Origin of the sequence: Paenibacillus ihbetae (genome assembly GCF_002741055.1) — a bacterium.
Classification (GTDB): Bacteria; Bacillota; Bacilli; order Paenibacillales; family Paenibacillaceae; genus Paenibacillus_AQ; species Paenibacillus_AQ ihbetae.
In genome coordinates this window covers 6,488,000-6,545,670 of record NZ_CP016809.1, presented here as the reverse complement: position 1 = coordinate 6,545,670, position 57,671 = coordinate 6,488,000, and the positions used below count along the sequence as shown (strand labels likewise).

The window sequence follows — 57,671 nt, the reverse complement described above, 5'->3', positions numbered from 1 at the left end:
GTATATTATTTATTGATCTTCTAATTGTATGTGAGATTTTCAATATGAAAAATGCATTGTTTTTATGGTATTCATAAACAAAGCTTTCATAACCGCCCATTGAACGAATATTGTCTCTATTAATGTCATATCGCTTTATTACTTCGGCAATAAAGATATCCCCTACACTTTTCATCTCTAAATCGGAATGCTCGTTCTTGTTGACTGTAACATTCTTGTTAAATTATGAAAAGGAAAGAAATTAGTTAAATCAGCCCTTATCTTTGAAGGTTATTGCTTGTTAAAGAGATAGAGACAGGATTCATTCGTTGGTAAACTTCTCAAAATCACTTTTCAGCCAAAGCTGATTCCTGGTTCAAAGAGTTAGGAATGGGTATTGATGCGTCGGAAAAGCCAAGCGGGGCATTGTGTAGGAACAATTCATGAAACCAACTGCAGACTATAACGTAATACTGTATGGTTACGAATGCAGCAAATTATGCTTTGTAGCCAACCATCATAATTACAAACAGGAAGGAGGTAGTACATTGGGAAGGCGTTATTGCAAATGGATCAAGCTCCTGAACTAAAACGGTTTCAGAAGCGACTGCCGACAAGCTTTTTGCTCGGTTCGGCCAAGCAGCTTGAGTGGTTGGGACTTTTTCAAGCTACCTCCTTTCGTGGCTTGCAATGGAGCCGAACCAGCATTGAATCGTGCGTATCCGAATAGCCGTATTTCAATCTGGAGGTGAATCCCTCAAATTTGAGGGAATTAATTGGACATTATTACCGTTACAAATTTAATCATACTCGTTGTCTTGATCGGATTGACCGCATTTTTCGTCGCATCGGAATTTGCCGTCGTGAAGATCCGGATGTCGCGAATTGATCAATTGATAGCTGAAGGCAACCGGAAAGCGGTCACCGCCAAAAAGGTCGCGAGCGACCTGGACTACTATCTGTCCGCATGTCAGCTGGGCATAACCGTTACCGCCCTGGGGCTCGGGGCCATTGGCAAGCCTGCCGTTGAGCGGCTGCTGTACCCGATATTCGACCTTCTCAACGTTTCGGACGCCGCAGCATCGGTTGCATCCTATGCGATCGCATTCATCCTCGTGACATTCCTTCATGTCGTCGTAGGCGAGATGGCGCCGAAGACGCTGGCGATCCAATTTGCTGAGAAGATGACCCTTCTTCTCTCCGCCCCGCTATATTGGTTCGGCAAGATCATGTACCCTTTCATCTGGGCGTTGAACGGAGCTTCACGCGTCCTTCTGCGACGATTCGGCATTAAGCCGGCGGGGCATGAGGAGCATTATTCCGAGGAGGAGCTTCGCATCATCATGACCCAGAGCTATGAAGGCGGCGAAATCAATCAGACGAAGTTGGCCTACATGGAGAACGTATTCGCATTCGACGAACGAGTCGCAAAAGATATCATGGTGCCGAGAACCGAACTTGTGACGCTAGACAAGGATATGAAGTATGAAGAAATCGTCTCCATCCTGGACGAGAATAATTACACTCGTTACCCCGTCATCGAGGAAGGCAGCAAGGACCGCATCATCGGCGTCGTCAACGTGAAGAAAATGCTCCCGCATATCGTTTGCGGACGCCATCGCAATCTTGAGGAATTCGTACGCACCATCCCCTATATCTTTGAGGCGACCCCAATCAAGGAAGCTATGCTGAAGATGCAGCAAGAGCAGGTGCATATGGCGCTTGTTATCGACGAGTACGGAGGCACGGCCGGTATTTTGACGATGGAAGACATATTGGAGGAAATCGTCGGGGAAATCCGAGACGAGTTCGATGCCGATGAGGTGGCTGACATCCGAAAGATCGTTGGTGATCAATACCTGATCAACGGCCGCGTCCTGCTGGAGGACCTGGAGCGGCAATTCGGGATGATCTTCCAGGATACCGGCGGCATGGACACGATCGCGGGCTGGATTCAGTATCAACGCGGCACGACAGTGCAGAACGGGGATGAAATCGAGTTCGGCGGCTATGTATGGACCGTCGCCGAAACGGACCAGCTGCAAATCAAGCAAGTCCGGTTAAAACAAATGGAACCTACCATCTGAACCAACGAGCAATCGCTATAATCAATCTACCTGTGGAGGTGAATCCCTCGCCTGAGGGAAATTATTGGACGGTATAATTGCATTAAACCTGTTTCTGGTAGCCGTGTTCATCGCACTGACCGCATTCTTTGTCGGTGCCGAGTTCGCCATTCTAAAAGTGCGGATGTCCAGAATGGATCAACTGATTGCCGAAGGGAACAAAAAAGCGACGGTTGCGAAGAAAGTCGCGGGCGACCTGGATTATTATTTGTCTGCCTGCCAGCTTGGCATTACGATCACAGCCCTGGTGCTTGGTGCTCTAGGCGAACCGACCGTGGAGCGCATGCTGCATCCCCTCTTCGAGCGATTCGATGTGCCAGCGGCGGTTGCAACGGCACTATCCTATATCATTGCCCTGTCTATCATTACGTTTTTGCATGTTGTCATCGGCGAGCTGGCTCCAAAAACGCTAGCCATCCAATTTGCGGAGAAAATGACACTCTTGCTGGCCGGACCTCTGTATTGGTTCGGAAAGGTCATGAATCCGTTTATTCACGCTCTTAACGGCGCGGCCCGCTTGCTCCTTCGCATGGTTGGCGTCAAGCCGGCTGGACATGAATCGGTTCACTCCGAGGAAGAACTGAAATGGATCGTGGATCAAAGCTACGAAAGCGGCGAAATCAATCAGACGGAACGGGCCTATTTAAACAATATCTTTGCCTTCGACGAGCGATTGCTGCGGGAAATTATGATCCCCCGCGACCAGATCGTGACCGTTCGTAAGGGAATGCCGCTGAACGAGCTGATCCAGTTGCTGGATAACTATGATTTTACCCGCTATCCGGTCGTGGATGAACATTCGATGGCTCACTTTGTCGGATTCATCAATACCAAGGAAATGCTGACTAGCATTGCAGCCGGCAAGGAATCCGACGTGAAGCATTTCATCCACGACATGCCGCGTTTCGCGGACACGGCCTCCATTCGGGACGTCCTGCTCAAAATGCAGCAGACGCGGGTTCATATGGCAGCCGTGACCGATGCTTCTGGCCAAATCGTCGGACTTGTGACGATGGAGGATATTTTGGAAGAAATCGTCGGCGACATTCGTGACGAATCGGTAGGCCGCAGCCTGCCAGCTCTTCAGGGCTGATTCCAGTCTTACTGCGTAATGAACAATATTAAACGTCAATCAGCCCGTTATGGGCGGTTGACGTTATTTTAAAATCATAGGGATGTGAAACTGACGGATATGGCCTATCACTTGGGCTTCTCGGACAGCCGATTTTTCGAAGACCCTCCAAATGGATGATCATCCTCATTCCCTCAAAACGCCGAGTACCATAGCGTTCAGGCAACAATGTGGAAAGCGGTCAAAACCTAGAGCCCTTCGGCTCGCGGTTTTAACCGCTTTCCATGCCTTACGCCTTCGCAATCGCAAGAAGATGGGAAGTAACGCCAACATACTCGCGGAAGGAGCGGATCCGTTCCTGCTCGTACCGGAACACGATCACCAGCTCATTGGCGTACGGCCTCCCGTTAAAAACCCCTTCCGCCTTAAAAATGACGATCCCGGCATCCTCCTGCTCCATGCAGCTAACCGGCGTTAACTTGGCACTCATGCTGGCCCGTTCCAGCTCGATCAATTGCCGAAACCGCCCGGTTCCTCTCTGTTCCCCCTGCCAATCCTCAAACGGGATCGGAACAATAAAAGCAAAGTCAGAGGTCACCAGTGCTTCAAACGGCTCCGTATCCCCCTCCTCAATTGCCAGGCGAAAAGCATCAAATGCTTGCAGGCTGCGCTCGTGTACCTTTTTCATCGATTCCATATCCTCCTCTATTAAGATTAATTATCCATTTATTGATGCTTAAGATAAAATATAGCAAGCTGTGTTCGATCACGAAAATGTAGTTTTTCAAGCAGTGTGGTCACATAATTCCGCACGGTACCTTCACTCAAGAATAAGAGCTCGGCAATCTCCTTATTTGAATGTCCGCTGGAAACAAGCGCCAATACTTCTAGTTCGCGGGGATTCAATCCTAAAGTTGATACAGGCTTCTTATCCTCTTTTAGTAAGTTGGATAAGGCTTGGGCTACTTCTTTCTCAAAAACGGTATTTCCTTTCTCTACTGCACGGAGGCTTTCGATTATGCTCTCAGAGGACTGATTCTTCAGTATGTACCCTTCCGCGCCGGATTTTACAGCTTCTTTAATGTATTCCTCATCCTTAAACGTCGTCAAAAGAACAACCTTCATATTTTGAAAATGACGTTTGATCAGTCGGGTACCCTGAACGCCATCCATAACAGGCATGCGTATATCCATCAGCACCAAATCCGGACTCTTAAGTTGACACATCTCAAAAGCTTCCTGCCCGTTGGCCGCCGTACCGATTACTTCGAAATCGTCTTCTATTTCAATCAAAATCTTGAGTCCGTCCCGAATTAACGCATCGTCATCCACGATAAGTACCTTCAAACATTTCTCCTCCCTTCTGTCTTGGTATGACACAAACGATCATAAATCCGTCCTGCGAGTGAAAACTAAAACTTCCACCCAAATTGCGGGTACGTTCCTTCATCCCGCTTAGCCCTAAGCCTTCCTTAATGTTTGCACTGCCGATTCCGTTATCCTTAACGGACAATCGGGTATAGACCGGATTCACATCAATTTTGATTTCTACCATCGTTGCTTGGGAATATCGTGCCGTATTGGTCAATGCTTCCTTGATCGTTGCACTTAGAAGCTCCAAGTGCGCAGATGGCACACTATTGAAATCTCCGCTCATTTGCAATTCCACGGGACAAAATTGATAGTTTTCAATAATTCCTTGAAAGTAATCTGCACCGAGGCTTTCCCGCGGCTTGATATTATGAACCGTATCCCTGAGCAGTTCAATCGTATTTGCTAGACCATCGATAGACGTTTTGACAATGCTCATCGCCTTGTTTTCATCTTTGACATGAATTTTTTGGGCAGCCTGCAGTTGAATAAAAATACCCGCCAGATTATGGCCGACACTATCATGGATTTCGCGTGCGATCCGGTTGCGCTCCTTCACCTCGGTGATCCCGGCAATTTCTTTAGAGGCAAGCAAAAGCTGGGCCTTTGCTTGCTCCAACTCATAACGCAATCTCCGCTCATTGTCAATCGTCAAAGTAAAGTGGCTTGCTTCTTCCCTCTTCTTCCGGATCTGATAAGCCAGCATACCGGAAAGGAAAATGAATACGACAAGCCAATAAAATTGCGGAACATAGGTTAGAAAAATTACAACGCATACTAGAAGGAGCGATGGCCAGAACCATCCTTTTTTTAGCATAAAGTCATAGAATACGATGGCAAACCATATTGAGAAATGAGAATCCATCGCAACGCCTGCACAAGTAAGCAAGAGCATTGCGACGGTCAACCATACGGAATCGAAATATCGTTCCTTTATTAGCTGCAGGACAATTGCCATCATAACAATCAAGAGCTGCTCATAAGGAATATTTCCCGCCAAGATCAACTCAATGATGAGAAATCCGAAAATGACGGTTTTCACAATATAGTTCATGTCAGACCTTTCCAATCACTTTTGGACACAGTATACCAAATGATCCTACTTGGCGATATCTGTTTTTCTTATGGTCCCGGTTAGGAAGAAAATAATCGCGAACAGAATGATCATGACCACCTGCCTACCAAGACCAAGAAGGGTCTGGCCGTGTAAAAGTTGATCGATACCATCCATCACCCAATACACCGGGGTAAATTGGCTTATTGTTCGGACGATGTCAGGCGCCCAGTCAAGTGGGCCGTATGCCCCGCCCAGCATGGATATCGGCTCAATAAGGCAGATGCCAATCAGGCAGGCTTGAAGGATCGATTTCGAGATGGAACTGACAGCCACTCCAAAGGAGACAGCAGCCACTGAAAACATTAAGAGGAGTGCATATATCCCCCATTCCGAATGATTCATAGGAACTCGGTAGCCCCATTTCAATATAAGCATGGCAAAGGTGAGTTGAATAACCGCGACGAATAAAAAGCTGCCGACCATTTGGAGCATATAGCTGCGAATGCGGACAGGCGCAGCTAGTGTCCGGTATAACGTATGATTATTTCGGTTGGATATGATCTGCAGGCCTGCAATCAGTGAAGTATACAGAATAGGAATGACAAGAAAACCGAGCACTTTGCGTGACTTCTCTTCCTGCTGATTTTCCATAGGACGGCTATCCAGTTTGAGTGGACTCCGTTCCTCGTATTGCTTGTATGAAGTATAGAAGGCATCGGGCTGATGACCTGTGTTGGCAGCAATCGCCCTAACCTGAACACCCCACTCCCTCAGATAGATGCTTAGCGGCTGCGATACATTCGATTCCTTTACGGAGTATTCACTCAGTCCACTGCTCTCCCCCTCATGGATGAGTCTTTCTGTAAATCCATGATCAATCACTAAGACGTAATCAACCTTCAAGTCCTTTAGTTCTCGTTCGATATCCTTCTCTTTGACGGTCTTCATCTCAACCTTTGTCTCTAATTCATGTATAAGCATCTTCGTTAATTCCGTTTGATCATGATCGATGACCGCCGCTTTAAGCGGCTGCTGATCGTCTATTAACCCAAGCGACATGTAAGCAAGCGGGAATAGAATAATGAAGATAAGCTGAAGCTTATTCCGGAATAATCGTTTAATCGTATGTTTGAAGATGCTCAAGCCACCCTCCTCCTTTCTAAAACCATGGCCAACGCCACAGTAATCCCCGTATACAAGGTGAGGCCGAACATGGCCGAAGACATGAAGGTTCCATCATATATACTGCTAAACAGTACTTTTTGGCCGTATGAGTTAGGCGTAAACCAGCTTAGTGTATCAAATACAGCTCCATCAATCGGCGTAATGCCGCCGGAGATCAGCGTGAATACGAACGAAAGAATAAAGAGAGAAAGTGAGGAAACCATCGTGCTTTTGGTAAAATACGCCATGATCATGCCAAACGAAACCGAGATTGCAGCGAACAAGAGCAGAACCAGCATAATCATCCACAAACGAGTATCCCAGTTCGCGCGGAAGACATATTTGGATACTAGAAACAGAAACATTGAGATCCCGTACACCGTGATCAAACTGCCCAACAGCTTACCTAAGGTTACCCTGCTGCTTTTCACGGGGGCGGCTAAAAATCTCGAATAGGTATGGTTCCCGATATCCTTCGTCACGGCAAACACCCCAAACAGTGCACCAAGCAGCAGGAATTGGAACATCGTCGTAACGGCGTAATAATCAACGCCGGTCGGGATTTTCCCTGATGTTTCTAGCTTTACCTCACGAATGCTCGGGTCTCCCGCTGAATCTGCGGCATGATTCCCTACTTGATCCGCTAGTAACAATAAATTATGCGTTCGGATGAAGTTTTCCACGACAGGCTGTATGAAGGGATAATCCTCATTACCGTAAAACTCCACCCGCCCCTCCTCTCCCTGGTGGAGCTGTTCAGAAAGATGAGCCGGCACATGGATTAAGCTATTGATTTTATCGTTTTTCATAAAATCGTACCCTTCGCCCATATCCGTAACGGGTACCAGATGAATTAGTCCCCGGACCTTTTGAGATTGCAGATAATTTTTGAGTTCGGTACCTACTCTGCCATCGTCTTTATTGAGGAACCCCACATTCAAGGGCTCTACGTTGGTTGGTGTAAATTTGCTGCTTTGCATAGTGCCGAGTAGCAGCATCATGACTAGCGGCAGCAATAGAAAGGCAGCCATCGCTTTAATATCCCGTACATGACGTAACGCTGTATAAAAAGCAATCGTCCAAACTTTCATTACGTTCCCTCCCCTCTTGATTAATCTCGGAGCGACCTGCCTGTTAACGTCAAGAAAACGGCCTCCAGGCTGGGCTTTTCAACATTCAAGGACAAAATATCGGCTTCCGATTCGGATATGACCTGTATGATGCGGCTAACATTTTTTTCACCTTTCTTGCCTACCACATCTAAGCGGTTCCCGTTTACAACGCACTCGCTGATACTTTCGATGTTTTTGATGCCTTCCACCATATTGAAATTAACGGATGACAATTCGATCGTAATTTTCTCTTCCAATGATACAAGTGATTTCAACTCTTCCTTTGTTCCTTGAGCAATCACTCGTCCTCGATCCACGACGGCAACTTTCGTACAAATCTCTTCGACCTCTTCCATATAATGCGAGGTGTATATGATGGTCGAACCAATGCGGTTCAATTCTTTAATCGATTCCATGATATGATTCCTTGATTGGGGATCAATGCCTACCGTTGGTTCATCCATAATAATTAATTTGGGGTGGTGCAGGATCGCGCAGGCGATATTGAGCCTTCTTTTCATCCCGCCCGAGAAACCTTTAGGCCGATCTTTTCTTCGTTCCGTAAGGCCTGTGAAAGCCAGCGCCTCCTTGATCCGTTCCTTAAGCAGTTTGCCCTTCAGTCCATACAAGCGTCCAAAATAGTCCAAATTCTCCTGTGCGGTCAAATCCTCAAACAAGGCAATATCCTGGGGGACGATCCCCAGCTCACGTTTGGACTCCATCTCATTCCTGCCGATTTTCTTTCCTAAAAATCGAACCTCTCCACCGTCAAATCCTGTCAATCCTGAAAGGATGCTGATCGTCGTGGATTTACCTGCTCCATTTGGACCCAGCAAACCAAAGATTTCTCCTTCCCTTATCGAAAAACTGATATGGTCTAATGCCAAAAAATCGTTGTATCGCTTAATCAGATTGTTCACCTCTATGATCATCCCTCATACTCCTCACTTTTTTTCATTGTGTGTGTTATCATCTTACTCATGTTAAGAACGTACTCATAGTGATTAGAGGAATGAACTAAAATGACAAATGTCATGACTGCTTACTTACGGCTTGTCATGGCGTCGGTTCTCTTGGTACCGAATGTGACTGAATGTGCCTGCTCCCCTAAAAGTGGATCTTTCGAATTCAAATCCGCCAAATAAGTAATCGAAGTACCATCGGTTTCTGCTACTTATGCTTCCTATGTACGTCCCAATGGAGCCTCGAAAGCATTTCAGTAAACCCCCTTGACAGATATATCCAAGGGGATTATATTATTGTATGTACAAACAACATGTGGAGGAGGTGTGTTATGACTACACCCTTGACAAGTCAATTGCTGCAAGGTTGTTTATACTTTACGACAAATCAGGTTACCCGAACAATGACCAAAATGGCCGACGAGGCGTTTTTCCCTTCGGGGTTACCCCCCGCTTACGCTTTTGTCATGATCGCCATAAATGACCATCAGGGCATATCACAGAAAGAGCTCGGAGAGGTATTGCATATTGCACCTTCCACTATTACACTCGAAAAACTGCAGACCAAAGGGCTCTTATATACTGAACAGCAAGGCAAGCAGTCCCTCATTCACTCGACCGACAAGGGCAATGCGCTTCAAGCCGACCTTGAGGCGGCTTGGATCAACCTGTATCGCCGTTATTCAGATCTGATCAGTGTTTTCGGTAAGCAATTGACAAAGCAGCTTCATCAAGTAAGCCTGAAACTAGAGAAATAGAAAAATTTATATATTTATAGTTGTGTTTACAAACAATGAAATAACATTGGAGGGTAAAATGCCATCTAAATTATACAAACGTCAGTGGATATAAACGTTGGAACGAGACAATGGACAGCACTCATTGTCATGCTCTTGGCAGTATTTTTATCAATCTTGAACGGGTTCAGTTCAATTGTTGCCATACCGGCTATCCAGCAAAATTTACATGCTACCGATGCGCAGACGCATCTTATCCTCGCGGTCTATAACTTTGTGTTCGGAATTTTGTTGATCCTAGGCGGACGCTTGGGTGACAAATACGGCCGCAGGAAGATTTTTCTCTATGGAATTGGCTTATTTACTTTGTCTTCGCTAGGGGCGGGTCTCGCCCCCAATGCCGACATTCTTATCGTGATGCGCGGCATTCAAGGGGTTAGCGCATCCCTCATGGTTCCGCAAGTATTATCGATCATTCAAGTTAACTTTCATGGAAGAACTCGGGGGATCGCACTGGGAGCTTATGCCGCCGTCGGGGGGTTTGCGTCAACGATATCACAGCTCCTTGGCGGGTGGTTAATAACAGGGAATATCCTCGATTTGGGGTGGCGAATGATTTACCTGATTAATCTGCCGATCGGCATTGCTGCGTTTGTGCTCGCCAACTTCGCGGTGGATGAAAGTGCATCAACGGAAGCGAAAGGCAAACGAATGGATACGGTCGGTACCATACTCGTTACTCTTGCTTTGCTTACATTCAGCATTCCTTTGACATTTGGGAACGACTTGGGCTGGCCTGTCTGGTCGTTGGCGAGTTTACTGCTCACTCCTGTGCTCATTTGGTACTTTGTTCGATATGAACAAAAAATAAAAACACATCCCTTAACCTCTCCATTAATCAAATTGTCGCTTTTCAAGCAAAAGTCATTTTCACTAGGAAATTTACTGGTTCTGCTGTTTTATAGCGGCAACGCCGCTCTCTTTCTCGCCTTGCCGTTGCTGCTGCAAAATGGACTCGGCGTAACGGCCCTTGAATCGGGGATCATCTTCACTCCCCTTGCGCTTGGATTTGCTTTCATGTCGCTGACAGGTGGAAGATTGGCTGAAAAATACGGGAGGAAGACGCTTACGGCCGGCGTTCTTTTACTGGGGTTTAGTTATCTGTGTTCATTGCCCCGGGAACTTTCCTCGATCAAGCTATGTCGGGGTATGAACTGATGCCTGCTGCATTGCTTGCGGGATTGGCAATGGGCCTTCTTTCGGCCCCGATCAACTACGTCGCACTTCAGCACGTTCAAGAGGAAGAAGCAGGGTCCGCATCCGGCATCTTATCCGCTAATTTAGAAATCGCTTATGCTATTGGAACGGTGTTTGCCGGAATGATCTTCCATAGCGTCTCCTCCGGCGCCCACTTCACGTCTTCGGTTTTCCTGAACGCTTTCAACGATACGATCTTGCTTAACGGCTTGTATGCTGTATTAATGCTTGTCGTCCTTCGGCAGTTCCGTAAGGTCTCGTAACCAAAACGTTTATTTACGGGTCGAAACCGCAACCAGCTCGATGAAGAGGAGCAACGAGTCATATCAAGCGACCTCGTCCCTGAAGCGTATAACGAAAGATAACCGGTTATCCGATTCGTAGGGTAGGTAATTGTTGCAAAACGATAAGTCGGAGCCGCGCAGCTCCGACTTATTAGCAAAAACTGCAGACGATTCTCCTCTTGTAGGCGAGAGTATTTTCTAACAATTAATAATAAAGCGCAAAGATCTATTTATGAGAAATCTGGCGAATAGCGATAAAATCCAAGAAAGCCGCTAAATTAGCGACTTTCCATGAGCCTATATTCTTGTCCCTCGATTCTGTTCGCTTAAGGTGATCGAACATCCGTGGCGGCTTGTCCGACGATTCGTGAAAACATTGTTATATGAGGGCGCCTTTTATGAAACACTAACATCTCTTTTACTTAAATTCTTAAATGCCAAGTATTCCTTATTGGACTTCATATAACTTAATATCTTTTCGGCACATTCTTTTGGATTCATCTTTTCCGTATTTACTTTGAGGTCGTACTCATCAATGCTATATACCTTGTTGAACTGTGAAGCCGCTAGTCCAATAACTCTATCTCCTCTTGCTTGCTCTCTTCTAATGAGTTCTTCTTTCGAGCATATTACTCCTACAAATAACGTAGGCTGATCGAAAAACAGATCAAGACATTCATTCAACCACTTGTCGTTGTCGATTACGGTATCTACTATTACATTCACACCAATTTCTGAAAACAATTTTATTGTCGAATAGTACACGGAGAGTAAGGGATCAAAAATGATTTGTCCGATCCTTTGCTGATCTACTTCTCTTGTAGGTTCAACAACATCTAAAAATTTGGTGTTGAATTCTTTAATAAAATGATCTATTGATAAATAATGAAATGGAATCTCTGTTTGATTCATCAGTTCTATAGAAATACTAGTCTTCCCTGAACTTGAAGTTCCGTTCATTAACACAATAATCCCTTGCTTCAAACGAATCACCCTCACGTATAGGATTGGCGTAGCGTTCACATATCGTCTTATCTCTTGCCAAATTGGGAGGGCTTTCACCTTTTTTAACAGAATGTAGAAAGTACTCACCATGATTTATCTCCAGGCAGTTAAGCTGCTTACCGTAGGCACATGCTCCGTCAACACCTATCTTATCCTCAAGAGGACTAAACCAAATATCTGCAGATGAGTGCAAATAAACGCATGGCGTATGGCCAAAAACGACGATCTTATCTGTACCTGTGAGATTGTTAATGAATATGTCTCTGATCCACAAAAAATCGTCATCGGGCTGTTTTTTCCAATCCTCATAGAATGGGTTGATCCCGGCATGTACGAAGATATGAGTATCGGTTTCATGGTACAATGACAGATCATTAAGAAAATCAATGTGCGGTTGAAAGTGATTACGAATAAATTCCTTGGCTTTTATATATGTATTCCAATCAAATTGCTCCTCCAAGAAGTCAAAACCACAATAACTCTCTATCGTCTGATACCCTCCATTATTTAACCAATGAGCATTAAGGCTCTCATCATTGTTGATCAGGGCGTTTACCATCATATCATCATGGTTTCCCTTTAGTACAACCACCCCAAACTCTTCATGCAATTCCTTGACTCGCTGCACGACCTCTCTGCTCTTTATCCCTCGATCAACGTAGTCTCCCAATAAAATCAACTCATCATGTTGAGGCCTATAATTAACTTTGCTTAGCAACAAGTTGAATTCATCGAGACAACCATGAACATCACTAATTATCAATGATCTGATACAGAACCCTCCTGTCTCAGTTGAATCTTTCATAATATACTATGCCATTGCCATCACGTTTATATCGACGGGTCTTCGTTGAACAGGCTAAGGACAAACGGCTAAAATTCGCCATCTCCTGCTAGTAATATCCTAAAGCTCCTCAATACGCTTCGCTCAATATAGTTATTTCATATACCATTTAATCGCATTCTTATACAAGACTTTTTCAGCTTGATCTTTATCAAGAGTGTTGTAAATCAATTCAATATCAGAATGATCATAAGGTCTCTTTGCTCTCGTTGAAGGTAAATCGGTTCCAAACATTAAGGCATCTGGGTTAATTGAATAAATTGTACGGATAGCCTCTGTTACATCAAGATCAACCCTACCAAAGCCGGTTGCTTTTACTTTAACTCCCTTATCGACTAAAGATAGAAGGTTATTAAACCCCTCTCTTGATAAACCCAAATGATCTACCGATACTGCAGGGAGTTTTTCCAAAGTTGTTGCAATTTCAGGTAAAGAAGTAGAATCAATATATAATTCAGCGTGCCATCCTACTAACTCATGAACTCTCCTGGCGAAGTAGTCTAAACGGGAGATGTCTTCCGAACCTCCTCGCTTGACATTAAAACGAATGGCTCTTACACCGTAGCCATGCAGCCTGATTATTTCTTCATCTGACGTATCATGTGGCAATTGAGTTACACCAACAAAATTCTCACCGAGTTTTTGCAACGAATCAATGAGATAGTTTTGATCGAATCCTTGAAATGAACCCGATACAATAGCACCTCCCATTACATTTAGTTCCTGAACTTTATCTAAATAGTCTTTGCAGGTAAAGGGCTCAGGTAAGAATCCTTGATTCTCTATTAATGGAAAACGTGGGTCTATGATGTGTAGGTGTGTATCAAAAATGGTTCGCATGATATTTCTCCTCTCCTATCGCCAGATGTAAGCATTAGAAAAAGGTACACATGTGTTTCATCTAATGAAATTAAGTTTCACTAATGCTTCATCTATATTCTAACTGAAAAACACTAAGATAAAAAGCACCCAACATTGATAAAATTATATGAGTTTGTCGCATGTTTTTCTTTAGAGTCACATTTTATATGGATCCTCTTCATTAAGCTATTCCAACCCTTTAGCTTAATGAAATAGCATTGGAATTGCTTAGATTTTCATTTAACCGGTAATCGGACTAGTTCTTGTCCTACAGCTGAGGCGGAAATTAAAAGCACAAATCCAATAAGTATTCATTAAGTAAGTATTTCTTTGAGAATCCATTATCTAGGATATTCAAACCTATCCTATAATTAAGGATGTCTTATGAATACAACCTACAAGCTCAGTCAATTCTTAATACAGCATGTAAAATAAGCCGCTTGGAAAGGACCAGGTGGCTTACTCATGTCATATACACTTCCTGAAGTCTTACTTGTTGGCGGTACCGGTAATCTTCTCGAAGTACGGAGCCAGCTTGGAAGTCGCCTGCTCAAATTGCTCCTGTTCTTCTTCGGTCAGCTTCTCGGCATCTTGGACAAGACGGACCATGATCCCGTACAACCAAAACCGGTATTGCAACATAACATCTTCACTTAAATCCACATTTCTGCCGCTTTCCCGATCAATCTCACCTTTGAATCCTCCCATTACATAACTTTGAAGCCGACTTCTAAAAGAACTGCCTTATCCCCCGGAAATTATGGCCAAACAAGTTGGAATCTTATTGGAGAGAAGTCTATAGAGCATTACAGCTCCATTTCTCATACAGATATGAAGAAAATCAACCTCGAACTCGAATAAGTGATATTGTCAGGTCCTCATGAATAAAAGGCAGAAGTCGACGCTTCTGCCCTTTGATCGTTGCCCCTGCCACTATATATCTATATTTACTTCAACTCCGTCACGTTGCCGTCAATGCTGATGCTCTTGATGTCTACATCCCCTAGAAAAACGAGGTTATTCTTGCTGTCGAGATTATACAGCCATTGAAATCCGTTCTTTGTGGTACTTGTCGAGCTGACATGCAGCATCAGTTCTGATCCGTCAGCGGCAATAACCTTAACCTCCGGCGTATACTCCGGCAGTTTATCCAGCTCACCGTCGGTACGCTTGCCTTCGATAGCTACCCCGATGGAAGAAACACTAATAGTACTGAGAGACATTGCCTCCTCACCCTCATCAATCGTCAGATTCAGACTCTGCTCTCTTTGCTTCCCGGGAGAAATGGTGAATTGTACATCCCAAGGGCCTTCCACGGCTTGGGTGTTGTCCGCTGACGTGATTCGATCGGCTGTGATCCGTGCCTTCAGCCCGTCGAGGTCATTCATCGCATCCATCTCAAATACGCCGACAAGCTTTTTGTTATCGTCAACAAGCTGCTGCCCCACCATATAATTCACATTATGTTCCATATTCAGTTCAAGTGCAGGTATCGAAGCACCCTCTGGGAATGGCATGCCATCCTCTTTCATGAAGCTGACCACCAAATAACCGCTGTTGCCGACATATATCCCTTCTTCCACATTCATGGTTACCCCGGAGGCGGTATCTGTCCCTTGTATAGGTGACCGTTCGTCTTCCGCAATGGATGCGGATTGGCCGAAGAACTGCTTCAAGCTATCCATGTACTGGCTCGCAAAAGCGGTCGTGCTAAGTATCATAATCATCGCGGCAGCGATAACGATACTGGCTTTATATTTTTTTACCTTCCTGTTTTTAAACATCATCGTTTCCTCCTCTTGAATACGGTTCATCGCTCGATTCTTGATGCGTTCCATACTGATATGCTGCGTCAACTCGCGTTCCTCTTCCTCCGTAAGAAGGAGTTTCCCCAGTTCCTGATTGTCGATATTGGCCATGATATCTACAATTCGTCGCTTCACTTGCATCCATCCCCTTTCGCTATTCATTTGAAGCTTCACTCCTATAGACACGCTCCTTATAAAAATCCTACGGATTCTCGGTTTCATAATGGATGCGCAGTTTATCCTTCGCCCGGCGGATCCGGGCAGTGACGGCTTTCTCCTGCATATTCAGCCTGCTTGCAATATCCCGGACTTTCTCCAAATAGAAGTATCTGCGGATAAAGATTTCACGATCCGGTTCCCCCATATCCTGGACCATGCCGCTAATCGCTTCCTTCTCCTGTCGCAGAATAGCCAGTGCCTCTGCAGAAGGACAAGAAACCGCATCATCTTCCAGTTCCGATTCTATGACCCGCTGCCTTTTTCGCAAAACATTCAAAGTATGATTACGCGCGGCTATGGCCAGGTAAGGCTTGAGGCTATCTCCACGCAGCATGATTTTGGGCCCGTCTGTCCACAGCTTGACCAGCACGTCCCCGGTGATTTCCTCCACATCGTAGGAATTAAACCGTCCACCAGCCACCTTAGCAACCACCGCGGCTATGTAGCGTGAATATCGGTCAACCAATGTTTCAAAACATTTCGGATCTTTCCGAGCAATACCGTACAACAATGTCCGATCCTCCATGGATCCTCCCCCCTTTATAACCATCTCTTTTAGTTGAACTAAGCCCATAAATCCGGTGCTACTATATAAGACACCATTAATTCCGGAAACCCTACATGAAGTCCAATAAAAATTCACAAAAAACCGTTATCGGAACCCGATAACGGCTTAGCTGGAGCGATGAATATCTGATTTGGCTCCTCCCACACCCCATTTCCTGTTTTGCTCGCGAACTTGTGCGGCATCCGGGTTACGCATTCCCCAGCCCGGATGCGGCGACAGTTAGTAACTCCACGATATGTATGTAAGAAGTAAAGGAAACCCAGCTCTTCAACAGATAGCCAATATAAGTGAGCAACCGTTAATGAAATATTATCAAAAATATTTTTTTCTCATCAAAAAAAGTCACTCGGGAAAAATCCGGAGTGACTTTCGGCTATTTGTTCATTTCGGTGATCCAATCCTCTATAGCAAGAACAACCTTTTCTAATTGCTCTTCCTCATCAATGGCTGGATCATGATCCCCTTTTTGCTTTCCATATGATCCAAATTGTCCATGGTTCCCTCCCTCGATACTGACATACAAAGTGTCTGCAGGTAGGTTGGTTCTAGCCCTTTCCCAAGCTTCTCTGTTGAGTACTCCATCTGATGTCCCTGTTATTTGCAATACAGACAGATCTGAATCTTTTATTGAACCCGTATCATCAGCGTAAGAAGCCAAGAAAAATATTCCCTCAAGCTCCTTACTGTGTTCAGAAGCATATCTGGCTGCAAATGAACCTCCTAAAGAATGTCCCCCAATAACGTATGATTCATCGGGGTGTTCTTCAAGAAAGGAGTTGGCTTTATTTTGACCAAAAATGGCTAGATTCAGCGGCATGTCTGCAATGTATACGCGATGTCCCAGTTTTGCGAGTTCCCTCGCAAAGGGGGAATAGCTTTTCGGTTCTACCAGACCTCCAGGGTAAAAAATAATATTAGGTTCGATTACCTTCCCCATACCAGCCTCAAATTTGTAACCGTCTTTTACCTCTGTTACTTTGACCAAATTATCGCTCTGAAAAGCGAGCTCCGCTTGACTGGAAGGACTGTAGGTTATCAATTTCAGGTATATGAATAAGCCAATTGCAACAATCACGAACAATGAGCATCCCCATACCAGCCTTCTAATCCATTTGTTTTTCTTCTTCATGGTTGACACTTCCCTTCACTTGAAATAAATTAAATTATATTTACCGGTAAGTATAATTACAAGTTTAATTTGTTGATATGGATAAATTGTCATAAAATATTCCCGGAGGCTATGATGATGAATAAGGATTCAGTTGGCAATAGGATCAAGATCTTGTCCTATAAAAGGATAAGTCTTGGTCCTATAAACGTTAAACCCTCCTTATGCTCGGATCTCTGAAGGGTTATGTTCTTATCCGTCTGACGCCTGACCTCTCCTTGCCATTAAAATAAAGATAGCCGACCCATACTGGTCAGCTACCTTACGAAACGGATACTATTTTCATAATTTTAATAAAACACACGTTACCTACAGTGCAAATAAGTGAACAAGGATATCCATCTAATTTAGTAATTTGGCTACTGACCTGGTAATCCAGTAAAAAATTTCGCCGATCGTCATTACTTTTTCAGTATTATCAAATTTTTCTTCGATTCCTTTTTTGCTTTTTTTATTAGTAAGCATAATTTGATCTCCTTTGGTGATTCCTTTTTACTCAACTTATGTGTAGCTTTCATGTAGTTTTATACGAAAATAAATTTGTGAAAGTTCCGATTTTCAAAAATAATTCAGCTTAAGGTAGCAGTGAAATGCAGCTAAAAGCTTATCTAATCTAATCGGTAATCAGACTTTGTTCTTGTCCCCCGGCTATTGAGAATCCAATCAAAAAGAAACTCCGTTCCCCTTGTATGGGACATTTTTTGGTGGAAGAACAACCCCGGTTTTCTTAAGGATTCCTCCATAGAAGTTATTTTTTTAAGCTCCATGAATGAATGACTGTATTGTTCTTTTTTAAATGGCTGTACCTTATGGCATTCTTATTCTTCAGTTCATTAAATAACTTATAATAATCCTGCTCCAAGGTTTCCCAAGCACTGTATTTTCCATTTCCGTCTAATCGCACGGTTAGAGAGCTTGCATTTGTTTCGTTATACAGGATTCCATTGGACGTTTGCCAATCGGGAATTTTATCTTTCCACTCCGCAAATATAAAACCCTTCCACTTGTCCCCGAGAGCCGACATCAATAAATTTCTATTTACTGGGTTAACTCCTCTGAACATTTCTAGCCTAGGATGATTATTATCAATGAAGAAATTACCGCAATTGGAACATTGATAAACCGTTTTAAAAAGTGTGCCTATTAATGATCGGATTCTCATTGCAGCCTCTTCTTTATCTGTTGATGACGGTCCCGATTTCTCAATAGCATCGTCAATCTCGTCCAGGAGATCAAACTGATCTTGATCCGATATTAAATATCCCTTATAGGATAAATAATCCGTCGTATCGTGTATTCTTTGTCCACATTCACATCTAAAATTCATTCGTTCACCTCAAACCGGCCGCTTCTTAAAATTAGGGTTGCCATTTACAAAGTATATTGCAATATAAATATTACCACATCCTGGAGTTTTCCTGCCCGATAAGAGAAACAATCTAAAGAGAAATATACAATTTAATGGTCCAGTTTTGAATTTTCAATGTTAAACCTTTTGAAACATCCCGCTATAATGAATCGTAGTAACCATTAAGGACGGTGAAGAGAATGGAAAAAGAACGTTTATTAAGGAAACCAACTGAACAGGGAATAGAACTCACCCCTCTCGAAATACATATGCACGAGTTTGACCACAGGCTTCGTGGGTATGACCAGGACCAAGTTAACGATTATTTGGATAGGATCATTAAAGACTATGAAACATATAACAAAATAATAAAGGAGCTTCAGGAATATGTAGTTATGTTGTTAAATCATGCGACTCCTTCAAGCGTTCCTGCAGGCCTCCATCAACGACTTCGCGAACTAGAGATTCATTGTTTCGGCAGACCGAAAGATTAAGGGAGGTTCCTGTCCAGACGAGGGTATTGACACAAAAGAGGCCTTATGAGGCCCCTTTTGTGTGCTCTCTAGCAGCAATCTGCCAGCAAATGTTAGTCGGCGCTCGAGATCGCTCGCAAGGTGGGCTTCAATCATGTGAATCACTTCATACAATCCTTAAAAAAGGTCCAAGGAAAAACACCTAAAGGTTTTAGGGAATTCAGAAGCGGATTAAGGAGTTGAACACCGTGAATTACTATAAAGGAGCCATACCAGGATCAGATAACTTTATCTACTTCAAAAGTGAAGTTAAGCTTTATGAAAATGATGTTATTGTCTTAGAAGAAAAGAAATACTTCATTGAACGAATTGAAAGCGGACTACTAATTTTACAGAAAGTTGGCGCCATTGTTTCGGTTAGCGTATAAGCTTACATTTATAAATAAACAAACATAATATTGTACTACTTGTTTATACCATGTCAAAAAGCATTAAGTTGTCTTCCTGCATATGGCAATCGCTTTTTTGCAATTGAGAAATGAAGACAATACGATGTCAGGACCATCCAAATACTGCGTAACTCTGTCTGCATCGATAAACTCTATATAACAAAAAATAGACACTATCAACTTAATGGATAGTGTCTTACGTGTGCTTGGCGGCGTCCTACTCTCCCGGGACCCTTCGGTCCAAGTACCATCGGCGCAGGAAGGCTTAACGGTCGTGTTCGGTATGGGAACGCGTGGAACCCTTCCGCCATCGCCACCAAACATGATTTTTGCGCTGCGTTTGCTTCAATGATGGCTCATCAGCAAAATATCAAGCCTTAGAAAAGGCATGCAGCTTTAAAATCGTTTCAAGATTTGTTGAACCTTGAAAACTAGATACGAAACGTCTTTGCGTTGATTAGAATCCGTAGCATTTCCCGATGTGGTATCGGGGTCCCCGAAAAGTATTCGGCATTAGCTTCAAAGCTTCGCTTCACTTTTTGGGGTATTGTTTATGCTTCCGTAGCGAGCTTTCTTTCAGAAAGCTTTTAGGATAAGCCCTCGACCGATTAGTATTGGTCAGCTCCATGCATTGCTGCACTTCCACCTCCAACCTATCTACCTCGTCGTCTTCAAGGGGTCTTACATACTGGGAAATCTCATCTTGAGGGGGGCTTCACGCTTAGATGCTTTCAGCGCTTATCCCGTCCGTACGTAGCTACCCAGCCGTGCTCCTGGCGGAACAACTGGTGCACCAGCGGTACGTCCATCCCGGTCCTCTCGTACTAAGGACAGCTCCTCTCAAATTTCCTACGCCCACGACAGATAGGGACCGAACTGTCTCACGACGTTCTGAACCCAGCTCGCGTACCGCTTTAATGGGCGAACAGCCCAACCCTTGGGACCTACTTCAGCCCCAGGATGCGATGAGCCGACATCGAGGTGCCAAACCTCCCCGTCGATGTGGACTCTTGGGGGAGATAAGCCTGTTATCCCCAGGGTAGCTTTTATCCGTTGAGCGATGGCCCTTCCATGCGGTACCACCGGATCACTAAGCCCGACTTTCGTCCCTGCTCGACTTGTAGGTCTCGCAGTCAAGCTCCCTTATGCCTTTGCACTCTTCGAATGATTTCCAACCATTCTGAGGGAACCTTGGGGCGCCTCCGTTACTCTTTAGGAGGCGACCGCCCCAGTCAAACTGTCCGCCTGACACTGTCCCCGTACCGGATCACGGTACCAGGTTAGAACCTAGATACGATCAGGGTGGTATCCCAACGTCGCCTCCACACAAGCTGGCGCTCATGCTTCTTAGGCTCCCACCTATCCTGTACAGATCGTACCCAAATCCAATATCAAGCTGCAGTAAAGCTCCATGGGGTCTTTCCGTCTTGTCGCGGGTAACCTGCATCTTCACAGGTATTAAAATTTCACCGGATCTCTCGTTGAGACAGCGCCCAAGTCGTTACGCCATTCGTGCGGGTCAGAATTTACCTGACAAGGAATTTCGCTACCTTAGGACCGTTATAGTTACGGCCGCCGTTTACTGGGGCTTCGGTTCACAGCTTCGGAGTTGCCTCCTAACCGCTCCCCTTAACCTTCCAGCACCGGGCAGGCGTCAGCCCGTATACTTCGCCTTGCGGCTTCGCACAGACCTGTGTTTTTGCTAAACAGTCGCTTGGGCCTTTTCACTGCGGCCCCCTCGGGCTATTCACCCTACCGAGGCACCCCTTCTCCCGAAGTTACGGGGTCATTTTGCCGAGTTCCTTAACGAGAGTTCTTCCGCGCGCCTTAGAATTCTCTTCTCGCCTACCTGTGTCGGTTTGCGGTACGGGCACCTTCACCTGACTAGAGGCTTTTCTTGGCAGTGTGAGATCATGACCTTCGCTACTGTAATTTTCACTCCCCATCACAGCCCAGCCTTACGATGTGCGGATTTGCCTACACATCAGCCTCACTGCTTGGACGGACATCCATCAGTCCGCGTCACTACCCTCCTGCGTCACCCCATCGTTCATAACGGTTTACGGTGGTACAGGAATTTCAACCTGTTGTCCTTCGACTACGCCTTTCGGCCTCGCCTTAGGTCCCGACTTACCCTGAGCGGACGAGCCTTCCTCAGGAAACCTTGGGCTTTCGGCGGATCAGATTCTCACTGATCTTTTCGTTACTCATACCGGCATTCTCACTTGTATGCTGTCCAGCGCTCCTTACGGTACACCTTCAACCCACATACAACGCTCCCCTACCCCTGAATCGACTTCACTCCGCCTTCGAAGTGTGTTTAACCCCTGAGAGCATTTGGTCACCCTTGATTTCATCTCAAGTCTGACATAAATGTTCATCTCAGGCTCACTACCTCAAAGAAGCAGTGAAGTCGATTCAAGCCATAGCTTCGGTGGTGTGTTTAGCCCCGTTACATTTTCGGCGCAGAGTCACTCGACCAGTGAGCTATTACGCACTCTTTAAATGGTGGCTGCTTCTAAGCCAACATCCTGGTTGTCTGTGCAACTCCACATCCTTTCCCACTTAACACACACTTGGGGACCTTAGCTGATGGTCTGGGCTGTTTCCCTTTTGACAATGGATCTTAGCACTCACTGTCTGACTCCCGGACATAAGTCTATGGCATTCGGAGTTTGACTGAGCTTGGTAACCCTTGCGGGCCCCGCACCCAATCAGTGCTCTACCTCCACGACTCTTCATTCCGAGGCTAGCCCTAAAGCTATTTCGGGGAGAACCAGCTATCTCCGAGTTCGATTGGAATTTCTCCGCTACCCCCACCTCATCCCCGCACTTTTCAACGTACGTGGGTTCGGGCCTCCAGTGCGTGTTACCGCACCTTCACCCTGGACAGGGGTAGATCACACGGTTTCGGGTCTACGTCCACATACTAAAATCGCCCTATTCAGACTCGCTTTCGCTGCGGCTACGGCTTCTCGCCTTAACCTTGCATGGGAACGTAACTCGCCGGTTCATTCTACAAAAGGCACGCCATCACCCATCGATCGGGCTCTGACTTCTTGTAAGCACACGGTTTCAGGTTCTATTTCACTCCCCTTCCGGGGTGCTTTTCACCTTTCCCTCACGGTACTGCTTCACTATCGGTCGCTAGGGAGTATTTAGCCTTAGCAGATGGTCCTGCTGGATTCATACGGGGTTTCACGTGCCCCGCACTACTCGGGATCCGTCTCGGAGGGTTCACATTTTCGATTACAGGGCTTTTACCTTCTATGGCCGGCCTTTCCAGACCTGTTCGTCTAATCTAAACCTTTGTAACTCCATGTGAGACGTCCCACAACCCCAGAGAGCAAGCTCTCTGGTTTAGGCTGTTCCGCGTTCGCTCGCCGCTACTGACGGAATCACTCTTGTTTTCTCTTCCTCCAGGTACTTAGATGTTTCAGTTCCCTGGGTATGCCTCCTCGCATCCTATGTATTCAGATACGGGTAACTGGCTATTACACCAGCTGGGTTTCCCCATTCGGACATCCCCGGATCGAAGCTTGCTTACAGCTCCCCGAGGCAGTATCGTTGTTCGCCACGTCCTTCATCGGCTCCTAGCGCCTAGGCATCCTCCGTGTGCTCTTAGTAGCTTAACCATGTCGCTCCAGTTTCGTGCCATGTGCTCTGTTGTCCGCTTGTTTCCTGAATGGATAAAACCACTCAATGGTGAAACAAGCTTCCAAAGGATCACCTGTCACGAATCTTTCGCTCTAACGCTACTCTTTCACTTCTTGGTCAATCACTTGACACAAGTCGTTAGAGAAGGATATTTCTAAAACGCAAATTCGTTTCGTTATCTAGTTTTCAAGGATCAAATTCCTTCGGTCATTTAGCGACCGGAAGAATATCGTATCAATTCTCAGCGCTCTTGTCTACAAGAAAGATCTGGAATCAACAAGCTTGAGAGGTTGAACTCTCAAAACTGACCAACGAGTGAGTAGGTCGACTTTACTTCGTAAAGCCTATTTATCCGGCAGCTTGCGCTGACCGTATTTGTACCGCTTCGCTGCGGAAGCGAGGTACTCCATAGAAAGGAGGTGATCCAGCCGCACCTTCCGATACGGCTACCTTGTTACGACTTCACCCCAATCATCTACCCCACCTTCGGCGGCTGGCTCCCGTAAGGGTTACCCCACCGACTTCGGGTGTTGTAAACTCTCGTGGTGTGACGGGCGGTGTGTACAAGACCCGGGAACGTATTCACCGCGGCATGCTGATCCGCGATTACTAGCAATTCCGACTTCATGCAGGCGAGTTGCAGCCTGCAATCCGAACTGAGACTGGCTTTTTAGGATTGGCTCCAGATCGCTCCTTCGCTTCCCGTTGTACCAGCCATTGTAGTACGTGTGTAGCCCAAGTCATAAGGGGCATGATGATTTGACGTCATCCCCACCTTCCTCCGGTTTGTCACCGGCAGTCACCTTAGAGTGCCCACCTTAAGTGCTGGCAACTAAGATCAAGGGTTGCGCTCGTTGCGGGACTTAACCCAACATCTCACGACACGAGCTGACGACAACCATGCACCACCTGTCTCCTCTGTCCCGAAGGCCGCCTCTATCTCTAGAGGATTCAGAGGGATGTCAAGACTTGGTAAGGTTCTTCGCGTTGCTTCGAATTAAACCACATACTCCACTGCTTGTGCGGGTCCCCGTCAATTCCTTTGAGTTTCAGTCTTGCGACCGTACTCCCCAGGCGGAATGCTTAATGTGTTAACTTCGGCACCAAGGGTATCGAAACCCCTAACACCTAGCATTCATCGTTTACGGCGTGGACTACCAGGGTATCTAATCCTGTTCGCTCCCCACGCTTTCGCGCCTCAGCGTCAGTTACAGCCCAGAGAGTCGCCTTCGCCACTGGTGTTCCTCCACATATCTACGCATTTCACCGCTACACGTGGAATTCCACTCTCCTCTTCTGCACTCAAGTTCCCCAGTTTCCAGTGCGTCCCGAAGTTGAGCCTCGGGTTTAAACACCAGACTTAAAGAACCGCCTGCGCGCGCTTTACGCCCAATAATTCCGGACAACGCTTGCCCCCTACGTATTACCGCGGCTGCTGGCACGTAGTTAGCCGGGGCTTTCTTCTCAGGTACCGTCACTCTCATAGCAGTTACTCTATGAGACGTTCTTCCCTGGCAACAGAGCTTTACGATCCGAAAACCTTCATCACTCACGCGGCGTTGCTCCGTCAGGCTTTCGCCCATTGCGGAAGATTCCCTACTGCTGCCTCCCGTAGGAGTCTGGGCCGTGTCTCAGTCCCAGTGTGGCCGTTCACCCTCTCAGGTCGGCTACGCATCGTCGCCTTGGTGAGCCGTTACCTCACCAACTAGCTAATGCGCCGCAGGCCCATCCTCAAGTGACAGATTGCTCCGCCTTTCATAACCCCGCCATGCAGCGGATTTAATTATCCGGTATTAGCTACCGTTTCCGGTAGTTATCCCAGTCTTGAGGGCAGGTTGCCTACGTGTTACTCACCCGTCCGCCGCTAAGCTAATGGTTTCCCGAAGGAAACCGTTGCTCCGCTCGACTTGCATGTATTAGGCACGCCGCCAGCGTTCGTCCTGAGCCAGGATCAAACTCTCCAATAAGGATTTTTCGAGTGGATACTTCCTGGATCACTCCAAGAAAATATCCAACCGTTCGAGTTTGTAGCTCATTTAGAAAAACTGACGAGAATTTGTTCAATTCTCTATTGTAACTCCCCGCCGAAGCGGTTCGTTTTACTCACTCGTTGTTCAGTTTTCAAAGATCAACCTTTTCGTTACCGGCGAAACACGTTCGCAGCAACAACTCTTATAATATATCACTTTCCATCCATCTAAATCAACAAGTAAAAAGTTCCAATTTCTTGTGATCGTTCTTTTTATTTGTTTACTTGTCAGCAGCTTTCTTGCTGCCGGATTTATAATATAACATAATCTCTTTTCGATTATAAGTTGTAAAATATTCCGGGTGTTGATAAAGACTAATCAATGTTTAAGCAATTTCGAGTAGGCAGTCGATGTACGGTGAACCGTCCCACGCAGTTTCTAGACAAAACGCATTACTCCCGCCAAATCAGTTCAACTGTATGCAATTAACCTGGTCGTATTGTTCAAATGGGAAAACCACCTCCCGGCCACTCTCTAATCCTGGATCCGCCCCACATATCCCTACTATTTCTGCAAAATTCTTGTTGAAGCATGCTTCGTTAACCGTCGCTAGCCGTTTCATCCATAAGGGTGCTACGCAGACGACGAACGTCCCGGATTGGTGGCTGCCCAAACATCCGCGCATATTCCCTGCTAAAATGCGATGGGCTCTCATATCCAACCTGAAATGCAGCTTCGGCGGCATCGATGGATCCTGTCAGGAGTAACCGGCGTGCCTCTTGCAATCGGATCTGTTTCTGAAACTGGATCGGACTCATCCCTGTGACTTCCTTAAAATAATCGTATAAAGACGAAGCGCTCATGCGAGCCTCTGCGGCTAAATCATCGACGCGCAGGGGCTGGGCAAAGTCGCGATTAAGCTTTTCAACGACTCCTGCGATGCGTTGTGCATGACTTCCGATAACTGCAATCTGCTTCAGCGAAGCGTTATTTTCTTTCTGAAGCACCCGGTAAATAACCTCGCGCATAGCGTAAGGCGCAAGCACCGGGATATCTTGCGGCGCTTCGATCAATTTTACAAGCCGCAGCACTGCATCCAGGAGGGCATGGTCGATTTGGCTTACCTTTAGTCCCCGGCATGTTTCATTTCCTGCTCTCATCGAATCTCCGGCAGCCTGAATGACGTCAACAATCTGTTTCATATCGAAAATGATCTGCGCACTGAAATATGGTGTTTCACTCGAAGCTTCCATCACCTGTCCAGTAATCGGCAGATGTACCGATGCGGTTAAAAAGCTGTTTGAATCATATTGGTACATCTCCTGCCCTAATATAACTACCTTGGAACCTTGAGCTACGACGCAAAGAGAAGGTTCATAAACGGAATAAACCGGCTCGGACGTCCTGGAAGCACGAATCAGGCGCAAACCGGGAACTTTCGTGTCATGCGTTCCGTCTTCTAGCGTGAATTTCTCTATGATATGTAGAAGTTCCTTTCTTTGTTTCTCGAACCATGCATCCATTAGTCTTCCCCTTCTTTTTACTGATGTAATTAACCTTACTTTATCTTTCTCTGGAGGATTTGACAATGATCCTGCAGGATCCGGCTACCGACTCTCCGCTCGAAGTTGCGATAATCGATATGTAAAAAAATGCGTTAGCGGAATGGGAGACCTATCCATAAGCAAACTTACAAGGTAGGTAAATGACAGCCCAATACACGCAAACGAGACGAGAGGAGAAATTGTATGAGTACACCAAACGAACAAAACCATCCATATGTCGGCATGTGGGTGACCAAAGACGGTTATATTCGACATGAACTGCTGCCGAACGGGCGGTATGACGAGGCACGCGGTAATCGAAAAAGCGCTTATCAAGGCCGGTATACCATTATAGGCGACCATATTGAGTACGTAGATGATACCGGGTTTACCGCAGACGGTGATTTCCGGGATTCAGTGCTTTACCACGCCGGTATGGTTCTCTATCGTGAGGAGTAGGAGATTTCCTTGTTTAGTTTATTAATTAGTTACCGTTTAATCGAACAATTAGCATAATCAAATGGAAGAGGAGAAATGTTTCATGTCAAAAATCCAGGGTAAAGTTGTTGTCATTACAGGAGCAAGCAGCGGGATTGGTGAAGCGACGGCCAAGCTTCTTGCCAGTCAGGGAGCGCATGTTGTTATGGGGGCCAGACGCGTGGAAAGACTGGCAGCTTTGGCTTCGACGATTGAGACAGAAGGAGGCTCGGTACTATTTCAACAGCTGGACGTGACGAATATCGAGCAAATGCAGTCCATCATCCGCTTGGCGCAGACCCGGTTCGGCCAAGTCGACGTCATTGTAAACAATGCCGGCGTAATGCCCCTCTCTCCTTTGGCTGCCTTGAAAATTGAGGAATGGAACCGAATGATTGACGTCAATATTCGCGGAGTTCTGCATGGCATCGCTGCAGGTCTTCCCATCATGAGAGAGCAGCAATCCGGTCATATCATTAACTTGGCTTCCATCGGTGCCTATGCAGTGTCACCAACGGCAGCAGTCTACTGTGCAACCAAATATGCCGTTCGCGCCATCACGGAAGGCTTGCGGCAGGAGGTTGGAGCAGACATTAGGGTAACGCTGGTTTCCCCGGGCGTAACACAGTCTGAGCTCGCAGAGGGCATTTCGGATGACGAGGCCAGGGAACTCATGAAAACGTACCGACGTGACGCTCTGCCTGCTTTTGCCATTGCCCGAGCTATTGCTTATGCGATTGAGCAACCGGCAGATGTCGACGTCAATGAGTTAGTGGTGCGGCCAACTGCCCAGCTTGCATAACAATGTGACAGAGAAAGGACCTGGAGCAACGGGTCTTCAAATATTGAAGGATGAATCAGGCAGTCAGTCAACCCATCGACTCGGCTGCTTGTTTGCTTCAAACTCCCCCTCCGATTCCGTCAGCGGAAAGTTTTGTTTGAAGATAGGCCTAATGGGTTAGAAGTATGCGGCAACTCCCGCCCACCCATAACCTATTGAGTTACGCTTTTTCGTCATTTGTTTATGACTACCGTGCTAGACAATTACCCTGCAATTATTGCACAGGTGTTGCTTGCCCCTGGCACCCCAACATTTTTCCGTCTTTGTTTGTTAGCACAGCTAAATCAGTAATGAGCCAATCACCTCTACTTACGAGGTTCCGAAAATTTAAAGTGGGCAACAGTGCTTTCGCACAGTGTCGCCCCCGCTTGTATTCGTTCTTCAAATCTCAATTTTATATCCGACACCCCATACCGTCTGAATGAGCTTATAGCCTAGCAATTTGTCCACTTTCTCTCGCAGGTTGCTGATGTGTACCATCACAGTATTATTGCCCTCATAATATTTTTCCTTCCATACCTTCTGGAAAATGTCTTCGGCGGGAAATACTTGCCCTGGATGACTTGCAAGTAAATATAAAATATCAAATTCTTTTGCGGTAAGGACGATTTTTTCTTCATTGTATCTTACTTCGTAACGTTTATGGTCGATCGTAAGTGGTCCAAATTGCAGGACAGAAGAACCCTGAGATGGATTGTTTTTTGCCGGATAGGCGCGTCTCAGAAGGGCCTTCACCCTTACAATTAACTCCAAAAGATGAAACGGCTTGGTCATATAATCATCTGCACCAATCAATAATCCTTCTATCTTGTCCATGTCCTCCGATTTGGCGCTTAGCATGAGAATAGGCACGTTCTCTGTCTTTCTAACTTCCTTAGAAAACGTAAGTCCGTCCATCTCAGGCATCATCACATCTACGATTACAAGGTCAATCTCTTGTTCCTGAAAGCATCGTAAAGCTTCCAATCCAGTAGCAGCTGTGAAGACGTTATGACCTTCTTGTCGAAGTGCAAGCTCCACGAGTCTTACAATTTCCGGATCGTCGTCTACCACCAATATGTTAGCGTTCATCGATGTTCTCCCTTTCAAACAAAGTAAAGAAAGCTGTCCCGCTCTCATCACTCTTCACCCAAATTTCCCCTTGATGAAGTTCTACAATATTTTTGGCTATGGCAAGCCCGAGACCTGAACCTTCTTCCGTACGAGCCTCATCTGCTCGATAAAAGCGTTCAAAAACATATGGAAGAGAGTGCTTAGGAATCGGTTTCCCGTAATTTTTTATTTCAATACAAATCCCTTTCTCGTCCTCCTGGAGTCGGATATCAAGCCACTTACCATCCGCGCCATATCGCAATGCGTTGTTTATAATATTTTCGTATACTCGTACGAGTTTCTCAGCATCTGCATAAAGCCAGACTTCGCGACCAGGTAAACTTAAACGAGCTTCCATCCGATTGGCTTTTAATTCAGGAATATACTGAGCAGCCAGCTGTTGGAGCAATCGAGTCATATTTATTTTTTCTTTATGAAGGGTTAGCTTCGGATTTTTTGTACGAACATACTCAAACAGTTCATTAACAAGGCGATCTAAATTTTTGCTCTTCTCATAGATGATAGACGTATAATAGCGCATTTCGACTTCATCTTTGTAACGATCCTGTTCAATAATATAGAGATAACCAAGAATTGAAGTTAATGGCGTGCGTAAATCATGGGAAACAGAAGTGATTAGCTCATTCTTCGATTCTTCTGCTGCTCTCTCCTGCTGCAGGGAGAGTTCTAGCTGATGAACAAGATTATTAATATTCTGTGCCAAATTTCCAATCAACGTATCCCGATCACTCACAGGTAATTTTACGTCCAATTTCCCTTCGGCCATCGATTGAAGCATTTGGGATACCTCTGTATAGTAACGAAATGACCGTCGAGACACAATAAACATGCTGAAAATGAGAAATAGGAAAAAAACAAAAAATATAATAGGAAACAACCTGGGGAATAGTCCGTTAAGTTCATAAACCAGGTTGATGACAAGGTTATATAGATCATCTGAAATAACTCTAATGATCAGAATAACAGCCATTAGTACAAAACAAGTTCCCCCTGCAAGCACTGCACTTATGCTGATAAACTTCGCCAGCTCCAATCGCATCCTATGATATGTAGATTCCATACAATTCACTCCATATTTAATTTTTATTAAAAATGATTAATACTCACAAAATCTAATGAACCTCAGTTCCAAGAATACTCGATCACTGCTTTTGTTTATGTAAAACTTTAAAATTCTTTAAATATACTTTACATATTCTAAACTTTCTCTTTGTAAGCTGAATAAGGAAATTAAGTTACTACGAAGGAGAGAGACTTTCATGGATTTGTTATACACTATTCCACCATTAGCCGTTTTGATACCTTTAGCACTACTGTATATCATTTTTAGGGTGATTACCTATAAAAACAAGAGAGTGACCTTACTTGAAATTTTATTTAGCGGCTATTCGTTGGGTGTCATTTATTTTGTCTTTTTACCTATTGAGCTGACCTTTGGGGTTCACCGCAATCAGGCTCCATGGTACAGCTCGATCAACTTTATTCCTATTCTAACCATTGATATGACAAGCTTTATATTAAATATTATCCTGTTCATTCCACTGGGTGTTTTCTTGTGGCTTGCGCCTCGCACCGTTTATTCCTTAAAACAAGCAATTCGGACGGGGTTGTCCGTATCATTTGGCATAGAGCTGATGCAGCTCATTATTAAACTATTACTTGGCAGCTCAAGAAGTATCGACATCAACGACTTGATAGCTAACACGATAGGATGCGTAGTAGGTTATTTCTTAATTAAACAAGCTATAAAATTCAAACCGTTTGCATCTCTTCTAAAATGGCTTCTCCCTATAAATCATCGGCTTTATAAGAAACTTTAGATAAAAAAAAGACAAGGCACTGAACGGTATGGATGCTTCCATTCGCAGTTCGATGCCTTGTTTTATTTACCGAAACGGCTTGTTTCATCATCTGCCATCATACGGACAAATTCCATGGACGCGGGGGAAATCTCATCGAAAGAAATTGCGATAACTCCGATCTCCCTGGTAATCACAGGCGTAACCGGCTTAACGGTGAGCCCATGGGACACGGAGGATAGCGTAAAGTCGAAAACAAGACCGATCCCGAGCCGTCTACGGACCATATGGATCAGGGTTTCGGCGGTTTGGACGGTCAAATTGCTTTCGAGATTTAAGTGGTGCTGCTGAAGTATGCTGTTCATCGCCGCCTCATGCCCGCCTTTACAATAAATCATGTCATGCTGGTACCTTCCGAGGTCGACAACCGCCGTATCGTGCAGCTCATGATCGTCCGGAATGATCGCCACCATGTGATCCTGAACCAGGCTATAGTGCTCAAATTCCGTAAACGGGGACGCGACAAGCCCAATTTCCACGGTACGGTCGGTGACCCATTCCTTGATCTGGTCGGATACCCCCTCATGGAGTTCAATTTGAACGTGAGGATACTTGGCCCGGAACCTGGCGATAGCCTCAGGAAGTAACAGGGACGACGCAGCGGGAAACGAGCCGATTTTGATTGTTCCAGATAAGAGCTGGCTCTCCCGGCTGGCTACCTGAAAAATGCGGTTTTCAATGGATTGCATCTGCCTCGCCAATACCAGAACCTCTCTGCCGACATCGGTCAGAATGATCCCCTTCTGCCTATCCCTCACAAACAGTCTCACTTGCAGCGCATCTTCAAGCTGTTTAATCGTCTTGCTCACAGCGGGTTGGGAAATAAACAACGCTTTCGCTGCTTCGGTAATGTTTAATTTCTCGGCGGCAGCCATAAAGACATTCAGGTGGTTCAAGTTTATTTTCATCGCGCACACCTTCATAACCACGTGGTTATTCCCTTTATTACAAATATGTATTTCAGTTATGTACTATTATAACTTATTCTAATTGCACGGCAATACGGAGACATCGCACGCATTTAAGGTTGTAAGGAGGAGATTATATTGATCGATCATGCAAAAACGGGGCTTTCTCAGACCTCGGAGGGCACCCGCGTATCTACTCGCCGCATCTGGTCTACAGCTTGGATCGTTACGGCTGTATTCATGCTGTCCAATTCAGCGACGCCGCTGTATGTCCAGTGGCAGACGGCGCTGGGATTCACGAATGGAACCCTAACGGTTATTTTTGCCGCTTATATCGCGGGCTTGCTTGGCAGCCTGCTCGCAGCCGGCCAGTTGTCCGACCGGTTCGGACGCAAGGCGGTGCTTTATCCGGGTCTTTTGGCTGCGGTGGCCGCCTGTGCGCTGTTCGCATCGGCCGAATCGGTCGGCATGCTGCTGGCAGCTCGGTTGCTGACAGGCATAGCCGTCGGCGTCATCGTTTCCGCCGGCATGGCGGCGGTAGTGGACTCCGGTGGACACAGCAAGAGACAACTGGCATCCCTTGCCGCTTCCGTGGCTATGGTCCTCGGAGCCGGACTCGGGCCGCTGCTGGCCGGAATGATGGCCCAATTTCTTGCGTACCCTGTTGTGCCTGTGTATTCCGCGCAATTAATCATTTTAGCGACAGCCTTTCTGGTGGCATCCCGTCTCCCTTCCCGGCGGCATCCTACGCACGGAGAATGGAAGCTGCGCTTCCCGTCGGTCCCTAAGGATAACCGTCTGCATTTAGCGATGGGAATATCCGTGTTTGCTCCGGGCATTACCTCGACTTCCTTTGTACTGTCTCTGGGTCCGCCGCTGCTGTCCAAGCTGCTGCATGTGACCAGTCCCTTGGTCGCTGGAGGAACGGCCTGTATCATGTTCTTGGCGGCCACGGGAATCCAATTCGTTGTCAAAAGGTTCTCCGTGCGCACTCTGTTTCTCATGGGTAGTGCGGTTATCCTTTTGTCCATGAGCTGCCTGGTATCTGCTGTTATGTTATCGGCACCAGCAATCCTTGTAATAGCTGCGGTATTCGCAGGTGTTGGACAGGGGTTGGGGCAGCTTGGAGGCCTCACGCTGATCAGCTTGCATGTCCCGGAACATCGCCGCGCCGAAGCCAATGCGGTACTGAATATCGGAGGATACGTACCTGCCGCGCTGCTGCCCATCGGAACAGGTTTTTTGATCGATATGACCAGCATCTCCCTGGGTGCCTCGCTGTTTGCGGCTGTAATTGCGGCAGCTTCGGTCGCAGGGGCCGTTTTTGTAACCTTGAAGTTTAATAAAAGATAAAGACTAGAGACGGTTATCTCCATGGGCTGAACGATTCAAACATGCGGTAAACCAGGCGAATATAATTTGACTTTAACGTAGCGTTAACCCTTAAAGTGATTCTAAAGGGTGGATGCAATAGAGGAATTTTTCAATTTGATGATAATTAGCGAAGGTGAGCTTTAATATGCAGAATATAGAGCGACAAGCACAGAAAAAAGGCGTGAAGTTGAAGGCTTATGGTCAATGCCAATTTTGTGGATCAAACACTGCTGGTGGAGTTATTGAATGTTTTGACATTTTCAATCATATAGCAAGTCATTTTGTAGGAGGAAATGGTCTTTCTCGATTTATATATACTGATGCACATTGTCTGCAGCATTCGGAGGTTCATGGCAGATGGAACAACAATTTGCATCTCACCAGACAGTATTTAATTCTTGAAAGAAATATAGATTGGGAGTATTCGAAAACACCGCTGTTGAGCAATATGATGGATAAATACAAATTGTCGCACCCGGATGCTTTGATCCCTGCATTGCCCTTACTTGAAAGAGGGCATTTAACAGTTACGGACTTACTAGGGCTTAAACAGAGCGAACTCGAGTCGATGCTATTAAAATGGGCAAATGATGTATACCATGCATACCAACGATATCATCAAATTGCTAAAATTGTGGGTGATCTCTATATCAACAAATATGAACGATAAAAACGGAGGACAACATGAATGTTATCAATATTGGATATGACGCAACCAATTATTATGCAATTGAGCACCAACAGAAGTATCTATTCATCGATACAGGCATGCCTGGAACGCTTGGGAAAATGACGAGTCAATTGCGAAAGCATGGGATCAACCTGAATGCTGTTCAGCACTTGATTGTAACTCACTTTCATCCTGATCATTGTGGAATTGCACAGGATCTGCAATCGTTGGGCGTTGAATTCATGGTTAGCAGAAATCAACTGGAATTTCTTGAATCTGCAAATAAATCCTTGAAAAAGTTTCCCAATTATAATGAAATTGAAATCGATCCTAAAAACATCATCAACGAAAACGATAAATCAGCATTCACGAACAGGTTGGGTATACCTGGCTGCATTCTACACACACCTGGTCACTCGGAAGATTCCATTAGTATTGTTATCGAAGGGTTAGGTCTTTTTACAGGGGATTTGCCTTTCCCCAACCATTTTATGATCGAATCGAACGAGAAGGTGGATCGCAGCTGGTCACAGCTAAGAAGTACGAATGAAAAAAAGGTATTCCCAGGGCATGGGGCTCCCATAACACTTTGAAGATTGAATGAGCCGGACCTGTAAGCCTCGAATCATCGCAACTCCAATATTAGATAATCGTCCCTCAAATGTTGATGGCCAATCTGGACAATGTTATTTCTCTTTTGAAACAGACATCCTGATGCTATTGTGTTTGTTGTCTCCAATATAATCTGTCTTGCTGAGAATGAATGGTTAACGTGGTCCCATAAAATAAGAAAGCCGCGTGCATGCGGCTTTGTAAAATCTACAATACTACTCGCCTCAATTAGATTTCGTCCCCGTTACTTTGAAGTAAATTTGGTAAGGCTCGTACCCGATATCCCGAATTCGTTTGAACGTGATGGCAGGATCTTGGTTGACTGTCTTGAAAAAATAACGCCAACTCCCCCACTCGCGCTCATTCTCATTCTCGATGGCGGACGCGATATCCTCATCCTTCACATGGAGCTGCCGTTCCGTCTCGCACATGCCCGCCAGCACTTCCGGCCCGTATCGGAAAGCGCCCGTCCGTTCGTCGTCCGGCAGTGGAACAAATCGAATGCCGATTGGCAGCATAATCGATACGGTATCGCCTTCCTTCCATGCTCTGTGAATGTCGTAGAACCTGCCGCTGTCCTGAGTCGTCCCCTGCAAACGGTTATTGACGTATACGGAAGCCTCCGCCATAATCCACTCCGGTATGCGGAAGCGGAGCGTAAATGTTGTCGGTGCAGCAGCGGATACAATGAAATCGTACTTCCGGAAGGCAGGCATATTTTCATTCGTCGCCGCCGTATCATTAATGGCTTGATAACCGGCTGTGTTCGACGAGGATAGCAGGCTGCCGCTCATTTTGTCCTGTGTCTGTACGATCCGTATGTCGTTACCATGGATGCTTGAGCGCATCTCGGAATCGAAATATTGACTGATATAGACGATATCCCCTTCCTGATAATAAATTCCCTTGTTCCAGGCCGCATTCGCCTGAACCATCGTGCCATGGCAGCAGAAGAAGCTGTCGGTTTCCGTGCTCCATTCCTTGCGCAGACCGGCCTTCATGGGAAGGAAATAGGTCAGCAGTCCGGTATGGGGATGCTTATGCTGACTGCCCGTCAAGCCATATTCCTGATAATAGGCTTGCGCCATAATGCCATTGTACAGATTGTATTCGATATATTGCGCGTAGGACGGATCGCCCGTTTGACGAAATAAGAACTCGGCCAGCCGGATCATGTTATAGACCGTGCAATGCTCTTGATTTTTGTCACCCAGACGCGCCTTCATCTTCATCTTGGGCATCCAGACCTCACCAGCGGTTTGACCGCCTGTCGCAAGGCTTCCCCTTTCCGTAACCGCGCATTTCCAATACGCTTGGACGATGGAAAGCCACCTTTCGTCTCCGGTAACCTCATAAGCTCTCGCACAGCCGAGCACCTCCGGGATTGTGGTGTTGGCATGCATATTCGTAAGGGGATCCTTGCCCTCCAGCAAGGGTTGAAACAGCCGGCTGCGATAATAGCGTTCCAGCAGCACACGATATTTGTCCGCCCCGGTTATGTGCAGCAGATCAGCCCATACCTCAAGCAACCCGCCTGTCTCCACATCGAGAATATCGTCGAATTGATCTCTTGTAAAAGTGCTGCTCCAATTAACAAACCAGTCCGCGAACCGATCCACGATATCGAGCGCCTGTCGATTACCGGCATATTGCCAGGCATCGACCAGTCCCATCAATATTTTATGCAGATTGTATTGGGGCGCCCAGATGCTTTTGCCGCTTGCAATCCAGTGCAGATACTTTTCGGGAATCGGACCGACCCACTGCCCGCCGTTATCCCGTTGGCATTCATGCAGCTCCTGCACGATCGCATCCAGTTTGGCCTTTAATTCCATGTCGCCGCTTTTTTCGTAATGCATCGCCGCGCCCGACAACCAATGACCAAGAAAATGTCCGCGCAATTGGCAGACCGGCGTCTCCCAACCGCCGTGCGCACCTTCGGGAATCGTTCTGCCGTGAAATCTGCCGGCCTCCAATTGATAATTGAACAACAGATGACCGCTGTCCAGCTTCATCAGATAGCTTCTGTTCGCTCGTTCCCTGCGAATAAGATCATGCTCTTTCAAAATGACCTGTTTGCCCATCAATGCTTTCATTGTATCCCTCCTGTCGAGATGTCGGCCGGGCGGGCTGTAACCTTTCAGCCCACCGAAATGCTTTTCGTAAAGTATTTTTGTTCCCTTATAACGTAGAATCCGAAAATGAGATCCATCCTTGCCCGCGTCACCGGTCCGGATAGCCGGCCCTATTATCGGATTGAAACACATGATGTTCCCCCAGCCACAGTATGATCGCATCTTAAAAATTCGGGATCAGGGATAGTATAGAGGACTGACTTTTGCCGGAAAATGATTTATACTTGCTTTTACTTGATCAATTCTATTATTGCGAGGATTGCGAGGAAACGATGACAACGATTTACTATGTCGGATACGGTGCGGCCCATCCCGGTGATTTCCTTTATGATTTTCCGGAGGGCCATGATTTTTGGTTGCTTATTTTGACGCATACTCCGGCCGAAATCTGGGTGCAGGGCAGCGTCAGGGAATACCCGGCCCATTGCGCCGTGCTTTTTCGGCCTGGACAGAAAATCTGGTATCGCGCCTGTGTGGAGCAATTCGTCAACGACTGGGTGCGCTTCGATACCGACGAATCCTACTTGACGGAAACGACGCTGCCGTTAGGCGTTCCGCTGCCGTTGATAGACCCCGGCTACTTCAGCAGGCTGTTTCAACTGCTCGCTACCGAGCATTTCTTCCAGTACGACTATCGGGAATTGTCGATCGATTATTTGCTCCGGCTGATGTTCCATAAACTGCTGGAGGCCGCCCGGGAGACGGACAGGCAGCCGGACGAGCATCAATTGCTGGAGCTTCGCAAGCGGGTTCACAATAATCCCGGCTTTGCATGGTCCGTTCCGGTCATGGCGGAATCCGTCCATCTGAGTCCGAGTTATTTGCAGGCCTTGTATAAATCCGCCTTCGGCGTCTCATGCATGGAAGATGTCATTCAGAGCAGGGTCCGACTGGCCAAAGAACGGCTGTTATACGGTTCGCAGAGGATCGCTGACATTGCAACATTGTGCGGCTACCGGAATGTCGAGCACTTCTCCAGACAATTTCGCCAAATTGCTGGCTGCACTCCACGCGCCTTCCGCAGCTCCGCAGGTGCGGCAGCTGAACAAACCTAAGCCTGCATGTCCCTCCTCATTCAATCGGGGGTAAGAAATTGTAGCCGATAAAATAAGCCGCTAAGTTAGCGGCTTTATATGAGACCATGTTCTAGTGTCTCGACATTTATTGAACAACTCCCTTTGGTTTCAATGAGATCCCTGATGCGAAATTTATTTAGTTCGCAGACGCTCGAACATGTCCATGGCTTGAACCGGCGTTGGGATAGTCAATACATTTTTCTCAGCAAAATCATTGGCTTGCGGATCTTGACTTGCTCTAATCTCATTCGCGGCATTCTCCAAGTCATATAACGTGCATTTATGCTCGAACCCGCTTGGGGTGATCAGGAGCCAATAAGCACCCGATCGTTCAGCAAATGGCATACCAACACTTCCTGCATTCATAACCCGAATCCCGTCTATTTGTATTTCAAACTGTATATGTGTATGTCCGCAAACCACATCCGGTTGATTAACTTCGCGAAAAATTTCTTTCAAGCGTTCCATTGGCGTTATTGGAGTAAATATTTCTTCGTCACTTGTAGGTGTAGCATGGCAAAAAAGAATTTCTCTACCTGAATCATTGAGGGGTTGTATTAAACGCTCAGGTAATTGAGCGAGAAAATCTCGATGAGATGGATTTAATTGTTTGGCCACCCATTCTAATTTCTCTCTCCCTTTCTCCGACATATCCGAGCGAAGAGGCTTTCCGTCGTATATCACGACCACTTCCCTATCATTGTTTCCACGTATAAACTTAACGGGATACTTAAGTTGCAAGAGACGCTCTAATGTTTGGACCGGCATTGGACCGGCTACAATATCTCCACCAACAATGATTAAATCAGGTTGTACTTGATCCAGTTCGGAAATTACGGCATTAAGGGCTGGCAAATTACCGTGGATATCATAGAGCGCGGCTATTTTCATATTATCGACCTCAATATTCTCTAAGATTAATAACTTCCAGCAGTTCCAAACGGAGAAGGAACGATGTTCGAATCCAAAATAAGAGGTATCCCTAGTCATACTCTTTATGGCCTGAGGGCTTCAGGATTAAACAACTGGAGAAGAAATGCTTGCAAGTTCCTTAAACTCCTTAACATTATGCAGAGCATGCGAGAGTTCATTACAACGCACAATCTTGCGGTTTTTTATTTCAAAAATGGCGATAAGCTCAATCAATCCCCGGGTTCCGCTTTTCTTGGTAACGTCTACGGTGTATCGCAATGTCAAAGTCTGAAGCTCTTCGTCATAGAGGGCATCGTAAAAAGGAGAAACGATAATTTTGTCTACTGTAGCTTTTAATGTAGTCAGATGCTTCTTAAATTCTTCTATGTTAATCTTTTTGCCATCAGTTACTTGATAGTAATCGTTATGGAAGTAATTGGGTAATTTATCAAAATCAAAATTAACTACAATGTCGGTATACATTTGCGAGATAAAACGAATAGCTTCGTGCTTGTTCATATTGGTCCTCCTGCAGGGTTTATTTGGATTCTGAAGTCATCAGTTGCCACATGTTAAGGAAGCGAATAATCACATCGATTTCGTTATCATTGAAATGACTGAACAAGTCGTAGTACTTCTCTTCAGCCTGGGAATGCAGCTTGTCATGCTCTGCAGCCAACTGCTCCCCTTGATCTGTTACTTCATAATATATTTCTTTGAGATTGTCCGTTTTCTTTACAGTTACAATTAATTGGTGTTGAATCAATGTATTTATGGCTTTGGTTATAGCGGGTTTTGATAAATTTAGTTCCGCGGCTAAAGACGTATTATTCAATTGACATGGGTGACGCTTTACTAAAGATAAGATGTGAAGTTGTGTCATGGTCCATTTTTTCACAGAGCTTGAATCAACAGCACGCTCAGTCAACATGTTCTGAGTCCGTAAACTTTTCTCTCTATTCATAATGAAATGTTGGACAGCTTCAATCGCTTCTTTGCGTTTATTTGAGCTCATGGGAGTCACCGCCTCCGAGAATATTGTTAACCGTTTAACAATATTAGTTTACCAGTTAACAAAAAAATGTCAAGAAACTAGTCTCCTCCATCACATTAGAAAGTATAATAACTTGATAAAAAGCCGCCAAAAATGATGTTATCCCTTTTAAGTAGACCTTATGTAAGAAGCTCATTTAAGTCTAATACTCTTCTTTCCTATCCTTATTTGAACAGCCAGCAGTTATAAACATGCTAATTAACATACACAGCAAAATTTTTCTCAAGAACTAAACCTCCCCCAAGTTGTTGAAAAAATAGGGACAAGTCTAGGATTGGTTGGTTTAAACAACGGAACTTTGAGTTACTCACGAATTACTTTCTTTATGTTCTCAACACTAATGTCATCCCACACAATGACGTGACACTTATTTCTTTTAAGTCTTTCAAGTGCGCCATACCTGTGATTTCCATCACGTACACTCAGTACTCCATTCCTATTTTCAGCAATCAATGGAGGCATATCCCATCCACCTTCTATACGTTGACATATTTGATTTATGTTATAGTCCCACCATTCTTCATTCTCAACATACTCCATCCGTAATTCAGGTCCAACCACCCTTTTTAGAATTGATAATTCGACTTCTATAGGACCAACCCAATGTCTTTTACGGCTTTTTAAACCTTCCGATAGACCAACATTGTCTCCCTCTCCGTTCAAGAAAAGATGGACCCAGGTCTCAATATCACCCTTTAACGCATACTCCTTTGCTGCTGTTAAAGTAAACATCGTCATAGTTCTATACGCGTCTCCTTTGAAAAAAAGGTACTTTGTTTGTATTTACTATGGTTAGCCCTCATACCGACGCCTAATTTTAAATTTATCGTCATAAACTTCATAACAAAGGATGTCATGTTGCTCAAAATTATTCGTAGATAGCCAATCAATAATTCAGCTGTTTCATTTATCTTACCTATACTCCCAACACCAATGATATATTTATGGATTGACTCCCAAGAGGCTTCCCCCTCTTCCTCCATTGTGTGAACACATTGTTATAGGATGCCGTTGTCCTCTTTGAAATGCTTTATCAATTTCAATCTATTTTATCTTTTAAAGTACGCATAGATTTTCTAATATTTCCTCACAATTACCTGGAATCCAATAATCGTTATTCAATAAGTATGGTGGGCATTCTTTATTAATTGCAATTAGCTTACCAGTAGAGTTAGCATTGCGATACTTATCAGTCAGATTCATATTCCCCTCTTCTCCAAGTCCAATAGTTAGCAGAACATCATATTCACACAAATTGTCCACTTCATTTTTTGGATCGGTATAGTATTTAGGAATGACTCCTGTTTTCTCATGAAGACCATCAAGGTTTCCTGTAATCAAATCACAACAAATGGAGCTATATAAATCAGCAATTCTTAAATGAGAAATCGAGGGTTCCGAGTTTACGAAAAGCCCATGTAGCTTTATTACTTTACTCAGTCGTTTTTCCGAATTGTTATTTATGAGTTCGATTATATAATCATTAGTTGGATTAAAAGATTCGTCTATAAGTTGGTTAAGCAGAGACATGTCCGGTACGCCTGATGAAACGGATATTCCTGCTCCAGTAAACATTAATACATTCTTGGCGTCTGATAATAATTCGGCAAGCTCGCTTACATTGATGGTTTGAGGGGGATTTGTCGGGTCAACCTGGACAAACTGGTTCTCATTGTTCTGATGATTCTGATTATTTTTCTGCAAAAAGGAATCCAACGTACGTTTAACTATGTCCGCATGATTCGGAGAATACCAGTGTTTCTTCCCATCCTCATATTCCTTGAAAGGGGTATTACGATTGATTATTTCAGATGCCAATTTAGAGATTGATTTAGGAAATTCCTTCTCCGTTATTAATGCAAAATAAAGTCCAATGTTGCCTTCATAAATATAAGCGCCGCGCTCAATAAAGTAACCTTCTTGATTCAAATCATTCAAACTAAAGATAATTTCCACGGATAATCCCCCCTGTCCAAGCATGCGCATTTTGGAGTTTAATTTTCGTTTGTACGCTGAATGCATTTTGCTACTTTTATCTACGAACTTCGTAAAAAACTCGGTATTGAAAAGTATTCGCGAAGCTATTGAACTCCCCCTGCCTGTTAGCTGAATAAATTATAATGAAACATGTGGTAGAATACCTTTTGAACGGGTAATCGGATAAAGTAACAATCCTGCTCGGCAATCCTTATGTTTAAAATGAGCTTGGTAAAAACAGCTGAGCTGCAGGCCGCTGATAAGGTCTCCACCCGCTTTCGTGTAAAAAAAGGCAAACGGTCACACTGACCGGCTGCCTTATTCATTCTATCAAATTATCGTTATTCTTTCGCAATAAGACCCACCGTCGTTTTTACAAAAAGAGTCAGGTATTTGCAAGCAATTATCTTTTGTTTTGAAGTTTATCGACTATTATATTCGAGAATATTAGCGATACAAGAATAGAGAGCGCAATATAGATGACATCGATCAAGTTTTGATAAAGTTGATTCCCAAAAATATATAGATCAGAAACAAAGTACTTACCAACAAAATACAAAATTAAAAAAAGAGTAATAAAAATAAGCACTTTAGCAAATAATTTCATTCTGTACACCACACTTTGCTTTTCTAAGTAGTTTTTATTAAGAACATCCTGTGGAAGTTCCTCGCTATACTGTGGTCTAACGGCTATTTTCCAAATCTCTGTTATACGGGATCGACTGCCTCTAGGTTCGAAGCTTGATTACGTTGCTATCGGATGGCTTTTCCTTCTTCGAATTATCTAATTTCACTAATAACTTTTATTTGTTGAATAATATCCATGTTATTACTGGAGTCCTTAATGTCAAACAGATAATTCGCTTCATCTTTACTAGGTCCTATCTCTGTCGATTTCTCTTGTCTCTCCAATACTTCCAAAAAGCTCGAAGCACTTCTAAATAGATCTTTACTTCTTTGAGTTTGTATTACACGTTCTTTCAGTAGATCAATTGGTAGATCAAAGTAAACGATAATGCTTTCAAATCCTTTGTCCCGAAAATGCCGGAGAACATTTGTTCTTCCAGATTTATTTAAATTGGAATTACTCAAGATAATGTGGAAATTGCTTTGCTCAATAGCATATTTAACAATCGCATTAGTTACAGAGAACTTTAAAGTGTTTGGACCCTCTATAGGCAGAAGTTTCTTATAATGACTATTAATAAATTCAGCATGATTATCTTGATCAATGACAATGGCTTGTTGTAATACAGATTCTAATTCTTTAGCGAAAGTGGTCTTTCCACTATGCGTTTTCCCAACCGTCATGATTACGAGGCGTTTCATAAAATACTCTCCAATCAAGAGATCTAATGATCCCATCATATTTTTTACCAATCATTCACACAACGTTTCCGTGTTTCCGACGTTTTGTTCCGTTATTTGCCTCAAGACTCCATCGTAAGTATATTAATCGTTTTTATCTCCCTCTTCACCACTATCATGAAAGAGAATTCTATCTCCATCGGCAATTAATGCCCAACCACTGTGAATATACTCCATGTTTGCCTCCTTGAATACGAGTTCCGCATGAACTATTTCTTGTCCACCCACCCTGATATTAAATAGAAAAAGAACATGCTGACCTGCCAATGGCAGGAAGCATGTTTCCTTTTATTACATCATACTCCGCAAGTTTTGGTTACAGCTCCCGGGTCATAAAAGTACTGCACGGGTCGAGCGTATAGTCCGCAAATGGCCCGCACTCCTCAAACCCGAAGGCCGTGTACAGCCGTCGGGCCGGCTCGAATGACGCCATCGATCCGGTCTCCAAGCTCAATCGCCGGTATCCCCGCCGCCGGGCTTCCTCCATTATGTGGGCTAAGATCGATCGGGCCACGCCTTTACGCAGGTGGGCGGATGCGGTCCGCATCGATTTGATCTCGCCGTGAAGAGGATCGAGCTCCTTGAGTGCCCCGCAGCCCAGCAGCTCCCCCTGCTCCCATGCGCTCCAGAACGTCACGTCCGGCCGGCGGAGCCCATTCAGATCAAGGGCATGCACGCTTTCCGGCGGCGACAGCTCCGCCATGCCTTGAAGATGCTCGCGGATCAAAGCGGCAATTTCCGGTCCTCTTAAATCATCCAGTATAATTTCCATAAGTTCACCTTCGCTCCGTTGGTAAATGTCCATCTCATCTGCTGTGTTCATTGTACTACCATACCGATTTGAGAAACAGGCAATCTTCCCGGGAAACATTTCCCCTTTCGTCACATGTCATATTTTCCGATGCCGTATTCACTATGGCTCTACCGCAATTCCCTTTCTCCTTTAAACCAGATGTCCTTAAAATCTACCCAACCGGCAGCATTCAGCCTGACACCCTGCTGTGCCGGATGGGAGAGTACCCGGGCTTCATTGTAGGTCAAATAGACGGCTGTGCCGCGTTTGCTCAACCAAGTCTGCAATTGTTGAAACGCCTCATTCCGGGCTTCCGGCTCCTCCTTCTGAAGCAGCTGCCCCATAAGCTGATCTACCTCCGCCTGGGCTCCGGGGTCCAGCATGCTGTGGATGAAGCTGTACCGGGACAGCAAATATTCGATCTGGCGAAGCAGCCCCTCGTTCAGCAATGCCTCGAAAAGGATCAGGTCCGCCTCCCGAGTCCGTTCTTCCTTCATCAAGTCCGCCCAGGGTACAATATACACGTCCAGCCGTATCCCGGCCTGATCATATTGCTGCTGAAGCCAGTAAGCTGCTTGCTCATGACGCCGGTACGTGTACAGCTTCAGCACCTCTCCGCAGTATCCGGACCGTCTCAACTCCCTGGCTGCCTCTTCTGGATCATACATTGGATCTGCAGAAGCCGGATTCGGCTCAAGGTGAAAACCGAGGCAAGGAGAGGCGTACGGGTATCCCAAATCTCGGACCATACGGCTTCGGTCAACCGCAAGTCCAAGTGCCCTGCGAAAAGAATCGGCTTGCAGGATTCCCGGCTTCGCGAGGTTTATGGTCAGCATGCTGCAACCGGTAACTAGACGGCTGCACCGCCATGCTTTCAGCTCCTGACGACGGGCTTCTCCTGTCTCAACGATCAGAACACCCGGATTGGTCTCCAATGACCATTCTCCACCGGTGTCCGGGATAATCATTACTTCAATACGATCAATCTGGCCCCGGGCCGCATAATAATTCTGGAATACCTCAAGAATGCATATTCCCGGCAACAACTTCGTAATCCGGTATGGCCCTGCCCCGACGGGCAGGCTGCCGGGAACACTTCCGGCTCCGTTCTCCCCGCTATCGCGGGAAAGGACCGCTGCCGCCGTATGAGACATATATAGCGCGAACAGAACGTTGGGCTGACGAAGCTTTATTCGGACTTTATAGCGCGATTCCGCGCAGATCTCAACGATATCCCTGCACAGCCAGGAATGATTTCTGGCTTCCTGCTGAACGCGGAGCAGGCTGTACTTGACGTCATCGGCCGTAAGCTCCGTGCCGTTGTGGAACGTCACGCCTTTCCGCAAATAGAAAGTCCAGCAGCTGGCATCCGTACTGGATTCCCAATCAAGTGCGAGGGCGGGAGTAACCTTGTCGGTCTCTCTGTCCAGTTCGACCAGGGTCGCATGAACCTGGCGGATCATATGGGTGTCGAAGGCATACATCGCGTCCGCCGGGTCAAGCGTCACGATCGGCCGGTAGATCGGCAGGCGAAGCGTCTCCACGATACGGCCCTCTCCGATCGTTTCCATGCGGTACCCGAAATAACCGGTCAGCCAGTCCATGAACCGCTGCTTTACTTCGTGTTCGCCCGCCCTCTCCTTTACCCAGAGCAGCGCGCCTTGTACGTCACCTTGCCTCACATATTGCTGTGCTTCCCGGATCACGAGCTCCCGCCTGTCCGCCAGAAACGTCAGCTCTGATCGATGTCCCCTTCCCTGCCCGGCTGCATACTGAATCAACCCTGCATCCGTCATTTTACGCAGGATCAGCCTGGCGTTCCGTGGCGTGCAGTACAGGGCCTCGGCCACCCCGTCGATCGTCACCTGGAACGGCTCCCCTTTTTTTTCGCCGGAGTATGCGCTCCGCAGCCGAAGATAATCCTCTGCCAATCTCACCGGACATGGCTCTCCTTTGCTTAAAAAATGGTATGAATCCAACATACAAATTTTAAGGCCGCATTTCAATCCCAGCAGTCGGGACTTCCTGTAGGACGCAAAAGGCAGCCTCCGGTCCACAAATGAGGTGCAATCTCACAAGAAAACACTTGTAGAAAATCAAAACCCGCAATACTGCAACTCTTTTTCAAGTAGATTTACGTATAATCAGCGAGGCTTTGTAGGTTTTCAAGATAGGAGCAGTTTGTATTCCCTTTAATCTCCGGGTCAGACATTCCGTAACATCCCTCACCATATCGGAAATACAATTGGTTATTGTGGTCAGCTCCGGGTCAGTCATCAGTCCTACAGGATGGTTATCACACCCGATGACGGACAGATCTTGAGGTACGGATATCCCCTTGTGCTTTGCTGCTTTCAATAAACCGGTAGCGACAAAGTCACTGCCTGTTATCATTCCATCCGGTAAATGATCAGAAGTAAATAATCGTTCTCCCAAGGCATAACCATCCTCCATCGTCACCAGTCCCGTATAACATTGCGATTTCGTGCAAGCAAGGCCGAATTGTTGGTGAGCCCGCTGAAACCCTTTCCATCTACGCTCTTGCAATGGCGTCATGTGATCCATACAGAACAATATATGACGGCGTCCCTTGGACAGCAAATAGGCTGTCGCTTGAAAGACCGCATCTTCTTCATCCAACCGAAAGACATCGAGGAACTCTCCGTCCATCGCTTCGTTGCATACGATTCCAATGGAAGAACCTATATATTCTTTAATCTCTCTCTCAGAGAAATGGGAATGAGCAATAACCACGGCATCCATTTCTCGACGTAACAATCGGGCATAAACATCTCGTTCATATTCGCGGGATCGTTCGGTCTGATAGATAACAAGCTGATACCCCGCTGAGCCCAAAACTCGACTTAATGCACTGACAAGCTGACTGAAAAAGGGATGCTCCACATCCGGGACAAGCACACCGATATGATTGCTTGCCTGTAGCCGCAGCTGAACCCCCTGCGTATTGCGGACATATCCCAGCTGCTTAATAGCGTTCTGTACTTTTTGTCTGCTCTCGTCGGATACATGAGGATGGTTGTTTAACACTCGCGATACCGTTGACTTGGAGAGACCGCTTACTCGAGAAATATCAATTATGGTGGGCAAAACGAACACCTCATCTAAAGTATTGACCTGGGAACGTTCCCTGCAACTATGATATCGTTAACAAACCATAGGAGGAATGACACGTATGCAAGTCATCTATACCCCTGCTGTAACAGAATACCTGATATTTTTTGATTTTGACGAAACCTATTATCCGCATGAATGTTTGCCTGAACAACTCAATATGATATACGAGCTGGAACAATACCTCCAGCAGCTGGCCAGAAATCATCAAGTAAAAATAGCTTGGGTCACCGGAAGCAGTGTTCAGCAAATACAAGCAAAAATGAAAACAGCCGGTATGACGCAGCTCCCCCATTTTATCGCGAGCAACCTGGGCACAGAGATGTGGGAGGTCAAGTCTGACGGACAACTGGTCACTGTTCCATCCTGGGCAAAGATTATTGGAGCATCCCGATTCTCCCGAAGAGATGTAGAAGATTTACTTAGCGAATTAAAATCAACATACAACATCAACCTTCACGAACAGACTCAATTTGGCCAATCCGGATATAAAATGAACTACTATTATTATCCGGTATCAGCAGTCAAAACCCAATATGATCTAAGCATTATCAGGCACCTGGCCGCAAATTGCGGGATCGGCATAAATATCAATATTTGCAATCCCAAGGCGGGTGATCCGGAGCATGCATATGATGTTGATTTTATCCCTGCTGGAACTGGAAAAAAAGCGGCTGTGCAATTCCTAGTGAAGTATTGTCAGGTATCCCCGTCCAAAACACTGGCCTTCGGCGATAGTGGGAATGACATCGAGATGCTTAAGATGGCTGCGCACGGATATCTTCTCCAGAATGCAACGGATGAAGCAAAGTCATGCCACCACAACGTTGCCCCTTATCCTTACGCCGAGGGAATATTGCATGTATGTAGAAATTTCTTTCGAGAGTAACCCATAATATTGTGGTTGTTCAGTCATTGTCCAATACAAATACCGCCGATATCCTCCACGGTGAACTGTGACCCGATTTGTGGACAGTTTGAAATAAACCGCCTAGAGCTTAGCTAGCAAGCAGATGACCTCTGAATTCATCGGGGGTCATCTTTTTTAATGTCCACTGGTATCGTTCTGAGTTGTAGTAGCTTATGTACTCCTTCACTCGCACCCTCACTTCATCAATAGTTTGGCAATCGCTAAAATCAACGTCGTCTTTCAAGTGACCGAAGAATGATTCCATCGGGGCGTTGTCCCAGCAATTGCCTTTGCGCGACATCGACTGCTTAAATCCTGCCTTAGCAATGAGAAGACGGGTTTTAGGATGCGTGTAGTGCATCCCTTGGTCGGAGTGCAGAATCGCTTCTGGATGAATGTTTCCATCTAATCGCTCTAAAAGACGCTGTAGCGTCCGCTCGACAATTGGAAGCTCGAGTGTTGCTGCCACGCTGTCGGCAAGGATCTGCCTGGTCGCCCCGTCCTTCACGCAGGAAAGGTATGCCCAGTGTCCGCTTCCATAGCGCAAATAAGTGATGTCAGTGAGAAACACTTTCTCAGGTTCGCCTTGGTTAAACTTTCGCTCCAGCAGGTTCGGACACGTCTTGTGCTCTTGAGTTGCCTTAGCCATCTTGCGGTAGGGGTTCGCCTGACGGATTACGGCCACCAAGCCTGCCTTTTTCATAAGCCGGCGAATCTTCTTGTGGTTCATGACAACGCCGCTTATCTGTTCCAGCCGCATCTTAATCACAAGCGCACCTGCTTTGCCGCGGAGCGCGTCAAAGTGCTGCTTGATGAGAAGGATGTCCTGCTCGTCGGCGGCAGCACGAAGTTGACGATCTTCTTCCGTCCCCAGCCACCTGTAATAGCCGCTTGGACTTACTTCCACGAGCTCGCATAGATAGCGTGTCATTCGTTTCAGGCCATATGCCCGAATGGTGCGATTTATGATCTCATAGCGCTCGGAGGGCGTCAGCGTTTCTTCTTCTGCCGATCGAGCGCTTCGAGCTTTTTTAGCATGTCCACTTGAGCTTCAAGCAGTTTGATCTGGGCCTTAGCCCGTTTCAATTCTTCTTCGGCTGACAACTGACCAGCTGGCTTGCGCCCTGTACTGCCCTTACCGCGCCGCTCTGTAGCCAAACCTTCCTCACCGTACAGTTCGAAGGTTTCACGCCACCGTTTTAAGCTGTCCTTGGGCTTCTTATGACCAATAACGTCCAGGTCGAAGCCGGCACGAATAAAGATTTCTGAAGGTGTCTGCCCCTGCTTGTAGGCTTTCAGCGCCTCCAGCTTGAATGCAGGTGTGTATGTAATGGCCGCCTCGGTCACATGGTGTACGTTTGGATTCTCCTCCAGCTTCCTCATTTGCTCCTCGGTAAAGAGCACCCGTTTCAACTTCCCCATTCTCGTATCACTCCTCGTCACATACCTTGATTAAAACACAAATGACCCACAAGAAGTCACTTTTTTCAAAGTGTCCATCTTATGGGTCACAGTTCACGGAGAAGGGCGGTATTTTACCTATTGACGGCTTAGCATGCTTATCAACAGTCCGCGCGTAGCTACGATCAGCAAGTCAGGTTAGCCAATCGACGTATCTCATCGCTTAACCTTCGATTGACCGGATACACTTCTTCTATGAAATTTAAAATGCGAAGAGCCGATTCGGGAACATGATCGTATCCCTGTATCATGTCTCCTATGATTTCCGCAAAACGGGGGTATCTTCTCTCGAGCCGTCTCTCATTGCCGAATGGATCGGGAAAGTAGTCCACCTCCTGCTCCAGCAGATGGAGCACGGATAGAATCCGGTCCACGGCGTAGCCTTGAATAAACCTCGTCGCGGATAGACGCTCTCCCCTTGCATACCGACCGAGCCCCACGTATAGATTTGTTAACGCTTCATTCAAAGGAGCGTCCAAGGAATCCGCTTTTAGGCTGGGGACCGGGTTGGAAGGTTTAGCGATGGACGAATTGGTATACAGAGGATCCTTCCATATGACCCTGCCTTCCGTAAAGGTCGCGTTCGCCAACTCCCCTTCCTCGAATACGGCATATTCCCCGAAAATACCATCCTCGAACAATACTTTGTAGCCAATATCCGAATTCTTAAACGAATAAGCAAGAGGGTGCACGTCCTCTAGCCAATCCAATCGGTCTATATATCGGTTTTTCTCCCTGGGCTTGACAACAACAAAGAAATCTAAATCCGAATATTCATCCAACCGTTCTGTCTCGAGCCCAACGGAACCAACTCCTAATAATACAAGAGCTCCCCCCTTGCGTTCGAGCGACTTGCCGATCTCGTCCAGCCGCTTTAACAGCAATTCAGTTTTCAACATTTCGAGTCCTCCCCTTAGTTCTGGAATGCAAAAAGGGTCCAACCCACTTCTCAGCGAGGTTGAACCCGAAGGTTGCATTGCCTTTATTATCCTGCCATCAAATTATCACGTATTGATGTTGACGTCAATCGAAAAATAACTTTTCATTATTTATGATACGATTAATGATCTTAATTTGCAGTATGATAAATCCTTGCTGCTTTCAGACCAAGGTTATTGAATAAACGTGTTTTGCCCTGCCGCAACTTTCCACGTATTACTGTCTTTAGTCATCACATAAATTGCAATGCTTTTTTGGGCATCTTCAAGGTCCTGTCCAAGATGATTTGTTGGGTGCTGCCCAATGTGTACAATTGCTACATCTGATCGAACGAATGAAATGTTTAAGACCTCATAACGGGCATATGAATTTCTTAGCGGTCCCTCATATGCCAACCTGTGGGCTGTATTTATTTGGTTCCAACCAGATAATCGAGATCCCAATACATTAACCCATGTCGCGTTCGCGGTAAAATGGAGATCCAGTTCATCAGCATTATGTCGATTATGAGCGGATTCCATTTCGGCTATAATTTCTTTAATGAGTAGACCTTCTTTTTCATGATCATCAGCGTTTTGAGCCACAACTTATTCCTCCTAACAAGTCAGAATCACCATGGTTACAAATTCAATATATATAAATTTATTTAGATATACCAATATATAAATTTGCATACATATATTCCTTAGAGTATATAAAGGCTGACGTGATCCCTCAAAATGTCATCAAGTTCTTGTGTGAGTGGGCTGCCGATGTAACCATGTAAGGTAGATTGTTACGCTGTTGTCATAGTTCCCCGCTAAACGCGAGTTAGCTTATCCGGGTTTCTAACGACGTAGATTCTGTCAAACTTTCCATGTCGGTGTTGTAAAAATATAACGGCTGCGGGCTTGCCCTCAGTGCGTAGTACGATGCCGGTCTCACCATTCAGTGGGGCAAACTCCGCACGTAGGCTACCTTGAGACTTTAAAGCATGAAGCGCACCGGCTAAGATAAGAGCCACTTGATCGCGCGTCTGAATTGGAGAAGTTGCCGCGACTACCTTTCCACCTCCGTCGGTAACAAGGATAACATCTTCACTCAGCAGGGATAGCACGTGATCGACGTTCCCTTGCTCAAGGGATGTGAGGAACCGGCTAACCCAATCCAAATCGACTGCCTCGGCGGTAATATGCTCTTCCCCGGTTATTCCCAACTTGCTTTTTGCCCGGCTCATCAGCATACGGCAGCTCGTTTCTCGTTTGCCAAGAAGTTCGGCTATTTCGGCATAATCGAATCCAAGCGCCTCACGCAAGATGAAAGCTGCCCGCTCAGACGGGGTCAACCGCTCAAGCAATACGAGCATGGCATACGACAGCATATCGCGACGGACGATCTTTTCCACCAGATCCTCTCCCGATGTCGAAATCGGTTCGGGAAGCCAAGGGCCGACGTACACTTCCCTCTTCTTCCTTGCCGACTTCTGCAAATCAAGACAACGATTGGTTACCATTTTGCACAAATACGCTTTCGGCTCCTTCAATCGCTCAGGTTGAATCTCATGCGCCTTATAAAACACATCCTGAACAACATCCTCAGCATCTGCTGTAGAACCTGTCAATTGATACGCCAGCGTGAACAGGAGTGCTCTATATTGTTCAAACAGTTCTTCCATAAGCCTTCTCACCTTTCGAGTTGTCGTAAACTTACAGGAAAGCTTCGGAATGATCGGCCACCCACTGTTTGAAGGTGCGAGGTGCCCGGCCGGTTACTTCTTTTACTGTAGGCAGCACTTTAGAGAAGCGTTGACCTTGTTTAGATAGATCAAAGAGAGCTTCAACCATTTCCGCAGGCATATGTCGAAGTAACTGTTCACGGGCGAGATCGTCTGTGATCGATTCAAACCCGATTTCTCGCCCCAATACCTCGCCAAGTATTCGCGCTTGCTGCCGGCGAGTTAGCGATTCTGGTCCGGTTAACGTATAAACCTTACCCTCATGTCCATCAGTGCTTAGCGCTTTCGCAGCGACGGCAGCAGTGTCCCGTGAATCGATGACTGGAATGCTGAGGTCGCCAAACGGTACCCGGACAACCCCCTCGGACCTGATCGAATCTTGCCATCGGAACGTATCCGTCATGAAACCGCTCGGCCGCAGGAAGGTCCAAGATGCGCCCGATTCCCTTACTGCCTGCTCGGCATTTAAGTGAAGTCGCGCAATAGCATTATCTATTCCAATTTCAACGGTTGCCGCTGAAAGCAATACGATATGCCGAACCCCGCACTGCCGGGCGATCCGTGGGAAGTTAAAGTCGGCGGCGAGGGGTAACATCCAAAAAACTTTGTCCACTCCGTCCAATGCGGATAAAAGCGACTCCGGCTTCGTTAGATCTCCGGCAACCCCCTCAACTTCAACAGGAAAATTCGCCCTCTCCGGATCACGGCTGACCGCCCGCACCCTATAACCATCCTCGTGCAGCAACCGTACCACTTCACGGCCTACCGAGCCTGTGGCACCTGTAACTAAGATCATATTTTTCTCATCCTTTGCTATTATGTCGTTAGATCACTATACCGCCTAAGTGGCGGTATAGTGTGAGGAATGGGTGTGCATTAAAATCCGGATGCTACTTTTGCTGCTTCAGCTAATCCGGTTTCAATGATTTGCTGAGCGCGGTCTTGATATTGATTGTGGCCTTCTATGACGACCGTTTCAATGGTTGTGATTCCCCAAAAACCAAGCATGCTTTTTACGTAATTAACAGACATCTCCTTTTCAGCCAGCGGGCCTTCCGAGTAAACGCTGCCTCGTGCGTTAAGGAGCACCACTTTCTTTTCACTTTGCAATCCTACCGGACCTTGTGCTGTGTACTTGAATGTTTTCCGCGGTTGGCTAAGATAAGACAGGTAAGTGAGCAATTGAGCCGGAATCGTAAAATTCCAAAGCGGGAACGCGATTACGACTTTATCTGCTGCGATAAATTGATCTGTGTAGCGATTAGCGATATTGACTGCTTTTTGTTCTTCGGCCGTTAGTTCACCGCCGCTGGCAAGCTTGATAATGCCCGAAAACATTTCGCCATTGTAATAAGGCAGCTCCGCTTCGAACAGGTCCAATTCCGTAATATTGTCGCCCGGGTTTTTCGCCCGGTACGCACTTACGAAAGCGTCGTAGAGCTTTATGCTGACGGATTGATCCCGATCGTTAGCTTTAATGAATAATACATTTGCCATTTTATATTCCCTCCTGGTTTATCTGAAAATTTTTCCTGCTCTTGAAATTAGGATGATGACAGTATCAAGGTAAGAGATTCTAACTCTCCCGCAAATCAACTCATGTCAAACCGCTCATTCTTCCTCAACTCCCTGTTCCGTTATGCACATATAACGATGCAGGGCTTTTATTTGTAACATCACGGATCGGATCTCCTCAGAGAAATCCTGAAATCTTGACCGCTATGTCCGCATTCCTCCTAACTCCGCTTGGGTCATGATTATTCCCCTTCCACAAAATTCTATTTGCATTATATCGGGCCTCTCTCAATAAATAAAATGAATGTTTAAAATGGTTATAATGATTATTTCTCATGGCTGGAGCGTTGAGCATGTACCGACGAAGTATTTTCCACCGGCTTTGACGAGCAGTGCTTTCTTTTTTATGGCGAACGAGAGAGGGCCTTTTTATGCCGATCACTAGCTTCGTATTCCCCTCCTTATAAAGCAAAAAAGAAAAGCACACCACTCCCAATCACGGGAGAAGCGTGCTTCGCTATTATGAGTACTTTAGCGACAAAAAATGGTAGCATCCTATGGCCAACCCCCTCCGCGAGACGCTCCAAGACAAGATCTTGTAAGACATCATTTCTCTCGGAGTTCGTGAACCAACCTTGGTGCCATTTCGTGGTCGTTATCTAGTTAAACGAACTCTATGGATGAAGGGCCAATCGCTATTAGGCATATTTGCTCCAACGGCATAGGGCCTAGGCCAATGAAGCCTGACGTGCGATCAGCAAATTTGCCCCATCCGACGGATTAACTTTTGGTGCTCTTCTCCCCACTGATTCATTAAATCCATGAGGGGAATCAAGCTTTTTCCATATTCAGTCAACGAATATTCAACTCTCGGAGGGATTTCCGGGTACACTTGTCGTTTCACCAAGCGATGAGTTTCCAGCTCTCTTAATTGATAAGTCAAAACTTTTTGTGTAATGCCAGGTATGATATGGATAAATTCACTGAATCGTTTCGTGCCGTTGCGCAAATGACAAAGAATTAACAGCTTCCATTTCCCTTCAATGATCCCAAGGGTCACATTCGCAGCATAATCGGATGTTTCGGGTCTCATTTTCGCTCTCCCTTCCTTATTTCTTACCTGAAAGAAACCTACGCGAAATAAAGTGCGTACTCCTCAACCTTCTTTTTCTCCATCATAATCGATTGTGCATGATTATTCAAAAAAAGGAGGTACGGCATTGACCCGTATGAAAACCATCTTTCGCTACCCGATAGCAATTTATGTATTAATGATTGGCGCATTCGCGATCGGTACTACCGAGTTTCTGATTATGGGAATCCTTCCCGAAGTTGCGAATGATCTTCACGTTTCGGTCAGTAAAGCAGGCTTGTTAGTGACTGGCTACGCGCTGGGCGTAGCAATCGGAGGCCCTCTCCTGACCGCATTTACGGTACGTTTCCCACGAAAGGCATTGCTCTTGGGTTTGATGGCTCTATTTGTGACAGCCAATATCTTAAGTGCCATCGCATCGGATTATTTTGTCTTAATGGCTGCCCGCATTCTTTCCGCATTATCACACGGTACTGTGTTTGGAATCGGATCGATCGTCGCCACCAGATTGGTGAGTCCGAAACAACAAGCCAGTGCGATTTCCATGATGTTTATTGGCGTGACACTCGCCAATATTTTGGGCGTCCCTCTTGGAACATGGATCGGGCAAAGCTACGGATGGCGCTCTGCATTTTGGGCCGTTGCTTTCTTGGGACTCCTTTCATTCATCGCCCTGGCCGTCTCTGTCCCAAGAATCAAAAATGAAGAACGCCCGCAGCTTATGAAAGAAGTTAGCGTTCTGCGAAGCCCTCAAGTATGGTTGTCACTATTGATGACCGTATTGGGATTCGGCGGTGTATTTGTTATTTTCACCTACATCACTCCCCTATTAACGAATGTTACAGGGTATCAGGAAAACGCTGTGACAGGTCTGCTTCTGTTGTTTGGCGCAGGTTTGACGATCGGCAATATAGCTGGCGGAAAACTGGCAGATTGGAAGCTCATGCCGTCTTTGATCGGAATGCTGGTTCTTCTTACGCTTATCATGGCTCTGTTCACCGTTACAATGCATTCCAAACTTGCGACTGTAATTACGATTTTCATCTGGGGAATAGCCGCATTCGGCACAGTGCCCGGCTTCCAGATGCTCGTGCTCAATAAAGCTGGAGCCGCACCCAACTTGGCATCATCGCTGAATATCGGCGCTTTCAACCTCGGCGGCGCGGGGGGCGCATTGCTTGGCGGGATAGTACTGGACAGTGCATTAGGAATCGAGTCTCTTGCTTGGATAGCCGCTTCTGTTACTCTGGTCGGATTAATCGTCACCATCTGGAGCAGTGTAATGGAACGCAAGGGGATACACTCGAGCAAGGATTCGGTTAAATGGACAAGGAGGTTGGATTCGTAATGTCAAAAAAAACCGCGATTGTCGTTGGGGCGACAGGAATCATTGGCAGTTATTTGTTGGACTATCTCAGCAAGCTGGACGACTGGAACGTAAAAGGGATTGCCAGAAATATCCCGCGCAAACATCCGGAACGTTATATCAGTATGGATCTGTTAGATGCACGCGGTGTCAAAGAAAAGTTTCACACATTGGGCGATGTGACCCATATTTTTTATGCCGCTTATCAGGACTATCCTTCCCTTACCAAGGAACAAATTGAAGTTAACACAAGCATGCTTGAAAATATTGTAAAAGCGGCCGAAGAATCTTCAGACGCTCTGGAAAGGGTTGTGTTGATGCAGGGGGCTAAAGTGTATGGCGCTCACTTGGGCAAGTTCAAAACACCAGCCAAGGAAAGTGACCCACGCCATCTTCCACCGAATTTTTATTATAATCAAGAAGATTTCCTGCGTGAGCATCAGAAAGGAAAGAGCTGGTCATGGACCATTTTAAGGCCCGACCTCGTAGCCGGGATATCCATTGGAAATCCGATGAGCATTTCGATGGTGATCGCTGTATACGCCTCGATATCGAAAGAGCTGGATCTGCCTCTTAGGTTCCCTGGCAAAGAGGGGGCATACCACGCATTGGTTCAAGTTACCGATGCTGAATTGCTTGCGCGAGCCTCGGTTTGGGCGGCTGTTCAATCCCACACTGCCTTGGAGGTATTTAACATTACTAACGGAGATTTATTTCGCTGGGAACAGCTTTGGCCTAAATTTGCAGCCTATTTTGACATGGACTATGCTCCCGTCCAGACAATTTCCTTGTCGGAGATGATGCCGCTTCAAAAAGATACATGGAACACGATGGTGGAGAAATACCGCTTGCAGCCCGTACCGTATACGAAAGCAGCTGCTTGGCCATTCGGCGATTTTATATTCGGATCCGAATATGATGTGATATCGGATACGACGAAAATTAAACAATACGGATTCCATGAAGTCATCGATAGCGAGAAGCGGTTTTTAGAATTATTTGATGAGTTTAAAAATGAAAAATTGATTCCTTAACATTAACCTGCAGCATATGCACCTGAGGTGATTCCTCTTTCAACGCAACTTCATAATGGTAGGGTTGTGTTATAACAAAATCTCTTTGATTGATTTCTACATGCTATAAAGAAACGTTCAATCTGCTAGCATCTGAATGTCTGAGCTAGATGGATGGTGCCCCCATTTGTCTGCGGCGCTGCCGAATATAGTTCGGTAGCTCTTCGTAAGTTACCAACGATGTAAAAAGTTAAGGCAGCTGATCAAATGGATCGGCTGCCATTTTTATTATACAGTCCAATAATCGACTCATTCCAATCAATA

The 57,671-nt window shown here is 45.8% G+C and carries 54 protein-coding genes, 3 rRNA genes and 2 pseudogenes (1 of these 59 cut by a window edge); 18 read left to right on the top strand and 41 right to left on the bottom strand.

All coding sequences use genetic code 11. From position 1 onward, the window contains the following. Positions 1-175, bottom strand: the beginning of a protein-coding gene (locus tag BBD41_RS29455) for a hypothetical protein (RefSeq protein WP_189636021.1). 251 nt of this gene lie to the left of the window's left edge; the window shows 175 of its 426 coding nt (coding positions 1-175); the start codon lies at positions 173-175; the stop codon falls past the left edge of the window. 580 nt (positions 176-755) lie between these two features. On the opposite strand from BBD41_RS29455, the gene BBD41_RS29450 reads away from it, so the two are divergent. Both BBD41_RS29450 and BBD41_RS29445 read left to right on the top strand, forming a co-directional pair. Continuing rightward, positions 756-2,066 (top strand): hemolysin family protein, encoded by a 1,311-nt coding sequence (locus BBD41_RS29450; RefSeq protein WP_077566360.1) that lies wholly within the window; start codon positions 756-758, stop codon positions 2,064-2,066. 64 nt (positions 2,067-2,130) lie between these two features. Then, positions 2,131-3,198, top strand: coding sequence for a hemolysin family protein (locus BBD41_RS29445; protein ID WP_077566361.1), 1,068 nt, complete (start codon positions 2,131-2,133; stop codon positions 3,196-3,198). Positions 3,199-3,466: 268 nt separating this feature from the next. Here BBD41_RS29445 and BBD41_RS29440 read toward each other — a convergent pair whose 3' ends face one another. From BBD41_RS29440 to BBD41_RS29415, 6 genes are all read right to left on the bottom strand, one after another. Continuing rightward, a complete protein-coding gene (locus BBD41_RS29440; protein WP_237086973.1) occupies positions 3,467-3,865 on the bottom strand; it encodes a nuclear transport factor 2 family protein in 399 nt (132 codons plus the stop codon). 38 nt (positions 3,866-3,903) lie between these two features. Continuing rightward, positions 3,904-4,524 (bottom strand): response regulator transcription factor, encoded by a 621-nt coding sequence (locus BBD41_RS29435; RefSeq protein WP_099480327.1) that lies wholly within the window; start codon positions 4,522-4,524, stop codon positions 3,904-3,906. Beyond that, positions 4,502-5,167, bottom strand: a complete 666-nt coding sequence (locus BBD41_RS30420; protein ID WP_237086971.1) for a sensor histidine kinase — start codon at positions 5,165-5,167, stop codon at positions 4,502-4,504. Before BBD41_RS30420 ends, BBD41_RS29435 begins: the two co-directional genes overlap by 23 nt. Positions 5,168-5,647: 480 nt before the next feature. Then, the gene (locus tag BBD41_RS29425; protein WP_099480323.1) at positions 5,648-6,748 is read right to left on the bottom strand and encodes an ABC transporter permease; all 1,101 of its coding nucleotides are present in this window, start codon (positions 6,746-6,748) and stop codon (positions 5,648-5,650) included. Continuing rightward, complete coding sequence (locus BBD41_RS29420; RefSeq protein WP_099480321.1) at positions 6,745-7,860, bottom strand: ABC transporter permease; 1,116 nt, start codon at positions 7,858-7,860, stop codon at positions 6,745-6,747. The genes BBD41_RS29425 and BBD41_RS29420 overlap by 4 nt, the downstream gene beginning before the upstream one ends. Positions 7,861-7,880: 20 nt before the next feature. Beyond that, complete coding sequence (locus tag BBD41_RS29415) at positions 7,881-8,813, bottom strand: ABC transporter ATP-binding protein (protein ID WP_099480319.1); 933 nt, start codon at positions 8,811-8,813, stop codon at positions 7,881-7,883. Positions 8,814-9,175: 362 nt separating this feature from the next. Between BBD41_RS29415 and BBD41_RS29410 the strand changes: the two genes are divergently transcribed. The 3 genes from BBD41_RS29410 to BBD41_RS29400 all read left to right on the top strand — a co-directional run bounded on the left by BBD41_RS29410 (position 9,176) and on the right by BBD41_RS29400 (position 11,100). Beyond that, positions 9,176-9,601 carry a MarR family winged helix-turn-helix transcriptional regulator gene (locus tag BBD41_RS29410; protein ID WP_099480317.1) on the top strand — a complete coding sequence of 142 codons (426 nt, stop codon included), beginning with the start codon at positions 9,176-9,178 and terminating at the stop codon, positions 9,599-9,601. A gap of 129 nt (positions 9,602-9,730) precedes the next feature. After that, positions 9,731-10,798 carry an MFS transporter gene (locus BBD41_RS29405; protein WP_157929352.1) on the top strand — a complete coding sequence of 356 codons (1,068 nt, stop codon included), beginning with the start codon at positions 9,731-9,733 and terminating at the stop codon, positions 10,796-10,798. Continuing rightward, positions 10,798-11,100, top strand: coding sequence for an MFS transporter (locus BBD41_RS29400; protein ID WP_099480313.1), 303 nt, complete (start codon positions 10,798-10,800; stop codon positions 11,098-11,100). The genes BBD41_RS29405 and BBD41_RS29400 overlap by 1 nt, the downstream gene beginning before the upstream one ends. A gap of 417 nt (positions 11,101-11,517) precedes the next feature. Here the strand turns inward: BBD41_RS29400 and BBD41_RS29395 are convergent, their stop codons facing one another. The 9 genes and pseudogenes from BBD41_RS29395 to BBD41_RS29355 all read right to left on the bottom strand — a co-directional run bounded on the left by BBD41_RS29395 (position 11,518) and on the right by BBD41_RS29355 (position 18,921). After that, complete coding sequence (locus BBD41_RS29395; protein ID WP_077566368.1) at positions 11,518-12,105, bottom strand: chloramphenicol phosphotransferase CPT family protein; 588 nt, start codon at positions 12,103-12,105, stop codon at positions 11,518-11,520. Next, positions 12,050-12,931, bottom strand: coding sequence for a metallophosphoesterase family protein (locus BBD41_RS29390; protein ID WP_099480311.1), 882 nt, complete (start codon positions 12,929-12,931; stop codon positions 12,050-12,052). Before BBD41_RS29390 ends, BBD41_RS29395 begins: the two co-directional genes overlap by 56 nt. Before the next feature lie 132 nt (positions 12,932-13,063). Further along, the gene (locus BBD41_RS29385) at positions 13,064-13,810 is read right to left on the bottom strand and encodes an amidohydrolase family protein (RefSeq protein WP_099480309.1); all 747 of its coding nucleotides are present in this window, start codon (positions 13,808-13,810) and stop codon (positions 13,064-13,066) included. A gap of 510 nt (positions 13,811-14,320) precedes the next feature. Next, on the bottom strand, positions 14,321-14,473 hold the full coding sequence (locus tag BBD41_RS30155; RefSeq protein ID WP_206098277.1) for a hypothetical protein: 153 nt from the start codon (positions 14,471-14,473) through the stop codon (positions 14,321-14,323). Continuing rightward, positions 14,462-14,572: pseudogene (locus BBD41_RS29375) on the bottom strand (TetR/AcrR family transcriptional regulator); the annotation flags it as partial. The gene BBD41_RS30155 and the pseudogene BBD41_RS29375, both read right to left, overlap by 12 nt. Positions 14,573-14,778: 206 nt before the next feature. Beyond that, the gene (locus BBD41_RS29370) at positions 14,779-15,801 is read right to left on the bottom strand and encodes a hypothetical protein (RefSeq protein WP_237086969.1); all 1,023 of its coding nucleotides are present in this window, start codon (positions 15,799-15,801) and stop codon (positions 14,779-14,781) included. A 40-nt stretch (positions 15,802-15,841) separates the two neighbouring features. Further along, positions 15,842-16,384: an RNA polymerase sigma factor gene (locus BBD41_RS29365; protein WP_007131486.1), complete on the bottom strand. Its 543-nt coding sequence runs from the start codon at positions 16,382-16,384 to the stop codon at positions 15,842-15,844. A gap of 415 nt (positions 16,385-16,799) precedes the next feature. Beyond that, positions 16,800-17,555: an alpha/beta hydrolase gene (locus tag BBD41_RS29360; RefSeq protein WP_007131487.1), complete on the bottom strand. Its 756-nt coding sequence runs from the start codon at positions 17,553-17,555 to the stop codon at positions 16,800-16,802. A 787-nt stretch (positions 17,556-18,342) separates the two neighbouring features. Then, entirely contained in the window at positions 18,343-18,921 is a 579-nt protein-coding gene (locus BBD41_RS29355; protein WP_077566371.1) for a hypothetical protein, read from the bottom strand. Positions 18,922-19,142: 221 nt separating this feature from the next. Here BBD41_RS29355 and BBD41_RS30520 point away from each other — a divergent pair, with 221 nt between their 5' ends. The 3 genes and pseudogenes from BBD41_RS30520 to BBD41_RS29340 all read left to right on the top strand — a co-directional run bounded on the left by BBD41_RS30520 (position 19,143) and on the right by BBD41_RS29340 (position 19,843). After that, positions 19,143-19,436, top strand: a complete 294-nt coding sequence (locus BBD41_RS30520; protein WP_007131490.1) for a DivIVA domain-containing protein — start codon at positions 19,143-19,145, stop codon at positions 19,434-19,436. 105 nt (positions 19,437-19,541) lie between these two features. Continuing rightward, positions 19,542-19,658 (top strand): annotated as a pseudogene (locus BBD41_RS30410) (AraC family transcriptional regulator); the annotation flags it as partial. A gap of 5 nt (positions 19,659-19,663) precedes the next feature. Beyond that, positions 19,664-19,843, top strand: coding sequence for a hypothetical protein (locus BBD41_RS29340; RefSeq protein WP_007131491.1), 180 nt, complete (start codon positions 19,664-19,666; stop codon positions 19,841-19,843). 225 nt (positions 19,844-20,068) lie between these two features. Here BBD41_RS29340 and rrf read toward each other — a convergent pair. The 4 genes from rrf to BBD41_RS29320 form a co-directional block, all read right to left on the bottom strand. Further along, positions 20,069-20,185, bottom strand: a 5S ribosomal RNA gene (gene rrf, locus BBD41_RS29335). Positions 20,186-20,452: 267 nt separating this feature from the next. After that, positions 20,453-23,499, bottom strand: a 23S ribosomal RNA gene (locus BBD41_RS29330). A gap of 434 nt (positions 23,500-23,933) precedes the next feature. After that, a 16S ribosomal RNA gene (locus BBD41_RS29325) occupies positions 23,934-25,488 on the bottom strand. The 16S, 23S and 5S rRNA genes sit together here, the layout of an rRNA operon. 602 nt (positions 25,489-26,090) lie before the next feature. Beyond that, positions 26,091-27,014 carry an AraC family transcriptional regulator gene (locus BBD41_RS29320; protein ID WP_099480307.1) on the bottom strand — a complete coding sequence of 308 codons (924 nt, stop codon included), beginning with the start codon at positions 27,012-27,014 and terminating at the stop codon, positions 26,091-26,093. 225 nt (positions 27,015-27,239) lie between these two features. On the opposite strand from BBD41_RS29320, the gene BBD41_RS29315 reads away from it, so the two are divergent. Both BBD41_RS29315 and BBD41_RS29310 read left to right on the top strand, forming a co-directional pair. After that, complete coding sequence (locus tag BBD41_RS29315; RefSeq protein WP_007127996.1) at positions 27,240-27,494, top strand: Atu4866 domain-containing protein; 255 nt, start codon at positions 27,240-27,242, stop codon at positions 27,492-27,494. 82 nt (positions 27,495-27,576) lie between these two features. Further along, entirely contained in the window at positions 27,577-28,314 is a 738-nt protein-coding gene (locus tag BBD41_RS29310) for an SDR family oxidoreductase (protein WP_099480306.1), read from the top strand. A gap of 420 nt (positions 28,315-28,734) precedes the next feature. On the opposite strand, the gene BBD41_RS29305 is transcribed toward BBD41_RS29310, so the two are convergent. Further along, positions 28,735-29,424, bottom strand: a complete 690-nt coding sequence (locus BBD41_RS29305) for a response regulator transcription factor (RefSeq protein WP_077566375.1) — start codon at positions 29,422-29,424, stop codon at positions 28,735-28,737. After that, positions 29,414-30,526: a sensor histidine kinase gene (locus BBD41_RS29300; RefSeq protein ID WP_099480304.1), complete on the bottom strand. Its 1,113-nt coding sequence runs from the start codon at positions 30,524-30,526 to the stop codon at positions 29,414-29,416. The genes BBD41_RS29305 and BBD41_RS29300 overlap by 11 nt, the downstream gene beginning before the upstream one ends. A gap of 199 nt (positions 30,527-30,725) precedes the next feature. Here BBD41_RS29300 and BBD41_RS29295 point away from each other — a divergent pair, with 199 nt between their 5' ends. Then, positions 30,726-31,286 carry a VanZ family protein gene (locus tag BBD41_RS29295; RefSeq protein ID WP_007128001.1) on the top strand — a complete coding sequence of 187 codons (561 nt, stop codon included), beginning with the start codon at positions 30,726-30,728 and terminating at the stop codon, positions 31,284-31,286. A 62-nt stretch (positions 31,287-31,348) separates the two neighbouring features. Here the strand turns inward: BBD41_RS29295 and BBD41_RS29290 are convergent, their stop codons facing one another. After that, complete coding sequence (locus BBD41_RS29290; protein WP_099480302.1) at positions 31,349-32,233, bottom strand: LysR family transcriptional regulator; 885 nt, start codon at positions 32,231-32,233, stop codon at positions 31,349-31,351. A 138-nt stretch (positions 32,234-32,371) separates the two neighbouring features. On the opposite strand from BBD41_RS29290, the gene BBD41_RS29285 reads away from it, so the two are divergent. The 3 genes from BBD41_RS29285 (at position 32,372) to BBD41_RS29275 (ending at position 34,870) form a co-directional block, all read left to right on the top strand. Then, positions 32,372-33,586 (top strand): MFS transporter, encoded by a 1,215-nt coding sequence (locus BBD41_RS29285; RefSeq protein ID WP_099480300.1) that lies wholly within the window; start codon positions 32,372-32,374, stop codon positions 33,584-33,586. Positions 33,587-33,752: 166 nt separating this feature from the next. After that, a complete protein-coding gene (locus BBD41_RS29280) occupies positions 33,753-34,277 on the top strand; it encodes a DUF5946 family protein (RefSeq protein WP_077566380.1) in 525 nt (174 codons plus the stop codon). A 14-nt stretch (positions 34,278-34,291) separates the two neighbouring features. Continuing rightward, a complete protein-coding gene (locus tag BBD41_RS29275) occupies positions 34,292-34,870 on the top strand; it encodes an MBL fold metallo-hydrolase (protein ID WP_099480298.1) in 579 nt (192 codons plus the stop codon). Between the two features lie 243 nt (positions 34,871-35,113). Here the strand turns inward: BBD41_RS29275 and BBD41_RS29270 are convergent, their stop codons facing one another. After that, positions 35,114-36,985: a beta-L-arabinofuranosidase domain-containing protein gene (locus BBD41_RS29270; RefSeq protein ID WP_099480296.1), complete on the bottom strand. Its 1,872-nt coding sequence runs from the start codon at positions 36,983-36,985 to the stop codon at positions 35,114-35,116. Between the two features lie 311 nt (positions 36,986-37,296). Here BBD41_RS29270 and BBD41_RS29265 point away from each other — a divergent pair, with 311 nt between their 5' ends. Next, a complete protein-coding gene (locus tag BBD41_RS29265) occupies positions 37,297-38,079 on the top strand; it encodes a helix-turn-helix transcriptional regulator (protein ID WP_167392999.1) in 783 nt (260 codons plus the stop codon). A 153-nt stretch (positions 38,080-38,232) separates the two neighbouring features. Here BBD41_RS29265 and BBD41_RS29260 read toward each other — a convergent pair whose 3' ends face one another. The 9 genes from BBD41_RS29260 to BBD41_RS29205 all read right to left on the bottom strand — a co-directional run bounded on the left by BBD41_RS29260 (position 38,233) and on the right by BBD41_RS29205 (position 47,321). Beyond that, positions 38,233-38,991 (bottom strand): metallophosphoesterase family protein, encoded by a 759-nt coding sequence (locus BBD41_RS29260; RefSeq protein ID WP_099480292.1) that lies wholly within the window; start codon positions 38,989-38,991, stop codon positions 38,233-38,235. A 126-nt stretch (positions 38,992-39,117) separates the two neighbouring features. Then, the gene (locus BBD41_RS29255) at positions 39,118-39,531 is read right to left on the bottom strand and encodes a metallopeptidase (protein WP_099480290.1); all 414 of its coding nucleotides are present in this window, start codon (positions 39,529-39,531) and stop codon (positions 39,118-39,120) included. A gap of 19 nt (positions 39,532-39,550) precedes the next feature. Beyond that, positions 39,551-40,027: a MarR family transcriptional regulator gene (locus BBD41_RS29250; RefSeq protein ID WP_237086967.1), complete on the bottom strand. Its 477-nt coding sequence runs from the start codon at positions 40,025-40,027 to the stop codon at positions 39,551-39,553. A 342-nt stretch (positions 40,028-40,369) separates the two neighbouring features. Beyond that, positions 40,370-40,804 (bottom strand): ParB N-terminal domain-containing protein, encoded by a 435-nt coding sequence (locus tag BBD41_RS29245; RefSeq protein WP_099480288.1) that lies wholly within the window; start codon positions 40,802-40,804, stop codon positions 40,370-40,372. A gap of 318 nt (positions 40,805-41,122) precedes the next feature. Next, entirely contained in the window at positions 41,123-42,022 is a 900-nt protein-coding gene (locus tag BBD41_RS29235; protein ID WP_157929351.1) for a Sir2 family NAD-dependent protein deacetylase, read from the bottom strand. Between the two features lie 801 nt (positions 42,023-42,823). After that, positions 42,824-43,372, bottom strand: coding sequence for an ATP-binding protein (locus BBD41_RS29225; RefSeq protein ID WP_077566390.1), 549 nt, complete (start codon positions 43,370-43,372; stop codon positions 42,824-42,826). Between the two features lie 355 nt (positions 43,373-43,727). Continuing rightward, positions 43,728-44,183, bottom strand: coding sequence for a GNAT family N-acetyltransferase (locus tag BBD41_RS29215; protein WP_077568981.1), 456 nt, complete (start codon positions 44,181-44,183; stop codon positions 43,728-43,730). 149 nt (positions 44,184-44,332) lie between these two features. Continuing rightward, entirely contained in the window at positions 44,333-46,141 is a 1,809-nt protein-coding gene (locus BBD41_RS29210) for an ABC transporter substrate-binding protein (RefSeq protein ID WP_162292796.1), read from the bottom strand. A 187-nt stretch (positions 46,142-46,328) separates the two neighbouring features. After that, positions 46,329-47,321, bottom strand: a complete 993-nt coding sequence (locus BBD41_RS29205) for a LacI family DNA-binding transcriptional regulator (RefSeq protein WP_237086964.1) — start codon at positions 47,319-47,321, stop codon at positions 46,329-46,331. A gap of 76 nt (positions 47,322-47,397) precedes the next feature. Between BBD41_RS29205 and BBD41_RS29200 the strand changes: the two genes are divergently transcribed. After that, positions 47,398-48,225 carry an HAD-IIB family hydrolase gene (locus BBD41_RS29200; RefSeq protein ID WP_099480280.1) on the top strand — a complete coding sequence of 276 codons (828 nt, stop codon included), beginning with the start codon at positions 47,398-47,400 and terminating at the stop codon, positions 48,223-48,225. A 109-nt stretch (positions 48,226-48,334) separates the two neighbouring features. On the opposite strand, the gene BBD41_RS30405 is transcribed toward BBD41_RS29200, so the two are convergent. The 8 genes from BBD41_RS30405 to BBD41_RS29165 form a co-directional block, all read right to left on the bottom strand. Further along, positions 48,335-49,201 carry an IS3 family transposase gene (locus BBD41_RS30405; RefSeq protein WP_237087094.1) on the bottom strand — a complete coding sequence of 289 codons (867 nt, stop codon included), beginning with the start codon at positions 49,199-49,201 and terminating at the stop codon, positions 48,335-48,337. 35 nt (positions 49,202-49,236) lie between these two features. After that, positions 49,237-49,668 carry an HTH domain-containing protein gene (locus tag BBD41_RS30400; protein ID WP_237086953.1) on the bottom strand — a complete coding sequence of 144 codons (432 nt, stop codon included), beginning with the start codon at positions 49,666-49,668 and terminating at the stop codon, positions 49,237-49,239. A 164-nt stretch (positions 49,669-49,832) separates the two neighbouring features. Continuing rightward, on the bottom strand, positions 49,833-50,606 hold the full coding sequence (locus BBD41_RS29190; protein WP_077566395.1) for a hypothetical protein: 774 nt from the start codon (positions 50,604-50,606) through the stop codon (positions 49,833-49,835). 213 nt (positions 50,607-50,819) lie between these two features. Continuing rightward, on the bottom strand, positions 50,820-51,230 hold the full coding sequence (locus tag BBD41_RS29185; protein WP_237086962.1) for an SgcJ/EcaC family oxidoreductase: 411 nt from the start codon (positions 51,228-51,230) through the stop codon (positions 50,820-50,822). Positions 51,231-51,445: 215 nt separating this feature from the next. After that, positions 51,446-52,300, bottom strand: coding sequence for an RNA polymerase sigma factor SigJ (gene sigJ / locus BBD41_RS29180; protein WP_099480278.1), 855 nt, complete (start codon positions 52,298-52,300; stop codon positions 51,446-51,448). A 31-nt stretch (positions 52,301-52,331) separates the two neighbouring features. Further along, on the bottom strand, positions 52,332-53,156 hold the full coding sequence (locus BBD41_RS29175; protein WP_077566398.1) for an SDR family oxidoreductase: 825 nt from the start codon (positions 53,154-53,156) through the stop codon (positions 52,332-52,334). 80 nt (positions 53,157-53,236) lie between these two features. Further along, positions 53,237-53,857: an FMN-dependent NADH-azoreductase gene (locus tag BBD41_RS29170; protein WP_077566399.1), complete on the bottom strand. Its 621-nt coding sequence runs from the start codon at positions 53,855-53,857 to the stop codon at positions 53,237-53,239. Positions 53,858-54,629: 772 nt separating this feature from the next. Then, positions 54,630-54,968 carry a winged helix-turn-helix transcriptional regulator gene (locus BBD41_RS29165; RefSeq protein ID WP_077566400.1) on the bottom strand — a complete coding sequence of 113 codons (339 nt, stop codon included), beginning with the start codon at positions 54,966-54,968 and terminating at the stop codon, positions 54,630-54,632. Positions 54,969-55,104: 136 nt separating this feature from the next. Between BBD41_RS29165 and BBD41_RS29160 the strand changes: the two genes are divergently transcribed. Then, positions 55,105-56,316 carry an MFS transporter gene (locus BBD41_RS29160; RefSeq protein WP_099480853.1) on the top strand — a complete coding sequence of 404 codons (1,212 nt, stop codon included), beginning with the start codon at positions 55,105-55,107 and terminating at the stop codon, positions 56,314-56,316. Then, complete coding sequence (locus tag BBD41_RS29155) at positions 56,316-57,368, top strand: SDR family oxidoreductase (RefSeq protein ID WP_206098276.1); 1,053 nt, start codon at positions 56,316-56,318, stop codon at positions 57,366-57,368. Before BBD41_RS29160 ends, BBD41_RS29155 begins: the two co-directional genes overlap by 1 nt. The last annotated feature ends 303 nt before the right edge of the window (positions 57,369-57,671 follow it).

Excerpts from the sequence above, each read along its gene's own strand:
- BBD41_RS29440 (WP_237086973.1), bottom strand. The coding sequence starts at position 3,865 with ATGAAAAAGGTACACGAGCGCAGCCTGCAAGCATTTGATGCTTTTCGC.
- BBD41_RS29420 (WP_099480321.1), bottom strand. The coding sequence starts at position 7,860 with ATGAAAGTTTGGACGATTGCTTTTTATACAGCGTTACGTCATGTACGG.
- BBD41_RS29415 (WP_099480319.1), bottom strand. The coding sequence starts at position 8,813 with ATGATCATAGAGGTGAACAATCTGATTAAGCGATACAACGATTTTTTG.
- BBD41_RS29410 (WP_099480317.1), top strand. The coding sequence starts at position 9,176 with ATGACTACACCCTTGACAAGTCAATTGCTGCAAGGTTGTTTATACTTT.
- BBD41_RS29405 (WP_157929352.1), top strand. The coding sequence starts at position 9,731 with ATGCTCTTGGCAGTATTTTTATCAATCTTGAACGGGTTCAGTTCAATT.
- BBD41_RS29400 (WP_099480313.1), top strand. The coding sequence starts at position 10,798 with ATGCCTGCTGCATTGCTTGCGGGATTGGCAATGGGCCTTCTTTCGGCC.
- BBD41_RS29390 (WP_099480311.1), bottom strand. The coding sequence starts at position 12,931 with ATGAAAGATTCAACTGAGACAGGAGGGTTCTGTATCAGATCATTGATA.
- BBD41_RS29385 (WP_099480309.1), bottom strand. The coding sequence starts at position 13,810 with ATGCGAACCATTTTTGATACACACCTACACATCATAGACCCACGTTTT.
- BBD41_RS30155 (WP_206098277.1), bottom strand. The coding sequence starts at position 14,473 with ATGTTGCAATACCGGTTTTGGTTGTACGGGATCATGGTCCGTCTTGTC.
- BBD41_RS29370 (WP_237086969.1), bottom strand. The coding sequence starts at position 15,801 with ATGAATAGCGAAAGGGGATGGATGCAAGTGAAGCGACGAATTGTAGAT.
- BBD41_RS29365 (WP_007131486.1), bottom strand. The coding sequence starts at position 16,384 with ATGGAGGATCGGACATTGTTGTACGGTATTGCTCGGAAAGATCCGAAA.
- BBD41_RS29360 (WP_007131487.1), bottom strand. The coding sequence starts at position 17,555 with ATGAAGAAGAAAAACAAATGGATTAGAAGGCTGGTATGGGGATGCTCA.
- BBD41_RS29355 (WP_077566371.1), bottom strand. The coding sequence starts at position 18,921 with ATGAATTTTAGATGTGAATGTGGACAAAGAATACACGATACGACGGAT.
- BBD41_RS30520 (WP_007131490.1), top strand. The coding sequence starts at position 19,143 with ATGGAAAAAGAACGTTTATTAAGGAAACCAACTGAACAGGGAATAGAA.
- BBD41_RS29320 (WP_099480307.1), bottom strand. The coding sequence starts at position 27,014 with ATGGATGCATGGTTCGAGAAACAAAGAAAGGAACTTCTACATATCATA.
- BBD41_RS29315 (WP_007127996.1), top strand. The coding sequence starts at position 27,240 with ATGAGTACACCAAACGAACAAAACCATCCATATGTCGGCATGTGGGTG.
- BBD41_RS29310 (WP_099480306.1), top strand. The coding sequence starts at position 27,577 with ATGTCAAAAATCCAGGGTAAAGTTGTTGTCATTACAGGAGCAAGCAGC.
- BBD41_RS29305 (WP_077566375.1), bottom strand. The coding sequence starts at position 29,424 with ATGAACGCTAACATATTGGTGGTAGACGACGATCCGGAAATTGTAAGA.
- BBD41_RS29300 (WP_099480304.1), bottom strand. The coding sequence starts at position 30,526 with ATGGAATCTACATATCATAGGATGCGATTGGAGCTGGCGAAGTTTATC.
- BBD41_RS29295 (WP_007128001.1), top strand. The coding sequence starts at position 30,726 with ATGGATTTGTTATACACTATTCCACCATTAGCCGTTTTGATACCTTTA.
- BBD41_RS29290 (WP_099480302.1), bottom strand. The coding sequence starts at position 32,233 with ATGAAAATAAACTTGAACCACCTGAATGTCTTTATGGCTGCCGCCGAG.
- BBD41_RS29280 (WP_077566380.1), top strand. The coding sequence starts at position 33,753 with ATGCAGAATATAGAGCGACAAGCACAGAAAAAAGGCGTGAAGTTGAAG.
- BBD41_RS29275 (WP_099480298.1), top strand. The coding sequence starts at position 34,292 with ATGAATGTTATCAATATTGGATATGACGCAACCAATTATTATGCAATT.
- BBD41_RS29270 (WP_099480296.1), bottom strand. The coding sequence starts at position 36,985 with ATGAAAGCATTGATGGGCAAACAGGTCATTTTGAAAGAGCATGATCTT.
- BBD41_RS29265 (WP_167392999.1), top strand. The coding sequence starts at position 37,297 with ATGACAACGATTTACTATGTCGGATACGGTGCGGCCCATCCCGGTGAT.
- BBD41_RS29260 (WP_099480292.1), bottom strand. The coding sequence starts at position 38,991 with ATGAAAATAGCCGCGCTCTATGATATCCACGGTAATTTGCCAGCCCTT.
- BBD41_RS29255 (WP_099480290.1), bottom strand. The coding sequence starts at position 39,531 with ATGAACAAGCACGAAGCTATTCGTTTTATCTCGCAAATGTATACCGAC.
- BBD41_RS29250 (WP_237086967.1), bottom strand. The coding sequence starts at position 40,027 with ATGAGCTCAAATAAACGCAAAGAAGCGATTGAAGCTGTCCAACATTTC.
- BBD41_RS29245 (WP_099480288.1), bottom strand. The coding sequence starts at position 40,804 with ATGACGATGTTTACTTTAACAGCAGCAAAGGAGTATGCGTTAAAGGGT.
- BBD41_RS29225 (WP_077566390.1), bottom strand. The coding sequence starts at position 43,372 with ATGAAACGCCTCGTAATCATGACGGTTGGGAAAACGCATAGTGGAAAG.
- BBD41_RS29215 (WP_077568981.1), bottom strand. The coding sequence starts at position 44,183 with ATGGAAATTATACTGGATGATTTAAGAGGACCGGAAATTGCCGCTTTG.
- BBD41_RS29200 (WP_099480280.1), top strand. The coding sequence starts at position 47,398 with ATGCAAGTCATCTATACCCCTGCTGTAACAGAATACCTGATATTTTTT.
- BBD41_RS30400 (WP_237086953.1), bottom strand. The coding sequence starts at position 49,668 with ATGGGGAAGTTGAAACGGGTGCTCTTTACCGAGGAGCAAATGAGGAAG.
- BBD41_RS29190 (WP_077566395.1), bottom strand. The coding sequence starts at position 50,606 with ATGTTGAAAACTGAATTGCTGTTAAAGCGGCTGGACGAGATCGGCAAG.
- sigJ (WP_099480278.1), bottom strand. The coding sequence starts at position 52,300 with ATGGAAGAACTGTTTGAACAATATAGAGCACTCCTGTTCACGCTGGCG.
- BBD41_RS29175 (WP_077566398.1), bottom strand. The coding sequence starts at position 53,156 with ATGATCTTAGTTACAGGTGCCACAGGCTCGGTAGGCCGTGAAGTGGTA.
- BBD41_RS29170 (WP_077566399.1), bottom strand. The coding sequence starts at position 53,857 with ATGGCAAATGTATTATTCATTAAAGCTAACGATCGGGATCAATCCGTC.
- BBD41_RS29165 (WP_077566400.1), bottom strand. The coding sequence starts at position 54,968 with ATGAGACCCGAAACATCCGATTATGCTGCGAATGTGACCCTTGGGATC.
- BBD41_RS29160 (WP_099480853.1), top strand. The coding sequence starts at position 55,105 with ATGAAAACCATCTTTCGCTACCCGATAGCAATTTATGTATTAATGATT.
- BBD41_RS29155 (WP_206098276.1), top strand. The coding sequence starts at position 56,316 with ATGTCAAAAAAAACCGCGATTGTCGTTGGGGCGACAGGAATCATTGGC.